The following is a 57671-nucleotide window of genomic DNA, read 5'->3' on the forward strand; positions in this document are numbered from 1 at the left end:
CAGGAGTCGCCGCAGCCGACGACGGCGACGCCGTCAGCGCCCGCCGCCAGCGCGTGGGTGACGTGCGCCTCGCCGACGGTGTCCGTGCAGTTGACGCGGACCGGGAGGATCGGCGGGTACTCGATATCCGACCCGATCTGGGAGCGGCGGCCGTACTCCGAGATCGCCTCGGCGGCCCGCTCCGAGCAGACGAACGCGACGACCGGCGTCTCGATCCCCTCCGAGCCGTGGTCGAAGAGCCACCCTCCCGAGTCGTCGGTGGTCGGCCGCAACAGGGCCTCCACCTGTCGGGCGATCCGCTCGTTGTCGGGGTCTCGGAGCGTGACCGCACCGGTCGGACACGAACTCGTACAGGCCCCGCAGTTCCGACACGCCTCTTTGAAAAAGTCCACGTCGTCGACGCGGGGGCGCTCGACCGCGCCGTGCGGGCAGGCGTCGACGCAGGCGGTACACCCCTCCTGTCCGGACTTGCCAGCGGCACAGACGTCCATATCGAGATCGAGGTGGTCGGGCCCCTCGTAGCCGCCGAGCATGGACTCGATCGCCGATACCGTCCCGGCGTCGACGTGGGTGTAAAAGCCGATCCGGCCGCCGCGGGTGTCGGCGGCAGCGCCGGGGTAGACGACCTGATCGACCTCCAGTTCGCGCGTGACGCCGTCCGTCTCGATGGCCTCGACGGGACAGCAGTCGGTCCACTCCCCTCCGGGGGCCTCGGGGTCGATGTCGACCGGCCTGCTGGTGACCATCCCGTCGGGGCCTCGCCGGACGCACTCCATACAGGAGATGCAGTCCTCGGTGACGCGGGCTTCGAGCGTCAGCGTGAAGTCGCCGAACTGTCCCGAGACGTCCGCGACGCGGCCACGCTCGACGGTCACCTCGTCGAGGTCCGGCTCGCCGGCCAGCTCTTCGCCGTCGGCGACGAGGGTCACGTCGGCCGTGTCGGCGAGCGCCACGGCGGTGTCGGGGTCGCCGACGACGGCGACGCTGTCGCCGGCCTCGCGGGTGTGAGTGCGCTCGATCGGCTCGTGATCGAGACGGGTCGCCGCGGCGTTGGCCAGCCGGGCGGTCTTGTCGGTGGCAGCGGACTCGCCGTGGACCCATCCGGCCCCCTCGCGCTGATCGACGAACTCGACGGCGTCGGGGTGGAGCCCGTGGTCAACCGCCAGCTCGCGGAGAGACTCCTGGACGCCCGAATCCGGACAGGTGACGACGAGCTGGTCGAGGTCGTGGTCGTCGATGACCGCGGACATGGCGTCGCGTCCGTCGCCACAGAGCATTTGCGAACTCGCTGCAACGTCGACGCCCTCGACGCCCTCGCGGGCCTCAACGAGGTCGATGTCACAGGTATCCGCACAGGAGCAGACGAAGGTCCCCGTGTTCATGAGACCGGTGTTGTGACTGGAGTGGCAAAGGGCTTGCTGCGAATTGGGGAGCGGCAGTGGAAGAGGTTCGCCGGGATCGACGCGTCCACGAGAGAGTCACGGGAGACCAGTCGCGCGCGAGCCAAATCCGCGCGAAACAGCGGCGAGATTCTCTTCCACCTCTACTAGCATATATATTCTCTGGTGAATCTCGTGTGTCTATATATCACAAAATATACTATACTGATGAAATTAGGTGGTATTCCCCGGTTCTGCCGGAAGTTTCTTTTAATTACGGATTTGGGTACATTACGTATGCCAATTAGGCGCACGGGGCATGCGCGATCGGGCACATGGAGCGGTAACACATGAGCGAGCCGGTAACACTCGACCTAGACAGGCGGTCGTTCATGAAGGCCTCCGCGCTGGCGGGCGCGGTCGCCTTCGGAGGCGGCACGACTGGACAGGTCCTTGGACAGGAGGAGGAATCGGACGGCGTCGGCGACGACGCCGAGACAGCGAAGGTGATCTGCAACTACTGTTCTATCGGCTGTGGGTTCAAGGCCGTCAAGGACGGCGAAGCGTTCGTCGGCCAAGAGCCGTGGCACGAGAACCCGCTGAACAACGGGTCGCTGTGTTCGAAGGGGGCCGGAATCCTCGAAACCGAGCACTCCGAGCGGCGGCTCAAACATCCGATGCGGAAAGAGGACGGGGAGTGGCGGAAGATCTCGTGGGACGAGGCCTATCAGCAGATCGCCGACACCTACGCGCAGACCGTCGAGCAGTACAGCCCCGAGAGCGTGATGCTGCTCGGGTCGGCGCACCACTCCAACGAGTCGGCGTACGCCTCGCGGAAGTTCTCGGCGTTCCTCGGCACGAACAACGTCGACCACCAAGCGCGCATCTGCCACTCGACGACCGTCACCGGCCTCGCGAACACGTGGGGCTACGGGGCCATGACCAACACGATCAACGACTACCGGAACTTTGACCTGCTCATCATCATCGGGCAGAACCCGGCAGAGGCCCATCCGGTCGTGATGCAGCACATCTTGGAGGGCCAAAAGCGGGGCGGCACCATCATCTCAATCGACCCCCGGTACACGAAGACGTCGGCGCACGCGGATCGGTTCCACCGGATGCGACCCGGCACGGACGTGGCGATCATGATGGGCCTCATCAAGTACGTCCGCGACCAAGGCGAACTCGACGAGGAGATGATCGACGAGCGGACGATGGGGTGGCCGGACGTCGACGCCGAACTGGACGAGTACGACCTCGAAACCGTCGCCGACATCACTTGGATCAGCGAGGAGAGCCTCGAAGAGATCGGTGATCTGGTCATCGAAAACCAGCCGAACATCCAGATCGAGTGGGCGATGGGCGGCACGCAGCACAACAACGGCACCCAGAACATCCGCTCGTACGCGCTGGCGTCGCTGGGGTGGGGGTCTGCGGCTCGGTCCGGCGGCGGCCTCCAAGTCATGCGCGGCCACGCCAACGTGCAGGGAGCGACCGACCTGGGCGTCGAGTCGTCGATCCTCCCCGGCTACTACGGCGTCGGTGGCGCGGGATCGTGGGAGCACTGGACCAACGTCTGGGACCAGAGCCCGTGGACCTCGGGAGAGATTACGGCCGAGGAGCTCCACGATGATTACTTCGCCACGATGGACGACGACCTCTTCGAGAAGATCAACGGCGAGTCCCCGGACTCCGACCGCGACACGAGCTGGCCGGACACCGCGGGTAACATGATGTTCCGCGAGGGGCTGACCGTCGCCCGGTGGTACGAGGCCGCGATCGAGCAGAGCGAGCGTCTCAACGAGTCGGACCTCTACCAGCCAGACCCGGTAAAGATGGCCTTCTACTGGGGACACTCCGCGAACTCCATCTCCGAGATGGACAAACAGCGGCGGGCGATGGAGGCACTGGACCTGCTGGTGGTCGTCGACGTCTTCCCGTCGGTCGCCGGCACGCTCCCGAAGGAGGACAACGTCCTGCTTCTGCCCGCGTCGAGCCAGTACGAGCACGTTCGAACGCTGACCAACACCAACCGATCGGTCCAGTGGTCCGAACGCGCATCGCCGCCCGCGCACAACTCCAAGCCGGACCTCCAGATATTCATGGAGCTGGCCCACGAGCTCGGCTTCGGCGAGCACTTCGACTGGGGCTCCGGCGAGGCGATCTACAACGACCGGTCGACCCACGAGGACGTCGTCCGCGAGATCAACCTCGGCACTCGGTCCATCGGCTACCAGCAGCCGCCGGAGAAGCTCCAACAGCACGTCGAGTACGACTACCTGTTCGACACCGACACGCTCCGAGCGGACGCGCCGGGGACGCCGGTCGACGGCGAGTACTGGTCGCTACCGTGGCCATACTGGGGCGGCGACCACCCCGGCACGCCGATCATCTGGACCTCGGAGCTCGACCCGCGAGACGGCGGCCACGACTTCCGAACCAACTGGGGCACGCAGGCACCCACGCCCGACGAGTGGGACGACATGGGCGTCGACAAGCCGTACCCGATGGCGGAGACGGTCGCCGAGGAGGGCGAGACCGACGGCCTCGACCTGCTTCGCGAGGACTTCGAACCCGAGTGGTGGGACGACACCATCGAGGGCGTGCCGCAGTACCCGGCGTTCACGACGACGCTGCCGGACGACGTGACCGAACCGCACCAGCAGTCGCTGCCACAGGAGTACGCGCTTCGGGAGGACCGTTCCGCGTTCGATGCGGCGCAGGAACTCAACGAGAACTACGGCCAGAACCACGACTTGGACTTCTGGCAGCAGTTCGACAACAACCAGCCGGACCCGCCGACCGGGCGGGGCAAGGCCCGCGCAGTCGCGTGGAACTTCCTCGACACCGTGCCGGTCCACCGCGAGCCGATCGAGAGCCCGCGGCCGGACCTCGTCGAGGAGTGGCCCGCCAACGGCCAGCAGACCAACTTCTGGCGGCTCGACCAGAACAACGCGACGACACAGGAGAACGCGATGCGAGAGGTACAGTCGGCCCAAGAGGAAATGCCGGACGGGGCCCAACAGATGATCCTCACGTCCGGTCGACAGGTCGAACATCAGGGCGGCGGCGCGGAGACGCGGAACAATCCCCTGACGGCCGACCTCCAGCCGCACATGTACGCGGAGATCCATCCGGACGTCGCCGAGGAGATGGACCTCCGTGGCGGCGAGGACCACGTCATCATCCATCCGACCGCCCCCGAAAAGAGTTCGATCCTCGTGAAAGCGAAGGTGACCGAGCGACCGAACAGCGAGGAGATCTTCCTACCGTACCACTGGGGCGGCGTCTTCAGCGGCCAGAGCCAAGCGGACGCCTACCCCGAAGGGACGAAGCCGCTGGCGATCGGCGACTCGGCGAACATCGTGACGGCCTCCGGCTTCGACGTGGAGACCCAGATGCAAGAGACCAAGGCGGGGATGGTCGTCATGGAGAAGGCGACGGAGACACGCGTCGAGGAACTCGACATGGAGTTCATTGACTACCCGCAGGACGAGGCCGGAATCGGCCGACAGAAATCCTACGACACGCGCGAGTGGGACATGAGCCAAGAGAGCTTCGGTGACGACTGATGTCAACACACAACGAAACACGAATGAGCGACGGCGTGATGTCCACGGGTGAGGGGATGCGGATCTTCCCCGACGTGGAGGCCTGTATCGACTGCGGGGCCTGCGTCGTCTCGTGTAAACGCACTTGGGACGTACCGAACACCGAACAGCGGATCGACGTCTCGACCATGCTGGAGGGTCGGGAGGGAGACGAGGGGTACAACCACCGCCAGACGGCCGCCCTCGCGGAGGGGCAAAATCCCGGCGAGACCAGCTTACCGATGCAGTGTTACCACTGCGAGAACGCCCCGTGCGTGTCGGTGTGTCCGACCAACGCCCTCCAGAAGGAGGACGACGGCTTCGTGACGGTGTCGGACGACCTCTGTGTCGGCTGTCAGTACTGCCTGTCGGCCTGTCCGTTCGGCGCTCCGCAGTTCCCGGACAGCGAGGGGACCGTCAGCTCCGAGGTGTTCGGCACCGGCGGCGTGATGGACAAGTGTACCGGCTGTCGATCGCGCCAGCAGGCCGGGAAAGGACCGGCGTGCGCGGAGGAGTGTTCGACCGACGCCATCCTCGTCGGCTCTGCCGGCGACATCGCGGACGAGCTCGAACAGCGCGAGAGCGGGTCATTCTTCAACGACACCGCCCTCGAGATCATCTTCGGAGACGACGCCGACATGGTGAGCGACGCATGAGCGATCCCGATACCCGAGAGACAACCGACGGCGGCACGGCCGACGAGGAGCCGGTGACGTCGGAGGCGTCGGCGGTATCGAACGGTGACGGCCGCGCCGACCGCCTCATCTTTTGGGGCTGTGCGGTGTTCGGCCTCGTGCTGGCGACGGGATCGGTGTGGTTCTTCAGCTCGCGGGGAGTCTGGTATGAGGCGATGATGCGGGTCCGTCCCACGCTGAGCGGCGGCGGCGTCGGTGCCAGCTGGGAGGCCGGCGTCACCAACGCCACCCTGACGTTCCTGATCGACTTCATCCACTTCGCCGACGTGGTGATGGGGATTTTCATCCTCCTGTTGATGCTCATACATTGGACGGCATTCCACCGGCTCGCGGGGCGGATGCGGCCGCCGGCGGGAACCGAGGCGGGAGCGACGGCGGAGGCGACCGCGACCGACGGCGGCGAACCGCAAGGAGGTGACCGGGAATGACGAGCCTCGACCACGGGAAGTTTTCGCGGGTGACGACGCTATTCCACTCGTTGCTTGCGTTGACGGTCTTCCTGCTGTTTTTCACCGGGTACGCCGTCGCGTTCAACACCGAGTTGTGGTGGCTCGTCGAGCTGATGGGCGGTAACGCCGGCGTGTTGGTGGTCCACCGCGCCGCCGCCTTCTCGCTCATCGCGCTGACCGGCTTCTGGGTGCCGTACATGCTGTTGAGCCGGACGAACGGCGGCGGGATCCGAGCGCTCCTGCCGAACAAAGGGGACATCGAGGCGTTCGTTCAGGACGTTCAGTTCGCCCTCGGGCGTGCGGACGAGCGCCACCCCAACGCCCGTCAGTTCGCCGGATACAAGGCCGACGAGGTTCCCCTTCTCTCGTACATCGGCAAGGGCGTCGTCGCCATCTTCACCGTCGAGCTCCTGTTGTTGATGATTACGGGATTACTCATCTGGCAGAAGGTGTGGCTCATCGAGCTCTACAACAGCCAGTCGGCGGCGATGGCGTTCGTCGCCTTCCACGGACTGCTCGGGATCATCATGCTGATGGGAATCATGTTCCACACCTTCGAGCACGGTTTCCACCCGGCCTTTTTCCCGGTCGAGATGAAGGCGTTCCTGCCGAAGGAGGACACGCCGAACTTCCACGGCGACCCTGACGACCACGAGACGACCGGCATCGAGCAGCTCCGCCGGAAGAAGTCGTGGCGGTGGGTGACCAATATCGTCGGCGTCGCCACCGTCGTCGGCATCGTCAGCGTGATGCTCGCGTCGGTCTCGTACGGCGGCTACCCGATCCCCCGCGAACTCGCGTTCAACGAGGGGAGCCTCCTGCGGACGATCGGCATCAACGTCGGCTTCCTCGTGTTGTTCCTCGGGCTGACCCTGTCGATGTACGGGAACGTCCTCCGGGCGCGCTACAACGCGGACACGCAGACGGAGGAATCGCCCGCGACCGCGGCCGACGGCGGCGAACCGCGCGCGGAGATCGACGGCAGCGACCCCCGCGACGACTGACCGAGACTCTTTTCTAGAACCGTTTTCGCCCGTCGCTACAGCAGCTCCGCGGTCTCGGGAGAGAGGTCGACGGTCACGTCCTGCCGGGTCTGTTCGGTCAGTTGGTCGATGTTGCGGGTCAACACCTGGATGATGTCTTCGGGTTCGGGATAGACGAGCATGTTGCCGTCCGCGTCCTCCATCACCAGCTGAGTGTCGGCGAGCTGGATCTGGTTTTCTCCGATCGAGGCGACGATCGCCGGCAGCGCCTCTGCACCGCCGGTATCGCCCTCCTCGACGTAGGTGATATACAGCGAATCGATGTCGATCAGGTCCTTGTACTCGCGGATGCGCTCGGCACACGTGACCATGTCGCGCGTGACGGCGGTCTTGTGTTCGTTCCCGTGTTCGCCGTTGTGGCAGTGTTTGCACACCCGCAGTTCCATCCGCATACCCAGCGCAAGGACGAGGACGGGAATATATCTTGTCACGACGGGAGCGTCGACCGAGAGCGGACCGTCCGGCCGAGAGCAGACCGTCCGGCCACCGATCTGGGAGCGAACTTTCAATAGACGGGAGATCCATGCGAAACCATGGCACTACTCACCGACCTGCTGGCCGTCGCGATGGTGGCGTTGGCCGTCGGCGGGATGCTCGCGGTCGCGCTGCGCGCCCGCGACTACGACATGATCGGGACCGGAGAGGGGATCGTAGTCGCGCTCGGGGCGGCGCTCACCGTCGGAATGACCGTCACTACCTTCGTCTAGGAGAGGGGCCGGCGGACACCGAGCGAGGAGACCTCACCGTCGGTCGTCGCCGTCGCGCTCGTCTGATGCTTCGTCCGGTTCCTCTTCAGATTCCTCGTCCACCCTTTTGCGGAGCCGTTCGACCTCCGCCTCCAGCGCGGCGATCCGATCGGCGTTCGACCGGACGGAGTCAGTCTCGTCGTGTGGATCGCCGTCGGTGTCGTCCGACCGGAGTTTGAGAACGAGCAGAACGATCACGGCGACGGCGATCGCCGGAACAACGAACAGCGCGAGGATCAGGAAGATTATCAGCAGCTCTGGGCCGGCGGGTATACCGCCGAACGCGGGGACTGTCGGGACCATGACGGTTGTCACTCGCCGTCGAGAGAAAAGCGTGGTGCTCGGGAGACTGCGGTGAGAGGCCTCGATTCGGTTTATTCCGCGTCGACGAAATCTCCCAAGTTTGCCTGTAGCCCGGCCGCCATCGTCGATTTTCGGCGGAGGCGGCCCAGTGAGACCGGGAGGTGATCGGCCACGCCACGGACCGCCGCGCCGAACGTCTCCGCGGTTCCGAACTCCCCCTCAAAGGCGTTCCTGACGGCCTCGCGCACCTGCCAGACGCCGACCGGTCCCCAGTAGTCGTCGGAGACGTGCCGCACCACGAGCGCCTTCGCCTGTCGGTCGCGATCGGCGAGGTGTTCTAAGACTCCGAGGCGGGCGGCATAGTACGCGCCCGCGGTTTCCTCGACGTATCCCGTTCGACCCTCACGGCCCTCGCTCGCGGCCGCGAGATAGATTCCGGCTTCGGGGTCGGGGTTCCAGATCGACCCGGGTGATTTCATCTCGACGAGTTCGTACTCCCAGCGGCCGGGGACGAGGATCACCCAGAACGCGTTCCCCAAGTACTCGTTGCGGTGGACCTCGATCCGATCGACGGTCGGGTCGTCGCGGATCGAGCCGCGGAGGTACCGCCCGACGGTGTCGTCGACGGCGGTGATCGACCACCGCGTCGGCACCAGCCGGCGGTCCTTCCCGCGGCCGAGCGCGCCCGCGGAGAGGATCGTATTGATCTCGTACACGTCGAATCCCCGTCGATAGAGATACGTCATCGCGCCCTCGGCGCGCCAGTCGTCGTCTTCGAGCGTCTTTTTCACCGGACGGGGGACGTGCGGATTCTCGCCGAGTTCGGCCGAGCGAGCGGCCGCCCGCGGTCCAGTCGGCGTCTTAATGTCCTCGGGGCCGACCTCGAAATCGAGGTCCGGAGCGCCGTTCAAGCCGATCTCGACGTCGACGGGTCGGTCGGCGATCGCGACCTCGCGCTGGACGCCGAGCCAGCCGTCCCACGCATCGTGGACGGAGTGTGCAGAAGTGTCGCCGCGAGCGGTCGCGGGGGCGTTGAGAGCGGTGGACGGCCCGGTTCCGGTTCCGCCCGCGCTCGCGACGTCGACGCCGCGCGCCGAGTTGAGCAGGCTCGTCCGCCGGTCGAACACGTCGGCGATGGAGACGCCCTCGTCGTACCACGCCCCGGAGGTGCGGAACCGCTCCGCGGCGGACTCCCGGCCGACCGGCGAGAGCAGGCCGGTCGAGACGGTCGGATAGTTCGCGCGTCCGACGAAAATCGAGGGGGAGACGCTGCCGACCACCGCGTCGTCGGAGACGTGCTCCTCGAAGCGCCGCTCGAAGGAGTCGAGGTGATCGAGGATGGCGTAGTCCTTCTCGCTCGCGAGTCGCCGGCGCTCGGCGCGCTCGTTCGCCTCGAACTCGATGAACTCGTCGAGCCGCATTCGGATTGCGGTTGGGGCCGCGGCCGCTTGAACGTTGCTAGCGGGGAGGCCGACGGTGCTGGTAGGCGGCTCGACAGTGCTGGCAGGCGAGTCGCCGGAGGGGATCCGCCAACCGACGCGGCGGCGCTAGCTGTGGATCCCCATCGCTTCGATCTGCTCTTGGTACCGGTTGCGGATGGTGACTTCGGTCACTTGCGCGACATCTGCGACCTCGCGCTGGGTCTTCTTCTCGTTACAGAGCAGCGACGCGGCGTAGATCGCGGCGGCCGCGTAGCCGGTAGGAGACTTCCCGGAGAGCAGTCCCTGTTCGGCGGTGGTTTCGATGATCTCGTTGGCCTTCGACTGGACCTCCTCGGAGAGTTCCAGCTCCGAGGAGAACCGGGGGACGTATTTTTTCGGATCGACCGGACGCATCTCCAAGCCGAGCTCTTGGGAGATGTACCGATACGTCCGCCCGATCTCTTTGCGGTCGACGCGCGACACGTCGGAAATTTCTTCGAGCGATCGGGGAATTCCTTCCTTGCGACAGGCGGCGTAGAGGGCGGCGGTGGAGACGCCCTCGATGGAGCGGCCCCGAATGAGATCCTCGTTGAGCGCGCGGCGATAGATGACGGAGGCGACTTCCCGTACCGACCGGGGAACACCCAGTGCGCTCGCCATCCGATCGATCTCCGAGAGCGCGAACTGCAGGTTGCGCTCGCCCGCGTCCTTCGTCCGAATCCGCTCTTGCCACTTGCGAAGGCGGTGCATCTGTGACCGCTTTTTCGAGGATATCGAGCGGCCGTACGCGTCCTTGTCCTTCCAGTCGATCGTCGTCGTCAGCCCCTTGTCGTGCATCGTCTTCGTCGTGGGGGCACCGACGCGAGACTTCTCCTGCCGTTCCGAGTGGTTGAACGCCCGCCACTCCGGGCCGGGATCAATCTGTTCTTCCTCGACGATGAGTCCGGTTTCTTCGTGTATCAGTTCGCCGTCGGCCGTCCGAGTGAGATCCTCGGAATCGAAGTCTTCGGGGTCAAGGTCTTCAGGGTCCACCTCTTCTGGGTCGATCTCGCTCTCGTCGACATCCTCGTCCCGCACACGCTGCCGGTCGTGATCCCGTTGCCGGGTGGGCCGTGTCATCGCATTTATATAGTATCCCGGCGGATTAACTTAAACGTTCGTGAGAATTAGGTCGTCGCCGACGGGCGGATCAGTCGTCCGCGCGGGCCTCCTCGACGACCCGCGTGAACTCGCGAGCGGTGTCAGTGATGGCCTCGTAGTCGCCGCGTTCGGCCGCGTCGTAGTCGACGAGCGCCCCGCCCGCGCCAACAGCGAACGCGCCGGCGTCGATGTAGTCGGCGGCGTTGTCGGGGGCGACGCCGCCGGTCGGCATCATGGGAATCTGTCCGAGCGGACCCTTCATCGCGCCGATATGGGCGGGACCCACCGTTTTCGCCGGGAATACCTTCACGAAGTCAGCACCGGCCTCGTAGCCGCGGACCGCTTCTGTGGGCGTCATCACACCGGGCGCGCTCACGGCCCCGTAGCGGTTGCACGTCTCGATCACGTCCTCGTGGAGGCTCGGCGAGACGACGAACTCCGCGCCGGCCATCAGTATCGTCCGCGCGGTCTCGCTGTCGAGGACCGTCCCGGTGCCGATGACGACCTCGTCATCGAACGACCCGGTGACCTCGTCGAGGAGGTCGGCGACGTTTGGCGTGTCGGCGGTGACCTCGATGGCGGTGACGCCGCCGTCGCGAAGCGCCGACGCGATCTCGATGAGCTGATCCGCCGGGACACCGCGCAACACCGCAACGACGCCGCTGTCGACGATCCGCGAGAGCGTCTCGTTCATGTTCTTCGATTCCCGAGTAAACACTTAAATCCGCGTGACGCCGCTGCGACCCGGTCGCGACTCATCGCGCCCGGCCAGCCGCCGTCGTCGTGGCACGTGTTTACATACCGATCGTGCGATCAATCGGCACGCCAAAAGCGGCGAATCGGCGTCGATCCGGGCCGATCCACCCCGAAACGGCCGGAGCGAAACACTACCCTTTTGACCCTGCTGTCGGTACCAACCGGTATAATGGGCCGACGCAAGAAGATCGTTCAAGAGTGCGAGCGGCTGATGGACGAACCGGAGAACATCCGGAACATCGCCATCGCCGCCCACGTCGACCACGGGAAGACGACGCTGTCAGACAACCTGCTCGCGGGTGCCGGCATGATCTCCGAGGACACCGCGGGCGAGCAGCTCGCGATGGACACGAAGGAGGACGAGCAGGAGCGGGGCATCACCATCGACGCGGCGAACGTCTCGATGACCCACGAGTACGAGGACACCAATCACCTCATCAATCTCATCGACACCCCGGGCCACGTGGACTTCGGGGGCGACGTCACCCGCGCGATGCGCGCGGTCGACGGCGCGATGGTGGTCGTCGACGCCGTCGAGGGCGCGATGCCGCAGACGGAGACGGTGCTCCGGCAGGCGCTCCGCGAGGGCGTGAAGCCGACGCTTTTCATCAACAAGGTCGACCGCCTCATCTCGGAGCTCCAGGAGGGGCCCCAGGAGATGCAAGAGCGGCTGATGTCCGTCATCGCCGACGTCAACGAGCTCATCCGCGGGATGGCCGAGAACATGGACGACATCCCCGAAGACTGGACCGTCTCCGTCGAGGACGGCACGGTCGGGTTCGGCTCCGCGCTGTACAAGTGGGGCGTCTCGATGCCGTCGATGCAGCGGACCGGCATGGACTTCGGCGACATCATGGAGCTCGAGCAGAACGACAAGCGACAGGAGCTGCATGAGCGGACGCCGCTTTCGGACGTGGTGCTCGACATGGTCTGTGAGCACTTCCCGAATCCGGTCGACGCACAGCCCCGTCGTGTGCCGCGTATCTGGCGCGGCGATCCCGAGTCCGAGCTGGCTGACACGATGCGGCTGGTCGACGAGGACGGCGAGGTCGTCTTCATGGTCACCGACATCTCCATGGACCCGCACGCGGGCGAGATTGCGACGGGTCGCGTCTTCTCCGGCACGCTGGAGAAGGGCCAAGAGCTGTACGTCTCCGGGACGGCGGGCAAGAACCGTATCCAAAGCGTCGGTCTGTTTATGGGATCGGAGCGCGAGGAAGTGGAGCACGTTCCCGCTGGCAACATCGCCTCGGTAACCGGGCTGCGCGACGCCATCGCCGGCTCCACCGTCTCCTCCGTGGAGATGACGCCGTTCGAGTCGATCGAGCACATCTCCGAGCCGGTCATCACGAAGTCCGTCGAGGCGCAGAACATGGACGACCTGCCGAAGCTTATCGAGACGCTCCAGCAGGTTGCGAAAGAGGACCCGACAATCCAGATCGAGATCAACGAGGACACGGGCGAGCACCTCATCAGCGGACAGGGTGAGCTCCACCTCGAAGTGATCACCCAGCGGATCCGCGACAATCAGGGCATCCCGGTCATCACCGGCGAGCCGATCGTGGTCTTCCGCGAGCAGCCCCAGGAGGCCTCCCGCGAGGTCGAGGGGCAGTCGCCGAACCGCCACAACAAGTTCTACCTCACCGTCGAGCCGATGGACCAGGAGATCGTCGACGCCATCCAGCTCGGCGAGGTCTCGATGGACATGCCCGAACTGGAGCGCCGGGAGGCGCTCCAGGACGCCGGCATGGACAAAGATACCTCCCAGAACGTCGAGGACATCCACCGGACGAACATCCTCATCGACGACACAAAGGGGATCCAGCACCTCAACGAGACGATGGAACTCGTCCTCGAAGGGCTGCAAGAAGCCCTCGACGACGGGCCGCTCGCCGCCGAGCCGGTGCAGGGGTCGCTGTTCCGCTTACACGACGCGAAGCTCCACGAGGACACCATCCACCGCGGTCCCGCGCAGGTCATCCCCGCGGTCCGCGACGCGGTCCACCGTTCGCTGATCGACGGCGAGGTCCGCCTGCTGGAGCCGATCCAAGACGTTCGGATCGACGTGCCCAGCGAACACATGGGTGCCGCCTCCGGCGAGATTCAGGGTCGTCGCGGCCGCGTCGACGACATGTACCAGGAGGGCGACCTCATGGTCGTCGAGGGCATCGCGCCCGTCGAGGAGATGATCGGCTTCTCCTCCGACATCCGCTCGGCCACCGAGGGCCGCGCCTCGTGGAACACTGAGAACGCGGGCTTCCGCGTGCTCGTCGACAACCTCCAGCGCGAGAAGATCATGGAGATCCGAGAGCGCAAGGGCATGAAGCTCGAACTGCCCAGCTCGATCGACTACATCTAGATCGGTCGCGCGGTCGGAAATTTTTGCGCCCGTTCCGTTTGCCGATCGAGGCGCGACGGTCGTTCGCGTAGCGGACGCGGCGGAGGCAACGCCTGCCAGCGCCGAAGGCTTATACCGAGTCATCCGACTCCGTTGAGATATGCAGAACGGTACGACTCTCGCTCGGCGCACCGCTCCCGCGACGACCGTCGCGGAGGTGGTCGCGTGAGCGATCACCGTGACGGAGAGCTCGCAGAGGGCGACGCACCCGAGGCCGATGGCGGGCACGCTGCCACGACGCCGTCGACACACACGGTCCGGCTCGAACTCTCCGACGAGCCCGGCCAGCTGCTCGCCGCACTCTACCCGATCGCTGACAACGGGGGAAACCTCCTCTCGATCTACCACGAGCGGGGGAACAAGACGCCGCGGGGACGGATTCCGGTCGAAGTCGACTTCGAAGCGACACAGGAACGGTTCGACGGGATCGTCGACGCACTCCGATCTGAGGGTGTGAACGTGATGCAAGCGGGGACGGAGCGGTACGCGGAGGAGGTGACGCTGCTTTTGTTCGGCCATCTCATCGACACCGACCTCTCCGACACACTCTCACAGATCGAGGCCTGCGAGTCGGCGTCTGTCGCCGACGTGTCGCTGGCGGCCCCACAGGGAACAGAAGAGTCGTCGAGCGCCCGACTGCGAGTCGAGGCGCGCGCCGGCGAGACGGAGACGGCGCTCGCGGCGGTGCGGGACGTGGCCGAGGGGAAGGAACTGCGGCTGGTCGAGCCGCTCGCGGGGGTGGAGGCGTGAGACTCGCCGTCGTCGGCGCGGGCGCGGTCGGGCGCTCCGTCGTCGATCTCGCAGACGAGTACGGACACGAGGTCGTCGCCGTCGCGGACTCGTCGAGCGCGGTCGTCGCCGACGGAACCGGTGACCGCGATCCCGGCGTCGACGCCGACGCGGTGGTGGCCCGCAAGGCAGAACGGGGGATCGTCGGCGACGCCGACCCCGCGGACGCGCTCGCCGCCGACTACGACGCGCTGGTGGAGGCGACGCCGACGACGCTCGGAGACGCCGAGCCGGGATTTTCACACGTGACGACCGCTCTCGAACGCGACCGGCACGCCGTGCTCGCGAACAAGGGACCGGTCGCGGAGCGGTTCGACGACCTGCGGGCAGCCGTCGCCGACAGCGAAGGCGAGGTTCGGTTTGAGGCCACCGTCGGCGGTGCGATCCCGGCAGTGTCGACTGTCGAGGACATCGAACCGAGTCACGTCACCGCCGTGCGGGGCGTGCTCAACGGGACCGCGAACTTCATTCTCACGCGCATGGCTGCGGAGGGGCTCGACTACGAGCACGTGCTCGCTGAGGCCCAAGACTTGGGCGTCGCCGAGGCGGACCCCGCGTTTGACGTGGACGGAACGGATGCGGCGCTCAAGTGCGTCATCCTCGCGAACGTGCTCTCCTTTGGCGCGGCCGACGACCCCGCCGACGCCCGGGAGTTCACCCTCGACGACGCCGAGGTCGAAGGGATCCGCGACGTGCCCGGCTCCGCGCTTCGGCTCGCCGCCGAGGACGGACAGACCGTGCGACTGATCGGCGAGGCGACCGGCGAGCTCGTTCGCGTCGCGCCGCGGCTCGTCCCGGAGAACGGCACGCTCGCGGTCTCCGGAACCCAGAACATCGTCCAGATCGAGACGAGCCACGCCGGCCGGCTCAACATCTCCGGGCGTGGGGCGGGCGGTCCCGAGACCGCGAGCGCCGTCTTGGGAGACGTCGGGCGGCTGGAATAGCGGACGGGCTCGAGTCGGACAGACTCGCGCACGCAACGGTCGGCAGCGAATCCGCGAGGTCGACGGGAGCGTCCGCTGCGACGAACGGTCCGTGTGTCGGTCTGCCGTGTGCCGCGTTGTCTAGAATCGCCCGACAGCGTCGAGATTGTCTGTGGTACGTATCGAAACCGTTTTAGTGGAATCAACCGAAACTTACTCACAGAGCGCCTTAGCGCGTGATTACCCCATGAGTGACAAACCGCACCAGAACTTGGCCATCATCGGCCACGTCGACCACGGCAAGAGTACGCTCGTGGGTCGCCTCCTCTTCGAGACGGGGAGCGTCCCCGAGCACGTAATCGAGCAGCACCGCGAGGAAGCCGAAGAGAAGGGCAAGGGCGGCTTCGAGTTCGCCTACGTGATGGACAACCTCGCCGAGGAGCGCGAGCGTGGCGTCACGATCGACATCGCCCACCAGGAGTTCGACACCGACGAGTACTACTTCACCATCGTCGACTGTCCGGGCCACCGTGACTTCGTGAAGAACATGATCACGGGTGCCTCGCAGGCCGACAACGCGGTACTCGTCGTCGCGGCCGACGACGGTGTCGCGCCCCAGACCCGAGAGCACGTGTTCCTGGCCCGCACGCTGGGTATCAACGAGCTCATCATCGCCGTCAACAAGATGGACCTCGTCGACCACGACGAGTCCGATTTCAACCAGGTCGTCGAGGAGGTCAAAGAGCTCCTCAATCAGGTCCGCTTCCAGACGGACAACGCGAAGTTCATTCCGATCTCCGCGTTCGACGGCGACAACGTCGCCGAGGCCTCCGAGAACACGCCTTGGTACGACGGGCCGACCCTGCTTGACGCGCTCAACGAGCTGCCCGAGACGGAGCCACCGACGGACGCACCGCTCCGGCTCCCGATTCAGGACGTCTATACGATCTCCGGTATCGGAACCGTCCCCGTGGGACGCGTCGAGACCGGCATCCTCAACACCGGCGACAACGTCTCCTTCCAGCCGTCTGACGTGGGCGGCGAGGTGAAGACGGTCGAGATGCACCACGAGGAAGTGCCCAAGGCCGAACCCGGCGACAACGTCGGGTTCAACGTCCGCGGCATCGGCAAGGACGACATCCGTCGCGGCGACGTGTGTGGTCCCGCCGACGACCCGCCGAGCGTCGCCGAGACGTTCCAGGCGCAGATCGTCGTGATGCAGCACCCGTCGGTCATCACCGCCGGCTACACTCCGGTCTTCCACGCCCACACGGCGCAGGTCGCCTGTACGATCGAGTCCATCGATCAGAAGATCGATCCCTCGTCCGGTGAGGTCGCCGAGGAGAACCCGGACTTCATCAAGTCCGGCGACGCCGCGGTCGTCACCGTGCGCCCGCAAAAGCCTCTCAGCATCGAGCCCTCCGGCGAGATTCCGGAACTCGGCAGCTTCGCCATCCGCGACATGGGTCAGACCATCGCGGCCGGGAAGGTGCTCGAAGTCAACGAGCGATAATCGATGCAGCAGGCACGCGTCCGCCTCGCCGGCACGAGCCCCGAGGACCTCGACGACATCTGCGACGACGTCCGCGAGATCGCGGACTCGACGGGGGTCGCCCTGTCGGGCCCGATCCCGCTGCCGACGAAGACGCTCGAGATCCCGTCGCGAAAGTCCCCGGACGGTGAGGGGACGGCGACGTGGGAGCACTGGGAGATGCGCGTCCACAAGCGTCTGATCGACATCGACGCCGACGAACGCGCGCTCCGCCAGCTCATGCGCGTCCAAGTGCCCAACGACGTCAGCATCGAGATCGTTCTCGAAGACTAAGCGCTAGGGCGTATTTCCGCTCTCTCCGTTTTTGTTACCACCGGTAGCGACGGCGTTGATTGCTGTCCAACGCGGCTCATCGCACGTCTAACAGTCCGAGCCGACCGGCGACGAGGCCGCAGAACGCGCCGGCGGCGTGGGCGAAAAGCGCGACGCCGGGTGCAGCGGTCGCCAGCGTGACCACGAGCGCGAGGACGCAGAACAGGACGAGTTGCGTGCGCGCCGAAAGACGGAGCCGATCGAACAACGTCGCGCTCACGACATTGCCCGCGAGGAGGTAGCCGCCGAGCGCGAAGACGGCACCGCTCAGGCCTATCACCGCCGGAGCCGGACCGAGAAGATCGCCGAGCGTCACCTGTGCGGTCCCGGCGAGCGCGCCGGTTCCGACCACAAAGGCGTGGAACCGGGGGCGCGTCGTTCGACGCTCGACGAGCGGGCCGACGAGCAGGAGGGCGATTCCGTTCGCGATCAGGTGACTGATCGACCCGTGCGCGTACACGCTGGTGGCGAGCGTCCACGGCGCAGCGGCGAGCGGCGTCGACAGCGCGAGCGCGCCGACGATCCCGACGGTTCGGAGGGCGACCTGAATGAGACCGACGAGAACCACGATCGCGAGGGTTTCGAGCGTCGCGCGCATCACGTGGTTGTTCGGGCCGGCCGGACTTAACGCAGACGGGGCGATCGGATCCCGTCTGTCAGTCTCACGAACGCGGAGCGAGGGAACCGCCAGCGTTATATGATTTAGGCCGCCCTAAACAATTGTATGACGAACCGGCCCGACGCCGCTCGGCTCCGCGATCGCCTCACCCGCGGTCGACTCACGCTGGTCGGGACGGGTCTCGTGCTCGCCGTCGGCGGGTGGCTCACCGTTCGGTACGTCGACGTGGGCATGATTGTCGACGTCGCCGCCGCGGCGGACCCGACGCTTCTCGGCGTCGCGCTCGTCGCGTACGCGCTCTCGTGGCCGCTCCGAGGGCGACGCTACGGCGACGTGCTCGCGGCGATGGGCTCGCGGCTGCGGACGGGTTTCCTCACGGCTGCCGTGTTCGCGAGTCAGACCGCGAACCTGATCGTCCCGGCGCGGGCAGGCGACGGGGTTCGCGCGTACCTCCTGAAGCGCAGGCGCGACGTTCCGTATCCGACCGGCGCGGCCTCGCTGGCGGTCGAGCGCGCCTTCGACCTCGTGGCGATCGCGACGCTCGGCGCGCTCGCGCTCGCGGCGCTGGCCACGGGTGATCGGTCGGTCGACACGACCGGTGGCGTGACACCGCTTGCCGCCGCCGCTGGGCTCGCCGCCGTGGCCGTCGTGCTCGCCGGCGCGACGGTCGCGGTCGCCCGAAGCGATCGGCAGTTCGGTCCCGCGCTCCGCAACCGGACCGCTGAGACGCGGCTGGCTCGGCCGGTCGACGCCGCGATCCGGTTCGGCGCGGCAGTCAGGGTGGTCGCCGCCCGGCCGCGCCGCCTCGCGACGGTGTTCGGGTGGAGTCTCCTCGTGTGGGAGATCGACGTGGCGACCGCCGTCCTCGTGTTGGCCGCTCTCCTCGGCGGATTCGACGGCGGCCTCGTCGCGCTCCCGGTCCTGCTCGCCGTCGGCACGCTCGCGGTCAGCGCGGGCAACCTCGCGAAGGTGCTGCCGCTGTCGCAGGGCGGCGTTGGGCTGTACGAGGCCGCCTTCACCGGACTGGTTGTGGGGACGACCGCGATCCCGGTCGAGACGGCGATCGCCGCGGCCGTCCTCGATCACGCGCTGAAAAACGCCGTCACGCTCGCCGGCGGTGCCGCGGCGGCGACCGTGCTCAACGTCTCGCCGGCCCGCTCGGCCGACGAAGCGCCGGCGAACACCGACACGGCCGACGAACACGCCGAATCAGCAGATTTTTAGGTATGCCTAAAAAGTAGATCGTATGGACGAACGCCGCTCACGACGTGACGAAGTCGATATCTGTGTCATCGTGCCGACGATCCGCGAATACGAGTGTCTCCGTGAGTATGTCGCGAACGCCCGCGAACACGGGTTCGATGTCTCGCGGCTGCACTTCGTGCTCGTCACCGAGGACTTCTGTGACGTGGCGGAGATGCGGTCGATGCTCGACGATTTGGGCGTCTCGGGCGAAGTCTTCGACGGGACGGACCGCGAGGAGTGGTACGAGGACAACGGCGTCGCGGAATACAGTCATGTCGTGCCGGCGGCCAGCCATGCCGAGACGAGCTTCGGACTCCTCTACATGTGGGCGAACCCGCGGTTCGAGTACGGAGTCTTCATCGACGACGACACGCTTCCGCACGACGACACCGACTACTTCGGACGCCACATGGAGAACCTCGCGTTCGGGGGTTCGGTCGAGCGCGTCCGCTCCGACGAGAGTTGGGTGAACGTCCTCTACCAGAACGCCGACGACCACGGCCTCTACCCGCGCGGATATCCCTACTCTGCGATGGACGAGACGGTCGAGACCGACACGGTCGAGATCGAGTCCGGCGAGGTCGTCGCCTCGCAGGGACTGTGGACGAACGTGCCCGACCTCGATGCGGTTCGCATCCTGATGGACGGCGACTTGGAGGGGCAAGCGCAGACGCGGACGACCGCCGATGATTTCGGCGAGGACTTCGTCGCCGCCCGCGGCAACTACCTCACGGTGTGCTCGATGAACCTCGCGTTCCGCCGCGAGGTAATCCCCGCGTTCTACCAGCTGCCGATGGACGACAACGAGTGGGAGGTCGGCCGGTTCGACGACATCTGGTCGGGGTTGTTTCTCAAGCGCGCCGCCGACGTGCTGGGTAAGCGGGTGTACAACGGCGGCCCGTTGTGCGAGCACAACAAGGCCGCCCGCTCGACGTTCGACGACCTCGCGAACGAGGTGGCGGGGCTGGAGCTGAACGAACACGTCTGGGAGGTGCTCGACAGCGTGGAACCGGAGGTTCCACGGGCCACTCAGACGGCGGAGCCGTCTGAGGACGTCGTAGCAGACGACGCGGACTCCTTCGAGGCGGCGTTCGCGGCGATGGCCGACGCGCTCGCGGAGGGCGACTTCTCCGAGTGGAACAACGGTGCGTTCCTCAACCACTGCGGCGAGTACATGCGCGACTGGCTCGACTGCCTCGACGCGCTCAACCGAACGCGGGCGCTCGCGGACGATTGAATCGACACGACTAAGTTAATTTAGGTTTGCCTAAAACACATGACGCAACACGAATCCGATAGACGTGACGCGCGCGACGTTCGACGGCGGCGGTTCCTCGCGGCGGCGGGCGCGGTCGGCACCGTCGGGATCGCCGGCTGTACGGGCGGCGGCGAGGACGGCGAAGACGGAAGCGACGGCGGTGACGGCGGGGACGGCAGCGACGCGGAGTCGTCGATCGGCCAGATCGGCTCGGGTCGCGAGGGACGGGACGCTCCCGGTGGGACACCGATGGCGGAGATGCCCGCGCTGGAGGGTGAACTCACCGTCTACTCCGGACGCGGCGAGTTCCTCGTCGGCGAACTCGTGAGCTATATCGACGATCTATACGACGAACTCGATCTGACGGTCCGGTACGCCGGCTCGACGGACCTCGTGAACCAGATCTCGAACGAGGGCGACGGATCGCCGGCGGACGTCTTCTACTCGGTCAACGCCGGCGCGCTCGGCGCGCTCGCCGACGCGGGACGCACGCAGGCGCTTCCGGACGACATCGCCGAGTTGGTCCGCGCGGAGTTCCGCACCGACCAGTGGATCGGCACCTCCGGACGCGCCCGAACCGTCCCGTACAACACCGACGAATTCAGCGAGAACGACCTGCCGAACGACATCATGGCGTACCCCGAGGAGTTCTCAGGCAACCTCGGCTGGGCACCCTCGTACGGCTCCTGTCAGGCGTTCGTGACCGCGATGCGGCTGACGGAGGGCGAGGAGGCCACCCGCGAGTGGCTCGAAGCGATGGTTGAGTCTGGTGCCACGGCGTACCCCGACGAGTTCCGCACCTGTCAGGAGATCGCAGACGGGACGATCGACGCGGCGTTCACGAACCACTACTACATCCAGCGCGTCCTCGACGGCAACCCCGAGGCCCCGATCGCCACCGCGTTCACCCAAGGCGACGCTGGCGCGATGTTCAACGTGGCCGGCGCTGCGGTCGTCGACACCGCAACCGACGCCGACCTCGCCGCGAACTTCGTCCGCCACCTGCTGTCGTCGGAGGCGCAGGACTACTTCGCACGGTCGACGTTCGAGTACCCGCTCATCCCCGAGGTGGAGCCCATCGGCGAACTCCCGACGATCGACGAACTCGACGTGCCGGACATCGATCTCGCGGAGCTGTCGAACCTTGAACCGACGATCGACCTCATGCGCGAGGCCGGCGTCCAGATCTGATCGGTCGTTTTACTCCCCGTGTCCGCGCTTTTTACCCGTCTCCGTCCGCAACGGATCGCGACTCGACTCCAAGAGCGACTCGCCCGCGCCGACCGGATCACCGTGGCCGCGGCGCTCGTCTCGATCGCGGCGGGCGTCCTGACGTTCTCGGTCGCCGCCACCATCTTCTCACACCACTCCGCGAACCACGACGAGGGGGTTTACCTCACGCAGGCCGCGCTACTTTTGAGCGGACAACTGGAGTTCCACGCCGGGGCGCTCGCAGACGCGTTCCACCCATGGTTCTTCGTCGAGGACGGTGGCCGCCTGTACCCGAAGTACACCCCCGTCCCTGCGGCGATGTTCGCAGTCTCGATGGGCCTGTTCGGCGAGCCGCGCGTGACGCTCGCGGTGGTCGCCGCCGGCAACGCCGCGCTCGTGTACCTGCTCGGATCGCTCGCAGTCGGTCGGCGGGCCGGTCTCGCCGCGTCAGTCCTCTTCGCCGCGTCGCCGATGGCGATCGCGACGAGCGCGACGTTTCTCCCATACGCGCCGACGACCTTCTTCAACCTGATCTTCGCGGTCGCGTACCTCCGGAGCGTCCGAGACCGGTTACTCGCGGCGGCGGGAATCGCGGGCGTCGCGATCGGGCTCGCCTTCTTCGCGCGCCCGTTCACCGCGGTGCTGTTCGCCGCCCCGTTCATCTGTCACGCACTATGGCGGATCGGGACGGCGGTCACCGCAGAGGGTCTCACACCCATTCCCGATCCCGTCCGCAGACACGGTCTGACTGCGTTTTTCGGCACCTGCTTCGTCGGGCTCACGCTCGCGTACAATGTCCGGATGACGGGGTCACCGCTCGTGTTCCCCTACCAGGCGTTCGCCCCGATGGACGGCCCGGGGTTCGGCGAGCGGCGGATCCTCGGCCACGCGGTCGAGTACACGCTCGGACTGGCGCTGGAGTCGAACCGGTACGCACTCGCCGAGATCGCGACTCGGTGGTTCGTTGCCGGGCCGATCGGGACCGTGCTGGCCGCGGTCGGCGGCGTGGTCGCGGTCTGGAGTTGGCGCGCGAATGAGCGGGCAAGCGAGCACCCGATCGCGCCGATCGCAGACGTGGATCGCCCCGAGTGGGCCGGATTCCGGCGGACTTCGAGGGTACTCCTCGGCGGAGTCGCGGTCTCGGTCGTCGTCGGCAACCTGTTCTTCTGGGGGACGCACAACGCGCTCGCCGACCTCTCGGACCCGACCGACGGGCTCGCGTCGCTGTTCGGCCCGTTCTACCACTTCGATCTCCTGGTGCCGCTGTCGGTGTTCGGCGGCCTCGGCATCGTCGCCGGGTGGCACGCGCTCGGACTGGTTCGCGAGCGACTCGCCAGCCGGGGGATTTCGCCCGCGGTCACGCGCGTCGCGCTCGCGGTCGTCGTCGCGAGCGCGGTCGTCGTCGCGGGGGTCGCCGCCGCGGACGCCGCGTCCGGGCCGATCGAGCGGAACGCCGCCGTCGACGCGAAACACGAGGCCGCGTACGCGCCTATCGACGAGACGACGTTCGAGGACGGACTGGTGTTCGTACCCACCCCGTACGGCGAGTGGCAGAACCACCCGTTCCAGTACCTGCGGAACGGTCCCGGACTCGACGGCGACGTGGTGTACGCGCTCGACCGCGACCCGGTCGAGGACTTCGCGGTGCTCGACGCGTACCCCGATCGGACCCTGTACCGGTACGGATATCACGGTGTCTGGACCGCCGACCCAGACGCGCGCGTCACGCCGAAGTTGGAGTCACTCGACCGGCGATCTGGCCCGACGCTCGACGCCGAGACAACCGTCGGCGTCCCGGAGCGCGTCGAGCGCGCGCGGATCCGAGTGGAGCCGCGCCGGGGCGGCGAGGGGGGCGAGAGCGGAGCGGAGTACGCCTCGTACTCCGTCGCGGCTCCCGAAGAATCGCTCGCGGTCGACTGGACGGTGACGCCCGACGGGATCCGTCTCGCGGGGGCTCCGAACGCCACCGTCCCGTTCGATCCGGCGGGCGACGTAGTCGCCGTGACGGTGACGCTCGTCGACCCCGCGGGCGCGACGTTCACGTACCGACAGGAGGTGACGGTCCGCGCGACCGACGGAGGAAGCGTCGGGGGCGGAGAGAGCGGCGGCGTCGAGGCCGTCTGGCCGCCGGAGCGTTCGACCTGTCGGCTCGTCACCGACTGCGGGAACGAGGGGACCTACCTCCCGGACGATCCCGACACGCATCCCGAGTGGGTCGTCTTCGAGACGGACGCCGAGGCGGGCGACGGCTGAGTCGCGTATCGAGGGGTAGCGACCAGTCCCCGTCTATTGTGATATAGTGACGAAACACCCGTCGAGATAGTAAACGTGTGCGAAGTCCCACAGGAACCACCGGCTGCACGGTCCCGCACCTCACACCTCCCCAGCCTCGGTCGGCGGCGGCCGCGGCCCCGCACCGCGTCGCGGCCGCCCCCGACCTCCCTCGCGATCGGCTCGCGCCCGCTGGGCACTCGCCGGTCGCGCCGGCCGCGGTGAGCAGGCGTATACGGAGCCGTCGCCGTCGCTCGCGATGTGAAAAATATCGCCGGCGGCGGCCCGAGATGCCCACAGTCGTGGACCGCCGTCCGACGGCCGCGCGTCGCGCCGGTCAGAACCGGCGGAGCTGCTCTTCGAGACAAACGGTGACGATCGACTTCGCGATGGCCGCGCCGCCGCCGATCGGGTCGAGTTTCGTCTCGCCGAGGCGCTCGGCGTAGGCGATCGGGCGCTCGCGCACGTCGTAGCCGCGCATCAGCGGGCGGATGAGGAGTTCGGCTGAGAGGCCGGTGTTCTCCGTCCAGCCGATCTCCTCGACGATCTCGCGGCGATACGCGCGCATGCCCGTGGTCGTGTCGTGGACGCGCTCGCCCATGAGGAGGCTGGCGACCGCCGCGAACGCGTGGTTGCCGAGGCGGTTGAACGCCGGCATCGCCTTCGCGCCGTGGTAGAGCCGGTCGCCGCTCACCACGTCCGCGCCGTCGTTGATCTCGGCGAGGAATTCGGGGAGCGCCTCCATCGGGTAGGTGTCGTCGCAGTCGGTCGTGACGACCACCGGGCGGTCCGGCGTGAGGATGGCCTCGCGGACCGCCACGCCGTACCCCTGCGGCTCCTGTTCGACGACGCGCGCGCCGTGCTCGCGGGCGATCTCCGGTGTCCGATCCGAGGAGCCGTCGACGCAGACGACCTCCGCTCTCCCGTCGGTGACCTCGTCGATGTCGTCGAGGACCGTGCCAATCGCTTCCTCCTCGTTGTACGTGCCCATCACGACGCTGAGGTCGTCGAAGGTGTACGGCTCGTGGTCGGGCGCGGCGTCGTCTCGTCCGATTGTCGACTCGTCTCGGTCGGTCGCCGCGTCGGTGTCGGCGTGTTCGTCGGCGTCGGCTTCGTCCCCGTCGGTCGTCTCAAGGTCGACGGCGCTTGCAGCACCGTTCGTCGAGTGCGCTGAGTCGCTCATTATCCGCACCTCACGCCGCATGTACTTGAATTTTTAGGTTTACCTAAAATAGAGGGGTGCGCCGTCACGCAACCGCGATCCTTGCGTCGGTCACGCGGCAGAGAGCCGCGCGTCCACGTCGTCGGCGACGCGGAGCGCGAGCGCCGCGATGGTGAGCGTGGGATTCATCGCGCCGCTCGTGGGGAAGACGGAGCTGGAGGCGATCCAGCAGTTCGTCAGGTCGTGGGTCAGACAGTCGGCGTCGACGACGCCCCGATCGGGGTCGTCGCTCATCCGCGTGGTTCCCATGTGATGGTAGGCGGGACCGGTGGCGTCCGGGCCGGCGACCCACTCCACGTCCGCGCCGAGCTCTTCTAAGATCTCGACTTGGATCTCGTTCGCCCGCTCGATCGTGTCGAGCGCGCGGTCGCCGACGGTCCACTCGATCTGCGGGACCGGGTTGCCGTGATCGTCGGTGCGGTCGTCGGCGAGGGTCACGCGGCTCTCCGCGTCCGGGAGCTGCTCGACGAGGCCGCCCATCGCGACGTGATTGCCGTACCCGTCGCGCAGCCGCTCTGCGAGCGGGTCGCCCCAGTCGTCGCCCGAGAGCGCCATCTCGACCGGCGAGGGACCGGCGTAGTTGAAGAACTCCAGCTTGAACGGGGCCTGCGTCGCGTCGGCCTCGTCGTAGAACTGGTCGCACGCGCTCGTGTAGAAGCCGACGTGGTTCTGTCTGGTCGGCTCGTCGAGCGTCCCGCCCGCGCCGGCGAACAGGTGGTCCATGAAGAACTCGCCGACGTGACCGCTCGCGTTCGCGAGGCCGTCGGGATAGCGGTCCGAGGCGGACGAAAGGAGGAGTCTCGGCGTCTCCACGCCGCCGGCGGCGACGACGAACGCGTCGGCCTCCTGTCGGTGCTCCTCGCCGGCGGGCGTCGCGTAGACGGCCGCAGTCACCGAATCGTCGTCGCTGTGGTCGAGCCGCTGGACGCTCGCGCGGTCGATCACGGTCGCGCCCCGCGCTTCCGCGCGCTCGACGTGGACGGTCGCGTCGTATTTGGCTCCCGACGGACAGACGGGCTGGCAAGTGCCGTAGCCGACGCAGGGCGACCGGTCGTCGTAGGGCTCAGAGTTGCGCGCGTTCGGCACGGAGTGCATGTCGATCCCCAACTCCTCACACGCGTCGGCGAAAAGCGAGTCGCTGTAGGAGGGCTCGAAGGGGGGCATCGGGTGCGGTTCCTCCCGGGGCGGCGCGTGGGGGTTGTCGATGCCGCTACCGCCGGCGACGCCGAGTTCGCGTTCCGCCTCGGCGTAGTACGGTCGCAGGTCGGCGTAGTCGATCGGCCAGTCGGGGCCGACGCCCCGCGCAGTACCGGACTTGAAGTCGTCCTCGTGGAGGCGCATCACCATCCCCTGCCAGTGGAGCGTCGACCCCCCGATCCCCTTCACGCGGGCGTGGTTCAGGGGGTAAAACCGCTCGCCGGCGTTCTCGTGAGCGTCGCGCTCGCCGCCCACGTCCCACACGTCCGGCCGGTCGTAGAACGGCCGGATCGCCCGCTCCTGTCGCGCCAGCCGGTCCGCGGGGTCGAAGCGCGGCCCGGCGTCGAGCACCACGACATCGTGGTCGGCCGCCAGTCGATCGGCGACGAGCGCGCCCGCCGGCCCCGCGCCGACGACGCAGACGTCCGCGTCCGGGACGGGAGTCCGGTCGACGGCGTCGCCCGCGGCTGATCCGCTGCCATCTCCCTCTTTACCGACGCTTTCGGCACCGCTCACGGTGGCCCCCGCGTGTAGCTTGCGGCACCGCCCGCGTACCCTTGCGGGTTCTCGATTCCGACCAGTTCGCCGCCCGTCGGCGAGGCGTACAGCGCCAAGAGGAGCTCGTTGACGACGTAGTACCGGACGCGCTCTGCCGTCGTCCCGTGAGGATTCTCCTCGGCCGTGTCCACCCCGAGTTCGCGGAGCACCGCCTCGCGGTCCGCGGCCGGGAGGTCGACGAGGGGTGCGTCGTACCACGACCGCGACGCGGCCTCGACGTCCGCGACCGCCGATCTGATTCCTTCGTCGTGTGCCGAGCCGTCGAGACGACCGTCGAGGAAGCCGTCGACGAATCCGTCGATTCCGGACACTCCTCCGGGATAGACGACGGCCGCGACCGACCGCATCGCCTCGCGAACCGCCGCGTCGTCGGGGAGGTCATCGGTTGGAGGATCGTCGTCACCGGATTCTGAGCCGCTCTCGCGATCGCCCCTAGCGTCGCCGGCCCGACGGACGCCGAGCGCGACGCCGCCCGTCGCCCCGATTGCGGCCAGCGCGGCCGCCGCGTCGCGTCGCGTCAGTTCCATGAAAGAGTTTAGGTTCCCCTAAACAAATATATCCGTCGGAGCGCGCTCGCGGTGGGAATCGGAACTGCTAACGGCGGGCGCGCTCTCACTCAGACCGAGCGATTCGTTCCCGGACAATGAGCTTGAGACACCGGATCCGCGATCGGCTGACAGACGGCGACGGCCGGTTGCCCCTCGGGTTGACCCTGATCTGTGCGGCGATCGCCGCGACGCTCGTCTTTCCGCTTGTGTGGCTCGTTATCGAGGCGACGACCGTCGAGCGGGAGCGCGCGCTCGACCTCCTCTTCAGCGCCAACACCGCTGACATTCTCGTCAACAGCCTGCTGTTGATGGGCGGCGTCACGGCCTTCTCGATCGCGATCGGCGTGCCGCTCGCGTACCTCACCGTCCGGACGGACCTGCCGTTTCGGCGGTTCTGGTCCGTCGCGGCCGCCCTCCCGCTCGTCGTGCCGAGCTACGTCGGGGCCTTCTCGTTCGTCTCCGCGTTCGGGCGGCGCGGCGAGTTCCACGACGTGCTCGCTCCGCTCGGCGTCGAGCGGGTCCCCGAGATACACGGCCTCTCCGGCTCGATTTTCGTCATCACGCTGTACACGTACCCGTACGTCTACCTGACGACTCGCGCCGCCCTGCTGTCGTTCGACACGACTCTCTTGGAGGCGGCGCGGACGCTGAACCACGGCCGGATCGCGGCGTTCCGGCGGGTGACGCTGCCGACGATTCGGCCCGCGGTCGCGGCCGGATCCCTGCTGGCGGCGCTGTACGCCGTCTCCGACTTCGGCACTCCCTCCATCATGCGGCTGCCCGTGTTCACCCAGCAGATCTACGCCGAGTACAACGCCTTCGGCAGCGACTACGCCGCGCTGCTTTCGATGCAACTGCTCGTCGTCGTGCTCGTCGTGCTCGCGCTGGAGTGGGCGATCCGCTCCGAGCGGTCGGGGAGCGGTGACGATGCGGGTCAGACGACGGATCGGGTATCGCTCGGGCGGCTGCGGTGGCCGGCGACGCTGCTGCCGGCCGGCGTGTCCGGGGTCGCGCTGCTCGTTCCGCTGTGGATCCTCGGACTGTGGCTGGTCCGCTCTGAGGCCGGCCGTCGGCCGTCGATGGCGTTCGAGCCGGTGCAAGTGCTGAACTCGGTGTCGGTCTCCGCGGCCGCGGCCGTCGCCGCCGCGCTCGCCGCAATTCCGATCGCATACTTCGCTGCGAACCACGACTCACCGCTCGCGACGGTCTTCGAGCGGGCGACGTACGTCGGCTTCGCGGTCCCGGGGATCGTGTTGGCGCTCGCGTTGGTCTACTTCGGCTCGGGATACCTGCCGTGGATCTACCAGACGCTCCCGCTTCTGGTGTTCGCGTACGTCGTCCGCTTCCTGCCGCAGGCGGTCGGGTCGAACCGGACCGCGATATTGCAGGTCGACCAGCGGCTCGTCGAGGCCGGACGCACCCTCGGGGAGTCGCCGGGCGGGGCGTTCAAGCGCGTGACGCTCCCGCTCACGCGATCGGGGATCGTCGCCGGTGCCGCGCTCGTCTTCCTCACGACGATGAAGGAGCTCCCCGTCACTCTCGTGCTCCGACCGTCCGGGTTCGAGACGATCGTGACGCAGATCTGGCGGGCACAGGAGACCGCGCTGTACCAGTACGCCGTCGTCCCGACGCTCATTCTGCTCGTCATCTCCGGCCTGTCGATGCTCGTCATCCTCGCACAGGAGGGCGGCGAAGAGGGGCTGTGAGGGCTCGCGAGCCATCCGACAAACGCGAACGGCAACGGCCAAACTGAGACAGACCGAGACGACTGCGACGATCGAGGCGGTGGCGCGACCGGCGAGCGCCCTGCGGGCGCGAGCCGATCGCGAGGGAGGTCGGGAGCGGCCGCGACGCGGTGCGGGGCCGCGGCCGCCCCCGACCGAGGCTGGGGAGGCGTGAGGCGCGGAGCGGTGCTGTGCGGGGCAATACTGCACAGGATTTCGAGGGAGGTCGTTTCCCCAACCAGCAGCGATCGGGCACTGACAGCGCACGACAGACGATATCACGGAGCACGACAGACAATATCACGGAGCACGACAGACGATTCACGCTCCGATTCCACACGTACTTATCCGACACCGCACCAGGAGTGCATATGGACCTGGCCGACGCACACGTGCTCGTCACGGGCGGTGCGGGGCTCGTCGGGAGCCACCTCGCCGCCAGCCTGCTCGACCGCGGCGCGACCGTCCGCGTTGCAGACGACCTCTCGAAGGGGACGCGCGACCGAGTCCCCGAGGGGGCGGAGTTCGTCGAAGCGGACGTGACCGATCCGGACGCCGTCGCCGACGCGGTCACCGCCGATCTCGATATCGTCTTCCACTTCGCCGCGTACACGGATACGAACTACGACGACGACCGGACGCTCTTCGAGGAAAACACCGAGATGACGTACACCGTCTTGGATCGAATGCGCGAGGTCGGCGTCGACCGATTCGCGTTCACCTCCTCGTCGACCGTCTACGGCGAGGCCCCGCGGCCGACGCCCGAGGACTACGGCCCGCTCGAACCGATCTCGATCTACGGCTCCTCGAAGCTCGCCGACGAGGCGCTCATCTCCACGCACGCGCACTCGTACGGAATTCAGTCGTGGGTGTTCCGCTTCGCGAACATCGTCGGCCCGCGCCAGCGCGGGAACGTGATCCCCGACTTCATCGAGAAGCTCGACGCCGACCCCACGGAGCTGGAAATTCTCGGCGACGGCCGCCAAGAGAAGTCGTACATGCACGTCACGGAATGCGTCGACGCGATCGAGTTCGTCGTCGAGCACGCGGACGACGACCTCAACATCTACAACCTCGGGACACGGACGACGACCTCCGTCACGGACATCGCCGACATCGTCAGCGACGAACTCGGCGTCGATCCCGAGTACGCGTACACCGGCGGCGACCGCGGCTGGACCGGCGACGTTCCGAGGATGCGCCTCTCGATCGAGAAGCTGGCCGAACTCGGCTGGGAGCCGTCGATCGAGAGCGACGCCGCCGTCCGCCGGAGCGCGCGCGAACTGATCGACGAGATCGTCGCGTAGAGGAACGCTCTCGATCCGGACCGCTCGGCCGATCCGACCGATCAGGTGGCCGAGATGCTCACTCGAACCGGACGCCGAGGTCGTGGAGCCCGTCGTTGTTCGATGCGACGTTGATCAAAAGCGGCGTGATTCCCTCGATTTCAGGGGCGTTGGCGATCCCGCCGGCATCGAGCGCGCGCAGTCCCTCTATCCCCTCGGCGATATCTTCCACCGTCTGTTTCGCGTCCTCGTCATCGCCGATCACGAGCGTGTCGATCCCCAACTCGGCATCGAGGTTCGCGAGCCGCGCGGCCGCGAGGTTGTGGAACGCGCCGACGACGGCGACGCCGTCGGGCGCGGCGTCGGCAGCGATCCGCGTCACCGAGCCGGCACCGGGCTTGTGGTAGTGGAACCCCTCCTCGTCGCGTTTCATGCCGGTCGCGGGGGAGACGAGTACGTCCCCGACCTCCAAAGCGTCCGCGACCGCCTCGACGGTGTCACCGACGTGGTACGGCGGCACCGCGAGGACGATCACGCGGGCGTCGGCGGCCGCCGCCGCGTTCTCGGCTCCCCCGACCGCGGCGTCGAGCCCGCGGCTGTCGAGTTCCGTCGTGTACTCCTCAGCCTTCGTCTCGGCCTTCTCCGCCTCCCGCGAGCCGACCGTGATCTCGTGAGCCGTGTCGGCCGCGAGCCGGAGCGCGAGCCCCTGCCCGATGTCACCGGTGCCGCCGAGTATCGCGATGTGCATACCGATCGTGGGGCCGCTCCGTCCTTAGTGGTTCCGTGACCGGCCGTCCTCGCCACGGCCCGAGACGGTTCCGCGGGACGGGACGCGACCGACCAGGGCTCACCCGAGGTCGCCGAGCCCCGCAGCCGCGAGGTCGACGTGCTCGGCGACGAGTTCCGCGGCGCGGTCGTACGGGCTTCGTGCGGCGTCCGAGCGGCCGTCGGCTTCGGGTGTCTCCGGCCCGGACCGCCCCGCCGCGTCGAAGACCGCCTCGATGAACGCGTTCCTGACGTTCGCGTTCTCGAAGAGGCCGTGGAGGTACGTGCCGAGGACGCGGTCGGTCGCCGCGCTCTCCGGCCCGATCGGCCGCGCGACTGGTTCGGTCGGCGACGACCGGCCCATGTGGATCTCGTAGCCGGTGGCGGTCCCGGTCGCGCCCGCGATCAGACTCGTCGACGCTGGATCGAGTTCATGTGTCGCGCGCTCGACGCGCTTGTCAGTCGAAAAGCGCGTCTCGATCGGGAGGACGCCGACGCCCTCGACCGTCGACATCGATCCGGTCCCCTCGACGGCCGCGTTCGTCAGCCGTTCTCCGAGGATCTGATACCCGCCGCAGAGTCCGACAATCGGTCCGGTGAAGTTCCGGATCGCCTCGTCGAATCCGGCGTCTCGGAGCGCGTGCAGGTCGTCGACGGTGTTCTTCGAGCCCGGAATCACGACCGCGTCGGCGTCCGTGAGAGCCGCCGTGGCGTCGGGAGCGACCGGGACGAACGCGACCCTGACACCCGGCTCGCGCGCCAGCGGCTCCAGATCGGTGAAATTCGAGATCCGGGGGAGCCGCGGGACGGCGATCCGGACCGCCGACTCGTCCGAAACGTCGTCGGCACCCCAGACGGCACCGCGGTCGCCGTTGTCATCGGTGACACCACCTCCGATGGCGCTGCGTCCGGTGTCGCCCGCGTCCGGTAGCGAGAGGCTATCTTCGGCGGGGAGACCGGGATCGTCGTGGGGGACGACGCCGACGATCGGGACGCCCGTGCGCGCCTCGATTTCGTCGATGCCGGGGTCCAGCAGGGCGGGGTCGCCGCGGAACTTCGTGATCACCGCGCCGGCGACGCGGTCGCGCACGTCGTCGGGGAGCAGTTCGAGGGTTCCGTAGAGGCTCGCGAACGCGCCGCCGCGCTCGATGTCGACCGCGATCAGGATCGCGGCGTCGGCGAACCGCGCGCACTCGACGTTCGCCAGATCGCGGTCGTGGAGGTTGATCTCGGCGATGCTGCCCGCGCCCTCCGCGACGATCACGTCGTGATCGGCCGCCAGCCGGCGGTGCGCGTCGACCGCCGCCGACCGCGCGCGCTCCCAGTGGTCGTCGTAGTACTCGCCGGCTGCGACGGTGGCGACCGCCTCGCCGTCGATCACGATCTGGCTCTCGCCGTCGCCGCGGGGCTTGAGCAGGACGGGATTCGTGTCGGTCGTGGCCGGAATTTGCGCCGCGCGCGCCTGCACGTACTGGGAGATTCCGATCTCTCCCCACCCGCCGTCGGGCGCGAGCGCGACGCGAGCGTTGTTGCTCATGTTCTGCGCCTTGAACGGCGCGACGGAGACGCCATGACGGGTGAGGAGTCGGCAGAGCCCGGCGGCGAGCGTGCTCTTGCCGGCGTGGCTCGCCGTGCCGGCGACGAGGACGGTTTCGGCGTCGGAATTCTGGGTCATCCGTGACACTCTCAAGCGTCAGTACTCCGTCCCTTGCCGCGCGCGCTGGCCGTCGTCGAACGGGTGCGCCACCTTCTGGACCTCGGTTATCAGGTCGGCGACGCCGTCGAGGTACGTCGGCTCCGCGTGGCTTCCCGTGAGGACGAGTTCAAGGCCGTCCGGCTTCGACTCGATGAGGTCGACGAGTGCGTCGGGATCGACGAGTCCGCGGTCCGCCGCGTACAGGACTTCATCTAAGATGAGCATGTGAACGCCCGCGCCGGGATCGCCGTCGAGCGGAAACGGAGTGTCGAGATTTGCGGCGCGCGCGCCCGAGACGATCGACTCGGCGCGCTCGAAGGCGGCCCGCGCTTTCGCCTCGTGTTCGTCCTCGGCGGAGCCGTCGAGTAGCCCGTGCCAGCCGTAGTGACCGGTGTTCTCGTAGGTGAATCCCGGAATCGCGGCGATCGCGTTGTACTCGCCGCGGACGGCGTCGACGCTGTCGGCCCCGCCTTTCATGAACTGGACCATATGGACTCGATAGCCGTGACCGGCTGCCCGGAATCCCATCCCCATCGCCGCCGTCGTCTTCCCCTTGCCGCCGCCCCACCACGCCTGCACGAGGCCGAACTCCTCGGGCGCGGCCGGCTCGATCGGCTCCGGCTCCGGAGCGGTGCCACCGCCGGGCGTCCAGCTCCGGTCGCCGTCAGAGCGATCGGTACCACCGGTCGCGTCCTCGTCGCTCGATCGCTCGTCGTCGGTGCCGTCGTCGTGTGTGTCTGACATCGTCATGGATTGAAAACCTCCGCTCGGCCGTCGGCGACCACGCCGTGCTCGGCGTCGGCTGGCGGACCGGGAAACTCGTCGTTCGGATACCGCGACCGCAGGCTCGCGCGGACCGCGTCACGGACGCAGACGCGGGCCGCCGCGCCGACCGGCGTCGCGCTGCCCGAGAACGCCGCCGACTCTCCGGTCGGGTCGTCGCCGACGACCACGGCGTCGCTCGTCGTCCCCGGGACGCCGGCCGTGTGGAGCAGCGTCACCGCCTTCGACTCGGCCGCGACGGCAACGAGGTTGGCCGCAGCCCCGGGAGCGAGCCGTCTGGTCGTTCCGAGGATCAGGTTGACCGTGCCGGGCCCGTGTGGGATCGAGTCGGCCGCATCGGCCAAGTCGACAGCGGTCGCGTGAGTGGCAGAATCGGTCGCCTCCCGCTCAGGTTCCATCGGCAGCGTCGCGGGGTTCGAGAGCCCGGCTGTCGCGTACGCGACGACCGGACCGCGCCGCGCGCCGCGAGCGTGTTCCATCGCCACCCCGGTAAACAGTGTCGGGGGGGCGTCGCGGTCGGCGGGAACGGCGCGGTCAGTCTCGCAGTTGCATGGCTTCTCGGTGAAGCCCGCGCGCGCCAACCGCTCGTCGCGGTACGCCGCGAGGTCGGTGCGGTCGAATCCCTCGGGCACCGAGACGTTGTAGACCGCGTCGCCCCGCGAGCGCCCGCCGGCCCAGCCGGTCGAGAGCCAGCGCGTCCCCGGTCGACGCAGCCGGAGGACGCCCTCGCGGACGGTCGCGTCAAACACCGTCCACCCCCAGCGCCGCGAGCAGCCGGTCGTTCTCGGCCGGCCGGCGGACCGCGACGCGAACGTGCGAGTCGAGGCCGCGGAAGGTGGTCGCGTCGCGGATAGCGACCCCGCGCTCGCGGGCCGTCGCGACGACTTCGTCGACGGAGCGGTCGCCGACATCGACGAGCAGGAACGGGGCGTTGGAGGCCTCGACCGCGTATCGCGTCCGGATCGCCGCTCGCAGCCGCTCGCGCTCCGTCCGCACGCGCTCGCGGGTCTCGCGGATGAACGCGTCCTGTCGCATGCAGTACGCGCCGGTCGCGAGCGCCGGAGCGCTTAGGTTCCAAGCCCGCCGCGCGCCGCGCAGCGCCGCGCCGAGGTCGCCGGTCGCGACCGCGAACCCCGCCCGCATCCCGGGGAGTCCGAACAGCTTCGTGAGCGAACGGGCGACCACGACGCCGTCGGTCCCCGCGAGCGAGGGGCGATCGGTGAACCCGCGGAACGCCTCGTCGACGAGCAGCGTGGTGTCGGCCACCCGACAGCGCGCGGCGAACGCCTCCAACGAGTCGGAGTCGTAGTCGTCCCCGGTCGGGTTGTTGGGCGCGCAGACGACGGCGAGCGCGTGGGGCTCGGGGTCGGCCTCCGCGATCGACTCGGGGGAGACAAAGACGGGTTTGCCGCCCTGCAGCCGGACCTCGCGCGCGTACTCGCCGAAGCTCGGGGCGGGCACGAGAACGGTGTCGCCGTCGTCGACCGCGAGCGACACGGCGAGCCGGATCGCCGCGAGCCCGCCGGGAGTCGGTATCACCGCATCCGGGTCGCAGTCGACGTACGCGGCCGCCGCTCGTCGGAAGTCGGCTGGCGGCTCCGGCGGGTAGGTCCGGGCCGCCTCGAACGCCGCCCGGTAACGCTCTTCGACACCGTCCGGGACCTCCGGGTTCGTGTTCGCCGAGAAGTCGAGCAGGTCGGGGTCGTCGCTGCTCCCGTGGGGCGCGCGGTCGAGGTCTGTGGCGCGGTCGAGGTTCATGGCGGAGGTGTCTGTGAGTGGTCGCTCCTGAGGAGCGCCTCGGCGATCCGCACGTCCGACGGGTAGTTGACGTTGACGGCGATCCGGCGGTCGGTCGTGACGCGGAGCGCGTCGTCGGACTCATCGGGGTCGGCGTCGGTGTCGTCGCGGCCGGTGTCGTGCTCAGAATCGCCACGACCATCGTCGTTCTCGTCCGCGTCCACCCCGCCGACCGCGTTGATGCCGGCCGGGACGACGGAGCGGCCGTCGGCCTCGAACGCGCCGTCCGCGCTGACACCGAGTTCCCGCTTCCGGGCCGCGGGCACGCAGACCGTGAGCGACGCCGATTCGACGGCAGCGGCGGCGTCGATCACGCGATCGACGACCTCGCCGTCGAGCAGGGGGAGATCCGCGGCGACGGTGAGGACGGGGGGAGAGATTGTGGGGTCGACATCGGGGTCGGCCGCAGACTCGGCGTCGCCAAGCGCGTACCGGAGGTCCGCGACGTAGCCGTCGCCCGGGGCGTCGACGACCCGGAGCGGGAGACGCGAGTCCGTCCCGACGGCGCGCTCGGCGAGGTGTTCCCGCGTCGCGGTCGCGTGCGGCGAGACGACGGCGCGGACGCGGTCGATTCGACTCGCAGCGAGGGCCGCGATGACGCGATCGACCATCGGGCGATCCGCGACCCGGACCAGCGGCTTCTCCGTGTCGCCGCCGAGTCGCGTCCCGCGGCCACCGCACATCAGAAGCGCGTCCACGCGATCACCCCCGCGTGCAGCGCGGCGACGCGCGCGAGTTCGGTCGTCGCGCCGAGCACGTCGCCGGAGATCCCTCCGAGCCGCCGGGCGCTCCATCGGTGGAGCGCGGCGGCCACCCCGAACGCGGCGGTGAGCGCAGCGGCGACGAGTACCCCGGCGCGATCGCCGATCGCCGGCCACGCGAGCAGCGCGGCGGGCGTCGTGACCGCGAGAACGGGGAGCGCATCTGAGAGGACGGAGCGGTCGGCGAGCGCCGATCCGAGTCCCTCGTGGGCGGCGTCGGCGACGCAGGCGAGCGTCGCCGTCGCCGCCTTCGCGCTCACCTCGGCGGCGACGACGATCCAGACCGCGACGAGCGGGGTCGCCGACGCGATCGGGGCCAGCGACAGCCCCGCAGTCGCGAGGCCGAGGACGACGAGCGCGAGCGCGACGGTGCCACCGACGCCGAGCGCGGAGTCTTTCAGCACTTCGCGACGCGCAACGGCGTCGCCGTGAACGACCGCGGCGTCGCCGAGGTCCGCGACCCCGTCGAGGTGTGTGATCCCCGTCAGCGCGTAGACGATGACGACGAACCCCGCCGCCGCCGTCGGCGCGGGCACGGGGGCGACGAGCGGCAGGGCGACAAGCGCGCCGACGAGATAGCCGACGGCCGGGACGCTCCACGGCGACCGCGCGAACGCCTCCCACGCGGCCTCGTCGCGGCCGACCGGAATCCGGGTGAGAAAGCCGAGCGCGCCGCGGAGCGCGTCGGCGGCGTCTCGCAGCGCGGAGACGGGTCGGGTCAGAGCCACGCGGTCACCCCCGCGAGCGCGAGCAGCCACCCGACCGCGGCCGCAACCGCGACGCCGCCGGCCGCGCCGACGAGACGCACGGCGCGCTCTGCGTCGGCCGCGGTCGGCGGGTCGACTGTGGGGTTCAGCGCGTAATTCCCGGGCTTTTCGAGCCGCACGTCGAGGGCGGCCGCGCCGACCGCCATGGGCCACCCCGAGTTCGGCGACGCCGGCTCGCGAGCCCACGACCGGGCGCGCCGGAGGACGCCGAGGGGAGCGCCGCCGACCGCGATCGCGGCGACGGCGAGACAGCCGGCGCTCGCGCGGGCGGGGAGGTACATGGCGAGGTCGTCGAGCCGGGCGCTCGCCGAGCCGACCGGCTTCGACCGGTAGCCGAGCATCGAGTCGAGCGTGTTCACGGCCTTGACCCAGACCGCGGCGGCGACGCCAAGCGAGAGGGCGATGACGGGCGTCGCGCTCCCCGCGTCGGCGGGCGTTCCGACCGCGCCAGCGACGACGCCGGCCGTCGTGCCGACTGCGAACCACCACAGCGGCGCGACGAACCCGTCGGCGAGGTTCTCGGCCGCGCTCTCGACGGCCGCGCTCCGGAGGGCCGCAGGCGAGAGTGCCGATGGGTCACGACCCACGAGCGCGCGCACCGACTCTCGGGCGGCCTCCGGGTCCGTCTCGGTCAGGGAGACAACCTCGCTCGTGACATCGAGCAGCATCCGTCCGCTCGCGGCGACGAAGAGGACGCCGCCCGCGACGAGGGGCGCGAGGACCGACATCTCGGCAGGCAACGGTCCGTATCCAGTCTCCCACGGGCCGTACACGGCCGCGACCGCGACGAGGAGGCCGAGGGCAGCGGCGGCCGCGAGCGGGAGCGCGACCGCGACCGCGACGCCGACGAGGCGCGGGCGGTGCCACTCGCGGTCGATCCGGCCGACGAGCGACCCGAACCACGCGACCGGGTGAACGTGGCGCGGCGGCTCGCCGAACGCGAAATCGGCCGCGACAGCGAGTCCGAGCGCGGCGATTGCAGGAGCGACGGGCGCGAGCGGGACGGGCGAGACGGGCGCGAGCGCCTCGAAAGCGGTCGTGGGCGACATCGCTCACAGTCCGTCGAGGAACGCGTCGAACGCTCCGCTTTCCGGGTGGAGGTGACAGTACGTCCCGAGCGTTCGGTGTTCGATCAGGCCGTCGCGGTCCCCGTCGATCCCGGTTCCGCGCTCGACTGCGAAGGCGAATCGGGCGTCGTCGGCGACCTCGGCCGCGGAGTAGTGGAATTCGTGCCCGTGGCACGTCTCGCCTGCTGCGGCGGTCGGGGCGTCGCGGGTCGCCCGCAGTTCGACGTGGTCGAGCGCCTGATACCGCTCTTGCATCGTCACGTCGGCCGGGAGCACGCCGGCCATCTCGTGTGTGTCCCCCTCAACGGTTGTCAGCGACTCGGCGAGCGCCATCAGCCCGCCGCACTCGCCGAGGACGGGCGTCCCGTCCGCGGCCGCGTCAGCGATGTCAGAGAGCGCCGGGCTCCCCGCCAGCGTTTCCGCGTGTCGCTCGGGGTAGCCGCCGGGGAGGTAGACGCCGTCACAGGCGGGGAGCGGGTCGCCGGCGGTCGGTTCGAACGGGACGACGGTCGCCCGCTCGCGCAGCCGCTCGACCGTGGCCGGGTAGACGAACCGGAAGGCGTCGTCGCGGGCGAGCGCGACTCGCGGGCGGTCGTCGTCCGCCGTCCCGGACGAACGCGACGCTCGGGCGGTCGCCGGAGCGGCCGCATCGACCGGAGCAGACGCGTCGTCGGCCGGCGTCGGTTCCCGGGCGGCCTCGACCAGCCGCTCGGTCCGGAGGCCCTCCGCGGCGGCGTCGAGCGCGTCCTCGTCGATCGGCGACTCCTCGCCCATGTGGAGCCCGAGGTGTCGCTCCGGAATTTCGAGGTCGTCTCGCGGAGGGATCCGGCCGAAGTACGTCAGCTCGTCCGGGAGCGCCTCGCGGACCCCTCGCGCGTGACGGCCGCCGTGTGCGCGCTGAGCGATCACGCCGACCACGTCGATGTCGCGCCCGACGCGTTCGGCGTACGTCCGGAATCCGAGCGCGGTCGCGGCGACGCTCTCCATGCCCGCGCTCGCGTCGACGACGAGCACCACCGGGAGGTCGAGCGCCTCGGCGACCGCGGCCGTGCTCGATTTGTCCCCGTCGTACAGCCCCATGACCCCCTCGACGACACAGATGTCGCCCTCGCCGCGAGCGTAGTTCCGGCGGAGACCAGCCTCGCCCTGCAGCCACAGATCGAGCGTCCGCGAGGGGCGGCCAGCCACGTGCGCGTGGTGACTCGGGTCGATGAAGTCCGGACCCGCCTTCGCCGGCTGGACCGCGCATCCGGCGGTTTCGAGCGCGCGGATCGCCGCGAGCGCGGCGACGGTCTTGCCCACGCCCGAACTGACGCCGCCGAGGACGAACCCTCTCATTGGACGACCCCGCTCATCGAGAGCCGCCTCCGTCCACGCCCACCGTCTCCCGCGCGGCCAAGAGCCGGTCGGTGATCGCCGCGATGCGCTCGCGCACGTCGGCCGCGGGCACTCCGGCGCGGTCGGAAAGCGCCAGCGCGCCGCCCATGCCGACGCCCTCCTTCGCCTCGCCGCGAGCGTACGCCGCCATCGCGGGGTGGTCGCTCGACCCGAACTCGGGGTCCGTCGCGGTGAGCGACAGGTCGAGGTCGGCGGCGAGCGACGCCACGTCGGCGGTCGGGTCGTCCGCGACGAACGTCGTCGTCGCGAGCGGGAGCCGCCGGTCCACGCCCGCGTGCCGCGCCAGCGCCGCGACCGCGGCCAGTTGGGTCCCGCCCGCGAGCGTCACGTCGATCCCGCCTTCGAGCGAGCCGACGACCAGCCCCGTGGCAGCGGCGAGCACGGGGTCGCCCATCAGCCGGATCGCGTCGATCGGGTCGCCGTCGGCGTCGCCAACGGAGAGGTCGCTCGCGGCGAGGCCCTCCTCGACGACCGCGCGCTTCCGTTCGAGCGGGTTAGCCGCGAGCGACGAGGAGACGACGGGGCGCTCGCCGAGCGCGGTCAACACGCCGAGCGCGGTCGTCGTCCCGCCGGGGATCGTCTCGGCGACGAGCAGTTCGTCGGTCTTGGAGATGTCGGGGGCCAGACCGCGAGCGTTCTCGAAGATTGTGGCGGCGTCCGGCACCGGTTCGGGCTCGCGCACGTCGCCACCGGGGGCAGCGCCGACGGCGCGGACCGACGCGTCGGTCGGGACCGCGAGCCCGGCGTCGACGCCGACGAAGTCGAACCCGACCCGCTCTCTGACCGCGCGGGTGACGACTGCCGGCGTCGGACAGCCGGAGGGGCTGACGGGGACCGGCGAGTCGGGCGCGGGACGACCGTCCGCGACGATCTCGAGGTCGGCACTCGGCGTGTGAATCCGGAGTTCCGGATCGGCACCCGCGGCGCTGATCCCGTCGATCGCGGCCGTCTCCGTCGTCCCGGCGACGACGACGAGGCTCACGTCGGACACGCCGCACCTCCGACACTCCTCGCGGACCGGCCGCGAACGCAGCCCGCGTCTGCGGCCGTCGTCTGCGGTCGAGTCGAGTACATCTACTAGCGACTGATTAGCACAAGCGGACTTTAATCGATCGGGTCGCGGACTCGATCGCGGCGAGCGATCGACAGTCGTGGAGAGTGGTCGACAGCCGGCGTTGGGGGTCGCAGAGAGGGGACCGCTAGACGACGAGGTACTCTTCGAGTCGCTCGCGGTCGCTCACCGCATCGCCGGCGATCTCGTCGACGATCGTTCCGTGGTCGATCGCGTAACACCGCTCCGACAGGCCTTGGATGACCGAAAGATTCTGTTCGACGAAGAGGATCGTCGTCCCGAACTCCTCGTTGATCCGCTTGAGGTCTTCCGTGATCGACTGCACGATCGACGGCTGAACGCCCTCGGAGGGCTCGTCGACCAACAGGAGGTCCGGATCGCCGACGAGCGCGCGAGCGATGGCGAGCATCTGCTGTTGTCCCCCGCTCATCGTACCGGCGTCCTGATCCGCGCGCTCTTCGAGGATCGGGAAGTAGTCGTACACCTGCTCGTAGCGGGTCTTGTCGCCGTCACCGATCCCCTCGCCGATCGTGAGGTTCTGTTCGACCGAGAGTCCGGGGAACACGTCGCGCCCCTGCGGGACGTACCCGATGCCGCCGCGGGCGCGTACGTCCGCGGACTCATGTGTGAGGTCCTTCCCGTTGAACCGGACCGTCCCAGACTCGGGAGCGAGAAGTCCCATGATCGCTTTCAATAGCGTGGTCTTTCCGACGCCGTTCCGGCCAACGATACCGACGATTTCGCCGTCTCCGACGCTGAGATCGACATCGCGGAGAATCGGCGTCCCGTCGTACCCGGCGTCGAGCCCGGACACTTCGAGGCTCACGCGTTCTCACCTAGGTAGATCCGGCGAACGTCCTCGTCGGCTTCGATCTCCTCGATCGGCCCCTCCCGGAAGATCTCGCCTTGGTTCAACACCGTGACGCGGTCCGAGATCCGCCGGACGAAGTCCATGTCGTGTTCGACGACGAGGAACGTCATCCCGTCGTCGTGAAGCGATCGGATCAGGTCCGCGACGTCGGCCGTCTCGTCGACGGACATGCCCGCGACGGGCTCGTCGAGCAGCATGAGCGTCGGATCGAGCGTCACCGCCATCCCGATCTCCAGTCGCTGTTTCTCGCCGTGCGAGAGGTCGCTGGCCTGAGTCTCGGCCTTCTCCGCGAGCGCGATTCGGTCGAGAGTTTCGGCCAACACGCGCGCCGTGTCGCGGTCGGTCCGCTGAAGCGGCACCCGGAGGTTCTCCTCGACGGAGAGGTTCTCGTAGACGTGCGGAGACTGGAACTTGACGCTGATCCCGGTGTCGATCCGGTCGTGCGTGTCCATCTCGGTGAGGTCCGTTCCGTCGAAGTAGATGTCACCGTCGCTCGGTGACAGCTGTCCCGTGATCAGTTCGAGCAACGTGCTCTTGCCCGCGCCGTTCGGCCCGATGAGACAGCGGATCTCGCCTTCCTCGACCGAGAAGTCGACCCCGTCGACCGCGGTCAGTCCGCCGAAGTTCTTTGTGAGTTGCTTGGTGGCCAGTACCGTGCTCGTCGCGCCGCCGGTCGCGGCGACCGCCGGCTTCTGTCTGACGTTGATGTCCTGTGGTGTGCTCATTCGACTGATTCCTCCGCGGCCGTCGCCGACTGTGACCGCTCGTCACGTTTCTTGCGCAGTCCGTCCACGAGTTCGTCGAACGCCGGGGCGACGCCGGCGGGCAGGAAGAGGATGACGCCCAGCAGGAGCCCGCCGACGATCACGAGCGCCCATTCGGAGCCGATCGGACCGATTCCGCTCGACAGCCCGGTCCGCATCCGTTCGATCGCGAACGTCGCACCGATCGCTCCGAGCAGCGATTCGCGGCCGCCAACGCTGACCCAGACGACCGGAAGCGCGGCGAACGCAATCCCGAAGACGCTCGGATCGATATAGTTGCCCCAACTGGCGTAGAACACGCCACCGATTGCGGCCAACGCGCCGCCGATCGTGAAGACGACGAGCTTCACGAACGGAACGTTGTACCCGAAGGTGGTGGTCCGCTCCTCGTCCTCGCGGACGGCGACCATCGTCATGCCGAAGCTCCCGTTGACGAGGACACGAAGCCCGAGATACACGGCGACGAGCGCGATGAGCAGGGCGTAGTAGAGCCCGACACCCTCTAACACCAGCGCGGTCTCGCCGACGCCGATCGTGAGGTCGGGGATGTTCGTCATCCCGTTGAATCCGCCGAGTTGGGCCGCACCGACGGCCCACTCGCTGCCGGCGGTCTGTGCCATGAACGTGTTCAACACCAGCGCGACGACGAGCGTCATGATCGTGACGTAGGTCTCGCGAACGCCGCCGTAGAACATGAAGTAGCCGAGCAGCGCCGCGCTCAGCGTGCCAACGAGGAGGGCACCGACGATGGCAAGACCGACGCCCGCCGCCGACGAGAAGTTGATCCCGATCACGCCGAATGTGTACGCCGAGATGCCGAAGAAGGCCACCTGCCCGAAGCTCAACACGCCTGCGTACCCCCAGATGAAACAGAGGCTCAACGCGAGGAACGCGAGCGCGAGGTACCGCGAACTCTGGATGACGGTGTACGGGTCGGTCGTCAGCGGGTAGACGGCGAGCGCCGCGACCGCGACGACAAACCCGACCCAGAACGTGGCCGAGTCGCCGATGGTGTTCGGGCCTTCGAGCCGGTCGCGGACGCGGCCGACGAGCGAGGCCGAGCCGCCGTCGAGACGGTCGCTCATTCCTCAGCCCTCCGGCGTTGCCGCCAGTCTTCGACGTAGCCGGTGATACCGTCGGGCAAGAGTCGGAGCGCGACGATGGCGACGAGCAACAGCAGCATCTGCCCGACGAACGTTCCGAAGAGGAAGCTCCCGGTCGCGTTGAACACGCTGAGGACGCCCGCCGCCGACAGCGTGCCGACGATGACCGACGGTCCGCCGACGACGACGGCGACGAACGCCTCGACGAGGAACGTGCTCCCGCGGTTGGGCGTGATAGACCCCAGCGCGGGCGCGTACAGCGCGCCCGTCAGCCCGGCGAGCGCGGAGCCGATGGCGAACGTCGTGGTGTACATCCGGTCGGTGTCGATCCCCATCGCCCGAGCGGTCTCGGGGTCCTCGATGGTGGCCCGCGCTTTGATCCCGAACTCAGTGCGGGTGAACACCACGTAGAGGCCGGTGAGAACCGCGATCGAGACGATCGGGAGGAAGACGCTCCGGTAGATCGACGAGGAGAACGGGCCGTACCCGACGCTACCCATCGGAGTCGAGATGCTGTCGAGACTCGACCCGAACACGATCAACAGCAGCTGTGAGACCACGAGCGCCAGTCCCCACGTCGCGACCATGGAGTCTAACAGGCGGTCGTAGAATCGCTTGACGATCGTTCGCTCGACGGCGACGCCGAACAGCGTCGTGGCGACGACGCCGACGACCATCGCAGCCGGGAGCGGCACTCCGGCGTGGTACGGCAGCGCGGTTCCGTAGACGCCGATCAGGATGAACTCCCCGTGCGCGAGATTGATGACGCCCATCATTCCGAAGATGATCGCTAGCCCGACGGTCGCGAGGACGATGAACCCGAAGCTGTTCAGGAACTGGAACAGCAGCGCGAGGAGGCTGCTGTACGTCGAGAACGTCAGAGGCGTGAGGGCGACGCCGGCCGTAACCGATCCCGTTCCGATCACGCGGGATCGCCCTCCGTCCGTGCCGCCGCCGCGTCCGTCTGTGTGTACAATTTCATGAGTCGTATCCTCGTTCAGACGTCGTACACGTCGCTCGGGACGTACTGGGTCGTCTTGTCCTCCTCGCGGAGGTCACACCCGTCGCCGCCCTCGACCTCCTCGCGGAGGAAGCTCGGGCCGATGCGCTCGTTGTTGGTAAAGGAGATGTCGTGGTTCTCGTCGGCCCGTGCGACCCGCATCTCGTGTTCCATGTGGTGGGTCGCGCCGTCGAGCGTGAGATCGCCGGAGGGCGCGCTGATGTCGCGACCCTCTTCGAGGACGCTGATGACCTCCTGCTGGTCGAAGGTTCCGGCCTCCTCGACCGCTTCGGCCCACAGGTACACCGAGAAGTAATTGTTCTGCGCCTCCTGATTGAGGTAGTTCGCGTCCGGCCAGCGCTCGTAGAAGGCCTCGACGAAGTTCTCGCCGTCGCGGAGGTCGCCGAGCTCCTCCATGTAGCTCACGCCGGCGTAGACGTTGGTGAGCGCGGGCGGGTCGTAGCGGATGTGCTCGTGGCCCTGCGCCATCGCGGTCGACGTGCCGATCGGAATGTCCTCCATCTCGTTCGTCGCCCGCTGGTCGTAGAAGTTCTCGTGGTTCGCGCCAACCAGCATCGACATGATGAAGTCGGGATCCTCGCTCTGGATCCGGTTGATGACGGAGGAGAAGTCGGTCTCGTCCAGCGGGATGTACTCCTCGCCGACGATGTTGTAGCCGTTCTCTTGGGCGAGGACGTTCACCCAGTCGCCGGATAGCTGTCCGAAGTTGTAGTCGGCGGCGATGATGTAGATGTCCTCGCCGAACTCCTCTGCGAGGTACGGCGTCACGATCCCGAGCTGCTGGCGCGCGGTCGCGCCGACCGGGAAGATGGTGTTGTCGCAGACGCCGCCCTCGTACTGGGTCGTGTAGAAATACAGCTGCTCGTTCTCGTTGATGATCGGTCGGATCGCCTCGCGAGTCGCGCTGGAGTACCCGGCCCAGAGCGCGTCAACCTCGTCCTGTAAGATCAGCCGCTCGGTGAGTTCTTGGTATCGCGAGTTGTCGGACTGCGGGTCGGGGTCGACGATCTCGATCTCTTCGCCGAGCAGCCCACCGTTCTCGTTGATCTCTTCGAGAGCGAGCCGCGTCGCCTGCCACTTCGAGGTCCCGTTGAGCTGGAAGTTTCCCGACCGGTCTTCGAGGATACCGACGGTCGGCCCACCGCCTCCGCCGCTACCGCTGCCACCGGAACAGCCGGCGAGCGAGACGCCGAGCGCGGTCGCGCCGGATGCCAACACCGACCGACGAGACAGCGATTCGTGCGTCATGCGAGAGCCTCCCGATCCGTCGCAGATTTCTGGATAGATACAATGCGATTCATAGGTTCCCAACTTGATTGTCCGCTCATGTCGTCACTCACTCGGTGATATTGGAATTATAAAAGGCCTTCTTCAGATGTCCACTACAGAGGATATATAATCAGAAGTCTCCCATCACGGTAATACTAATTTATATATTGGACAACCACGCCTCATATTGAACATCAACTGGATGAATCACATATTCGGATCCGATAGACGATTGAAAACTGACCGTCTCGGAAATGGGACCACATGAAGGACAGTGAACGTGAACGGCGGTCGGCGAGTGGAGGCCGGACGCGTCCGTCGCTCGCACCGGCGAGCGTGTCCCGTCGGCAGTGAGAACGCATCGTCGGTCAACGATTCGACGGTTCGACGCGTCTCGGAATTGAACCCAACCAATACACCTATCCAGCCGGGGAAACGAACCGGACGTAGACGTGTCGAGCAGCCTACTGCCGGTCATCGCGACGATACTGGTCTCGGGGCTCGCGGTGCAACTGCTCGCACACCGCCTGCGGGTTCCGAGCGTCGTCTTCTACCTCGTCATCGGCGTGGTGTTGGGACCGGAAGTCATGGGGGTCGTGACGCTCGAAACGTTCGGAAGCGGACTGGAGATCGTCGTCGGACTCAGCGTCGCTGTTATCGTCTTCGAGGGCGCATTCGCGCTTGAACTCGACCGGATCCGGCGCGCGTCGACGGTCTCGCTTCGGCTGGTGACGGTGAGCGCGCTCGTGATGTTCCTCGGAACGGCGGCGGCCGTCCGGACCTTCGAGGGAGCCACATGGGAGATCGCGCTGCTCATCGGCGCGCTGCTCGTGGCGACCGGGCCAACGGTCATCACGCCGATCCTCGATGTCGTCCGCGTCAGAGACCACGTCGCGACGGCGCTCGAAACGGAGGGGATAATCAACGACGTGACGGCCGCGATCGTCGCGGTGGTCATCTTCGAGACGCTGCTGCTCGACGACCTCGGCGTCCAAGCGACCGTCGGCGCGTTTCTCCAGCGGTTCGGCGTCGGCGTGGGGGCCGGGGTGCTGGCGACGGGGATCATCTACCTGCTCTTGGAAAGCGACCTTGTCCCGGAGCGAGACGTGCAGGCCTCGCAGTTCCTTGTGTTGGCGGCGGCGGTCGGATCGTTCGGGGCCGCCGAGGCCGTCGCCGCCGAGGCCGGGATCGCGGCCGCGGCGACGAGCGGACTGATGCTCGGGAACCTCGACATCGACAACCGCGAGGAGATCGAGCGGTTCGCCCAGAACACGACGCTCATCGTGCTGTCGTTCGTGTTTATCTCGCTCGCCGCGCTGATAGACGTGGCCGCGATCCGCAGCCTCGGCCTCGGCGCGGTCGCACTCGTGGCTGTGATCATGCTCGTGCTCCGGCCGCTCGGCGCGCTCATCGCGACCGCCGGAGTCGAGCGGTTCACATGGCCGGAGCGGCTGTTCATCGCGGGGGTCGGTCCCCGCGGAATCATCCCGGCGAGCGTGGCGACGCTGTTTGCGATCGAACTGGAGTTGGCGGGGAACATCGCGGCCGGGCAACTGCTCGTCGGGACGGTGTTCGCCGTCATCTTCGCGACGGTCGCGATCGAGGCCGGACTCGCGCGACAGATCGGCGACGTTCTCGGAGTGACACCAATGCGCACGATAATCGTCGGCGGCGGCCGGATCGGCCGGGCGCTCGCCACACGACTGGAGAACCGAGGGGAGTACGTCGTCATCGTCGAACGCGACGGAAACGAAGTCGAACGAGCGCGGGCCGACGGGTTCACCGTACACGAGGGGGACGGCAGCGACGCGGAGGCGCTGCGCGGCGCGCGCGTCGACGAGGCGAAGCGCTTCGTCGCGACGACGGCGGACGACGACATCAACCTGCTCGCGTGTCAGCTCGCGAAGACGAAGTTCGGCGTCGACGCGGTGTATGCGCGGGTGAACGACCCGACGAACGTCGACGCCTTCGAGAGCGTCGGAGTGACGCCGATCGACTCGGCGACGGCGACCGCCGTGGCGATCGACGACGAGATCGAGCGGCCAGCACTGGCCCACTGGATGAACGAACTCGGCGACGATCACGATGTACAGGAGGTCGAGGTGACCTCCGAGAAGCTCGCCGGCAAGAGCATTCGCGACCTCAACGCGGAGATTCCCGACGGAACCTTCGTCGCCGTCGTCAGTCGCGACGGCGAGAACCACGTCCCCTCCGCGGACAGCGTGTTGGAGTACGGTGACCACGTTACCTTCATCGGCGACACCGACGCCGTCAGGCAGGCTATGAACCGCTTCCACCCGCACGACTGATCGAGTCCCGGCGGCGTTCTTGTCAGGGTCCGGGTAGTTCGAGCACATCACGGAACGATCCGGAGCGTCCTGACGGAGTCCTGCGCGAGCGGGGCGAGGGTGACCGAAGGAACCCTCGAAGTGAGCGGCGAAGCCGCAAACGAGCGAGCGCAGGGCACGTCAGGACGCTCACTTTGCGGCTGTCTCACTTCGTTCGACAGCCGCGGCGTTCGGTCCTGACGGAGATTTGAATTCACTCGCTGCTCAAGTCTCCGCGGAGTTTTCGGACGCACGCACGGCTTGCGTTGCTCGCCGTTTGGTGTGTCCGAAAACGTCCTGACGGAGTCCTGCGCGAGCGAAGCGAGCGCAGGGCACGTCAGGGCGCGAACACCGAAGCAGGCGCTCCGCTTCGCGGAGCGTCTGCGAGAAGTGAGCGTCCTGACGGAGATTTGAACTCAAAAAGACGGTCCGGGTCGCTCACTTCGTTCGCTCCCCGGCTGCGACTTTTCTGCTCAAATCTCCACGGAGTTTCTTTCAGTACGTGCTGCTCGCTCCGCTCGCAGCGTAGTACTGAAAGAAACGTCCTGACGGAGATTTGAACTCCGGTCCCTGGCTCCGCAAGCCAAGAGGATAGTCCACTACCCTACCAGGACTCAATACGACGTACCGCGGTGGAACTTAAGACGGTTACGGTCCACAGGTCCCGTGGCGGACGGTCGCACGCGTCGGGGGCGAGACGAATATCTATACCGCATGTTGACAGATCCGAGACGATGGCGGTTTGGGTGGAATAGACGAGGACACGGGGCGGTCGAATCCGGACTGCACACCTTTTGTATCGGCGGGAACCACGAACGGGTATGACGAGGCTTCGACCCGCGATATCGGCACCGCGGAACCGGTCGGGACTGGAGAGTCGTTCGGTCGCGAGACCCCGACAAGGACAACGCTTATCGGCGGGCTCGACAACCGAGGAGGTACGCGTATGGGAGTGATAGAGGACGTCTACGAGGATCTCGACACCGACGTCGAGTTTGAGGAGTTCGAGGCGGCCGTCGAAGACAAAGTCGAGCAGATGGGCGGGCTCGCGGACGACGAGACCGCCGCGATGCTCATCGCCCACGAGCTCCGCGACGAGGAGGCTGACACGATCGCCGATATCGAGCCCGGCATGAACGACGTGAAGTTCCTCGGGAAGGTGACGTCCATCGGCGAGATCCGGACGTTCGACCGCGACGACGAGGACGCGGAGGAGGGCCGCGTCTGCAACGTCGACGTGGCCGACGCGTCCGGCTCCGTGCGGGTCGCGCTCTGGGACGACATGGCGGCGGCGGCCGAAGAGGAGTTGGAAGTCGGGCAGGTGCTCCGCGTCATGGGCCGGCCGAAAGAGGGGTACAGCGGACTCGAAGTGAGCGCGGACAAGGTCGAACCCGACGAGGACGCCGAGGTCGACGTGCAGGTGCTCGACACCTACCGTGTCGAGGATCTCTCGCTCGGTGCCTCCGACGTCGACCTCGTCGGACGGGTTCTCGACACCGACTCGGTCCGCACGTTCGATCGCGACGACGGCAGCGAAGGGCGCGTCGCGAACCTCACCGTCGGCGACGAGACCGGCCGGGTCCGGATCACGCTGTGGGACGACAAGGCGGACCTCACGGACGAGTTCACTGCCGGTGAGACAGTCGAGATCGGCGACGGCTACGTCCGCGAGCGCGACGGCGATCTGGAGTTGCACGTCGGCGACCGCGGCACCGTCGAGCGCGTTGACGAAGACATCGAGTACGTCCCCGAGACGACCGACATCGCCGACGTAGAGATCGGACAGACCGTCGATATCGGCGGGGGAATCATCGAGACGGACCCGAAGCGGACGTTCGATCGCGACGACGGCAGCGAGGGACAGGTCCGGAACGTCCGGATCAAAGACGAGACGGGCGAGATCCGCGTCGCGCTGTGGGGAGACAAGGCCGATCGAGATATCGAGCTGGCGGACCGCGTCGTCTTCACGGATGTGGAAATCCAAGACGGCTGGCAAGATGACCTCGAGGCGTCGGCGAACTGGCGATCGACTGTCGCCGTCCTCGACGGCAAGGCGGGATCGGCCGGCGACGGCACGGAACCGGGGAGTTCGGGGGGAGACGGCAGGAGTCCGGACGGGAATGAGACCGGACTCGACGCGTTCGGAGATGCGAGCGACGAGGGCGACACCGACAGCGTTGCCGACAGCGGAACGGATACTGACACCGCAGCCGATGCCGTGGCCGCCAACGGCGGTGCGGCGGCCGCGACGGCGGAGCGCACGGACGGCGACGAGATCGAGTTCACCGGGACAGTCGTCCAGACTGGCGATCCCGTCGTGTTGGACGACGGGCAACAGACAAAACGCATCGAAACGGACGCGAGCCTCCGGCTCGGCGAAGAGATCACCGTCCGCGGTGCGGAGCGGGACGGAACGATCCAAGCCGAGGACGTGTTCTGACCGAGTGGCGAAACGATCCGATGCACCGCACACCGATCGTGGGAGACGCCGGTAACGGAAAGCGTTATACGGTCCACGGACGCGACTGTGTGTATGAGTGTCGAGTTGCCGTTCGCGCCGGTCGACGGGATCATCCGGCGGAACGCGGGGGAGCTCCGCGTCAGCGCGGACGCCGCCGAGGAGTTGGCCCGTCGGATCCAGTCGCACGGCGCGGATCTGGCGATCGACGCGGCCGAACGCGCAACCGAAGACGGACGAAAAACGCTGATGGCGTCGGATTTCGGGGTCGAGCAAGTGATCGACCGCGAGGCGCTCACGCTGCCAGTCGCGCCCATCGACCGGATCGCGCGGCTGCGCATCGACGATCGGTACCGAGTCGGCGTCAATGCGCGGATCGCACTGGCCGATATTTTGGAGGATTACGCCGACAACGTCGCGAGCGCGGCCGCAACGCTCGCGCGCCACGCCGACAGACGGACCGTACAGGCCGAGGACATCGAGACGTACTTCGCACTGTTCGAGTAGATGCGGTTCGGCTACAGTGAGCGGTGTCTCGAACATGATACGGGCGAGAGACACCCGGAAAACCCGGACCGGCTGCGCGCGATCCGACGTGGGTTGACGAAACGGCACGGCGTCGAGTACGTCGATGCCGAACCCGCGACCCGCGAGGACGTGATCGCCGTCCACGACGCGGAGTACGTCGACGAACTGGAGTCGTTCCTCGACGACGGCGGCGGAAGTTGGGACCCAGACACCGTCGCGAGCGAGGGGACGTGGGACGCCGCGCTCACCTCGGCCGGGCTCGCGCAGTGGGCGGCGCAGGCTGCGCTCGACGGGTCGAACGGTCGGAACACGCCGTTCGCGATCGGTCGCCCGCCCGGGCATCATGCGGTCACCGACGACGCGATGGGATTCTGCTTTTTCAACAACGCGGCCGTCGCGGCCCAAACCGTCCTCGATCGAGGGGCCGCGGACCGCGTTGCGGTCTTCGACTGGGACGTCCATCACGGCAACGGTACGCAGGACATCTTCTACGACCGGGAAGACGTTCTCTACGCGTCGATACACGAAGACGGACTCTACCCCGACACGGGAGCGCTCGAAGAGGTCGGTGAGGGTGTCGGCGAAGGGACGACGATGAACCTCCCGCTCGCCGCGGGCGCTGGCGACGCCGACTACTGCTACGCCATCGACGAGGCAATCACGCCGGCACTGGAGCGGTTCGATCCGGACCTCGTGATCGTCTCGGCCGGGTTCGACGCGCACCGCCACGACCCGATCTCGCGGATGCGCGTCTCCTCGGAAGGGTACGCGCTGATGACCGATCGAATCCGGTCGATCTCCGACGACATCGGAGCCGCCGACGCCTACGTGCTCGAAGGTGGCTACGGACTCGACACCCTCGCAGAGGGAGTCTCGATGGTTCACGAGACGTATGACGGCCGGACACCCGTCGGCGACGAGGACGACCCCGACGAGAAGACGAAGTCGATCGTCACGGAGCTACGCTCGCTACTGGATCTTTGACCCCCCGCGCAACGCGGGCCCGGTGCGGGATTTGAACCGGAATCGGACGTGCTCGCTCCCGTCGGTCGCTGCGCGCGACTGATAGGGTTCAAATTCACTGGCGCTTTGCTGTCGCAGAACTTACTCGTCGCTTCGCTCCTCGTTCGTTGTTGCGACAGCGAAAGACGCCCGGAGCGGGATTTGAACCCGCGTCACGACCGTGACAGGGTCGTATGATGGGCCACTACACCATCCGGGCAAACAGCGACAATGCCCCGAAACAGGGAACGCCCGGAGCGGGATTTGAACCCGCGTCACGACCGTGACAGGGTCGTATGATGGGCCACTACACCATCCGGGCTTGTCGCACTCGTTCGTACCCCTGTCTGGCAAATAAGGCTTGTCATCGGCGACGACGATGGGGACGGGTGACAGGGAAACCGCGGGACGGGTTACGTCTGGATCGATTCTCATCCGCCAACGCGAGACGACCGGGAGTGCGAACGGACGAAACAATTCACGTTGGCGGTACCCTTTTGTGTGCGTCCCGCATGGGTTAGAGTATCGCACGCCCCGTCGTCGTGAGCCGTGCGCGGCGGAGACGCTTGGCAAGCCTTATGACGTTGGCGTATGTATCAAACTGTAGTATCTCGTGATAGCTTCTCTCAATAACCACCACCCATGGTAGACGTAAGCCAACACGAACTCGTCCCGGACCACGTCCTTCTCGACGCCGACGAGATCGACGAGGTCCTGGCGGAGTACGACGTGAAGAGAACGGAACTCCCGAAGATCAAACGCACGGATCCCGCGCTCTCCGACGAGGCCGAGGTCGGCGACGTGGTGAAGATCACGCGAAACTCCCGCACGACCGCGGAAGCGATCGTGTACCGATTAGTCGTCTCATGAACAGGCAAGACCGACGCGTGGTGTCACGCGAGTACTTCTCCGACGAACGGCTGGCCGAACACCACTTCCGATCGTTCAACAACTTCCTCGACCGCGGCATGCAGGAAGTGGTCGACGAGAAGGAGCGTATCGAGACCGACATCGGCGACAAGGAGGGCCAAGAGCCCGTGTACGTCGAACTCGGCGACGTACGGATGGTCACGCCGCGGGTCCGCGAGGCCGACGGCTCCGAGGAGCTGTTGTACCCGCAAGAGGCGCGGCTGCGAAACATCACCTACTCCGCGCCCGTGTTCATGGAGATGTCCATCGTGCGCGGAGGCGAAGAGGAACCGGAGCAGGTCGTCGATACGACAGAGACCAAGGTCGGACGGATGCCGATCATGGTCGGATCCGAGAAGTGCAACATGGCGGGCTTCTCCGACGAGGAACTCATCGACATCGGCGAAGACCCCGTCGACCCGGGCGGCTACTTCATCGTCAACGGCTCCGAGCGCGTACTGATGACCTCCGAGGACTTGGCACCGAACAAGATCCTCGCCGAGTACGACTCGAAATACGGCGACGAGATCCAAGTCGCGAAGACGTTCTCCCAGCGCCGCGGGTACCGCGCGCTCGTCCTCTGCGAACGTAACCGCGAGGGGCTGCTCGAAGTGTCGTTCCCGTCCGTCTCGGGCTCGATAGACTTCGTTACTCTCGTTCGCGCGCTCGGACTCGAATCGGACGAGGAGATCGTCCACCGAGTCTCGGACGACCCGGAGATCGTGAAGTTCATGCTGGAGAACTTAGAGGAAGCCTCGGTCCAGACGACCGAGGGGGCGATCGAGACTCTCGGCGAGCGCGTCGCCAGCGGTCAGGGGAAAAACTACCAGCTCAAGCGGGCGAACTACGTCATCGACCGCTACCTCCTCCCGCACCTCCACGAGGAGGGCGTCGACGAGGAGGACGTGCGGATCAACAAGGCGTACTACCTCTGTCGGATGGCCGAGGCGTGTTTCGAACTCGCCTTGGACCGCCGAGAAGCCGACGACAAGGATCACTACTCGAACAAGCGGCTGAAGGTCTCTGGCGACCTGATGCGCGACCTGTTCCGCACCGCGCTGAACAAGCTGGCACGCGACGTGAAGTACCAGCTCGAACGCGCCAACATGCGGAACCGGCAGCTGACGGTGAACACGGTCGTCCGCTCCGACGTGTTGACCGAACGGCTCGAACACCCGATCGCGACGGGGAACTGGGTCGGCGGCCGATCCGGCGTCTCCCAGCTGGTCGATCGGACGGATTACATGGGCGTGCTCTCGCACCTACGTCGCCTGCGATCGCCGCTGTCGCGGTCGCAGCCGCACTTCGAGGCGCGAGACCTCCACGCGACCCAGTGGGGTCGTATCTGTCCCTCCGAGACGCCGGAGGGACCGAACTGCGGGCTCGTGAAGAACTTCGCGCAGGCGATGGAGCTCTCACAGACGGTCGAGGACGAACAGGGGCTGAAACGAGAACTGGCGTCGATGGGTGTCGAGGGGATTCCCGGCATCGAGGGCGTCGAACGACAGACGGCGGACGACTAACATGGCTCAGGCAGAACGCGAAGCGAAAGTGTACGTTAACGGGAGTCTCGTGGGGACACACGCGGACCCAGAGGCGCTCGCCGAACAGATTCGCGAGGCGCGCCGACGCGGCGACGTCTCGGAGATGGTGAACGTCTCGGTCAAAGACCGCACCCAAGAAGTGATCGTCAACGCGGACGCAGGACGCGCCCGACGTCCGCTGATCGTCGTCGAGAACGGCGAACCGCTCTTGGGCGACGATGAAATCGACGCGCTGGAACGCGGCGACATCGAGTTCGAGGATCTCGTCGACCGCGGCTACGTCGAGTTCATCGACGCCGAAGAGGAGGAGGACATCCTCGTCGCCGTCGACGAGGAGGACGTGACCGACGACCACACGCATTTGGAGATTGACCCGCAGCTCGTCTTCGGTATCGGCGCGGGGATGATCCCGTACCCCGAGCACAACGCGAGCCCGCGGATTACCATGGGCGCGGGGATGATGAAGCAGTCGCTCGGGCTTCCCTCGGCCAACTACCGAATCCGGCCGGACACGCGCCAACACCTGCTGCACTATCCGCAGTTAGCGATGGTGAAGACGCAGACATCCGACCAGATCAGCTTCGACAAGCGTCCGGCGGCGCAGAACTTCGTCGTCGCCGTGATGAGCTACGAGGGGTTCAACATCGAGGACGCGCTGGTGATGAACCAAGGCTCCGTGGACCGCGCGCTGATGCGGTCGCACTTCTTCCGGACGTACGAGGGCGAAGAGCGGCGGTACCCCGGCGGCCAAGAGGATCGGTTCGAAATCCCCGATCAGGACGTTCGTGGCGCGCGCGGTGAGGACGCGTACACGCACCTCGACGAGGACGGCCTCGTCAACCCGGAGACGAAAGTCGACGAATCGTCGGTCCTGCTCGGCAAGACGAGCCCGCCGCGCTTCCTGGAAGAGCCCGACGACATGGGCGGCCTCTCACCGCAGAAGCGTCGGGAGACGAGCGTGACGATGCGGTCGGGTGAAGACGGCGTCGTCGACACCGTCACTCTGATGGAGGGCGAAGACGGCTCGAAGCTCTCGAAGGTGAAGGTGCGCGACCAGCGCGTCCCCGAGCTGGGCGACAAGTTCGCGTCCCGACACGGTCAGAAGGGCGTCGTCGGTCACCTCGCCCCGCAGGAGGACATGCCGTTCACCGAGGAGGGCGTCGTTCCCGACCTCGTGATGAACCCGCACGCGTTGCCGTCGCGGATGACGGTCGGCCACGTGCTGGAGATGCTCGGTGGGAAGGTGGGCTCGCTTCGCGGCTCGCGCGTCGACGGGACGCCGTTCCAGGGCGAAGACGAGGAGGAACTCCGCAGCGGACTGGAGGACCACGGCTTCAAGTCCTCCGGCAAGGAGGTCATGTACTCCGGCGTCACCGGCGAGAAGGTCGACGCGGAGATCTTCGTCGGGACCATCTTCTACCACAAGCTGTACCACATGGTGTCGAACAAGCTCCACGCCCGCTCGCGCGGACCGGTCCAGGTGCTCACGCGCCAGCCGACCGAGGGGCGCGCCCGCGAGGGCGGACTCCGCGTGGGGGAGATGGAGCGCGACACGATCATCGGCCACGGCGCGTCGATGGTACTCAACGAGCGACTGTTGGAGTCCTCGGACGCCGAGACGGTACACGTCTCCGCGGAGACCGGACTCGTCGCCGTCGAGGACCGCGAACAGCGTCGGGTGTACGACCCGGTCACGGGCGACGAAGACGACATCCACGAGCTCGAGGTGAGCTACGCGTTCAAGCTGCTCCTCGACGAGATGATCGCCCTCGGCATCCGACCGAAGCTCGAACTGGAGGACGCGATTTAAATGTCAATGCAAACACCGAAAGTGCTCGGCGGGATAGACTTCGGCCTCATGGACCCGGAGACGTACCGGGACATGTCCGCGACGAAGGTGATCACGGCCGACACGTACGACGACGACGGCTATCCGATCGACATGGGGCTGATGGACCCGCGGCTCGGCGTCATCGACCCCGGTCTCGAGTGCCGAACCTGCGGGTCGCACTCCGGCTCCTGTAACGGCCATTTCGGCCACATCGAGCTCGCTGCGCCCGTCATCCACGTGGGCTTCACGAAGCTCATCCGGCGGCTGCTGCGCTCGACGTGCCGGGAGTGCGGGCGACTCGCCTTGGACGAGGCACAGCGCGACGAGTTCCGCGACCGCTACGAGCGAGCGAAGGAGCTCGGCGACGACGAACACGACGTGTTGAAGGCGGCCGTCCGACAGGCCCGGAAGGCGTCGACGTGTCCGTTCTGCGGCGAGCCGCAAGCGGACATCAAACACGAGAAGCCGACCACGTACTACGAGGTCCAGGACGTGCTCTCGGGCGAGTACTCCGAGCGAATCGCGGCCGCGATGCAGCCCGACGAGGAGGCGGACGAGCCCGGCACCTCGCCGCAGGAGCTTGCCGAGGAGACCGACATCGCGTTAGACCGGGTCAACGACATCATGGCCGGCGAGTTCCGTCCGCGCAAGGAGGACCGTCGCGCCATCGAGAAGGCGCTCGACATCGACCTCACCGAGGAGGACATGAACAAGCTGATGCCCTCGGACATCCGCGACTGGTTCGAGGATATCCCGGACGAGGATCTTGAGGTTCTCGGCATCGATTCACAGAACTCCCGTCCGGAGTGGATGATCCTGACGGTCCTCCCCGTTCCGCCGGTCACGACGCGACCCTCGATCACGCTCGACAACGGCCAGCGCTCCGAGGACGACCTCACGCACAAGCTGGTCGACATCATCCGGATCAACCAGCGGTTCATGGAGAACCGCGAGGCCGGGGCCCCACAGCTCATCATCGAGGACCTTTGGGAGCTGTTGCAGTACCACGTCACCACGTTCGTCGACAACGAGATCAGCGGGACTCCGCCGGCGCGACACCGTTCCGGCCGCCCGCTCAAGACTCTCAGCCAGCGGCTGAAGGGCAAGGAGGGTCGTTTCCGCGGATCCCTGTCCGGAAAGCGCGTGAACTTCTCCGCCCGGACCGTCATCTCGCCCGACCCGACGCTGAGCCTGAACGAGGTCGGCGTGCCGGACCGGGTCGCAAAGGAGATGACCCAGACGCTCAACGTCACCGAGCGCAACGTTGAGGAGGCGCGCCAGTACGTGCGCAACGGACCG

The 57671-nt window shown here is 67.5% G+C and carries 50 protein-coding genes and 3 tRNA genes (2 of these 53 running past the window's edge); 25 read left to right on the forward strand and 28 right to left on the reverse strand.

Going from position 1 to position 57671, the window contains the following annotated elements; translation table 11 throughout:
* On the reverse strand, positions 1-1382 hold the 5' portion of the coding sequence (locus NO887_RS02480) for a hydrogenase iron-sulfur subunit (protein ID WP_256416921.1). 811 nt of this gene lie to the left of the window's left edge; the window shows 1382 of its 2193 coding nt (coding positions 1-1382); its start codon is at positions 1380-1382; its stop codon lies off the left edge, out of view.
* Between the two features lie 347 nt (positions 1383-1729).
* Here NO887_RS02480 and NO887_RS02485 point away from each other — a divergent pair, with 347 nt between their 5' ends.
* From NO887_RS02485 to NO887_RS02500, 4 genes are read left to right on the forward strand one after another with little or no spacing between them, the layout of a single operon-like run.
* On the forward strand, positions 1730-4954 hold the full coding sequence (locus NO887_RS02485; RefSeq protein ID WP_256416922.1) for a molybdopterin-dependent oxidoreductase: 3225 nt from the start codon (positions 1730-1732) through the stop codon (positions 4952-4954).
* A complete protein-coding gene (locus NO887_RS02490; RefSeq protein ID WP_256416923.1) occupies positions 4954-5628 on the forward strand; it encodes a 4Fe-4S dicluster domain-containing protein in 675 nt (224 codons plus the stop codon). The genes NO887_RS02485 and NO887_RS02490 overlap by 1 nt, the downstream gene beginning before the upstream one ends.
* On the forward strand, positions 5625-6095 hold the full coding sequence (locus tag NO887_RS02495) for a hypothetical protein (protein ID WP_256416924.1): 471 nt from the start codon (positions 5625-5627) through the stop codon (positions 6093-6095). Before NO887_RS02490 ends, NO887_RS02495 begins: the two co-directional genes overlap by 4 nt.
* A complete protein-coding gene (locus tag NO887_RS02500) occupies positions 6092-7120 on the forward strand; it encodes a cytochrome b/b6 domain-containing protein (protein ID WP_256416925.1) in 1029 nt (342 codons plus the stop codon). Before NO887_RS02495 ends, NO887_RS02500 begins: the two co-directional genes overlap by 4 nt.
* A 35-nt stretch (positions 7121-7155) precedes the next feature.
* On the opposite strand, the gene NO887_RS02505 is transcribed toward NO887_RS02500, so the two are convergent.
* The gene (locus NO887_RS02505; protein ID WP_256416926.1) at positions 7156-7551 is read right to left on the reverse strand and encodes a hypothetical protein; all 396 of its coding nucleotides are present in this window, start codon (positions 7549-7551) and stop codon (positions 7156-7158) included.
* A gap of 141 nt (positions 7552-7692) precedes the next feature.
* Between NO887_RS02505 and NO887_RS02510 the strand changes: the two genes are divergently transcribed.
* Positions 7693-7866 (forward strand): hypothetical protein, encoded by a 174-nt coding sequence (locus NO887_RS02510; RefSeq protein ID WP_256416927.1) that lies wholly within the window; start codon positions 7693-7695, stop codon positions 7864-7866.
* Positions 7867-7899: 33 nt separating this feature from the next.
* Here the strand turns inward: NO887_RS02510 and NO887_RS02515 are convergent, their stop codons facing one another.
* From NO887_RS02515 to NO887_RS02530, 4 genes are all read right to left on the reverse strand, one after another.
* Positions 7900-8208 carry a preprotein translocase subunit TatA gene (locus tag NO887_RS02515; RefSeq protein WP_256416928.1) on the reverse strand — a complete coding sequence of 103 codons (309 nt, stop codon included), beginning with the start codon at positions 8206-8208 and terminating at the stop codon, positions 7900-7902.
* A 71-nt stretch (positions 8209-8279) separates the two neighbouring features.
* Complete coding sequence (locus NO887_RS02520; protein ID WP_256416929.1) at positions 8280-9629, reverse strand: Nre family DNA repair protein; 1350 nt, start codon at positions 9627-9629, stop codon at positions 8280-8282.
* 126 nt (positions 9630-9755) lie between these two features.
* The gene (locus NO887_RS02525; RefSeq protein ID WP_256416930.1) at positions 9756-10748 is read right to left on the reverse strand and encodes a transcription initiation factor IIB; all 993 of its coding nucleotides are present in this window, start codon (positions 10746-10748) and stop codon (positions 9756-9758) included.
* Positions 10749-10818: 70 nt separating this feature from the next.
* Positions 10819-11463 carry a bifunctional 4-hydroxy-2-oxoglutarate aldolase/2-dehydro-3-deoxy-phosphogluconate aldolase gene (locus NO887_RS02530; RefSeq protein WP_256416931.1) on the reverse strand — a complete coding sequence of 215 codons (645 nt, stop codon included), beginning with the start codon at positions 11461-11463 and terminating at the stop codon, positions 10819-10821.
* A 231-nt stretch (positions 11464-11694) separates the two neighbouring features.
* Between NO887_RS02530 and NO887_RS02535 the strand changes: the two genes are divergently transcribed.
* The 5 genes from NO887_RS02535 to rpsJ all read left to right on the forward strand — a co-directional run bounded on the left by NO887_RS02535 (position 11695) and on the right by rpsJ (position 17460).
* Positions 11695-13884, forward strand: a complete 2190-nt coding sequence (locus tag NO887_RS02535; RefSeq protein WP_256416932.1) for an elongation factor EF-2 — start codon at positions 11695-11697, stop codon at positions 13882-13884.
* 204 nt (positions 13885-14088) lie between these two features.
* Complete coding sequence (locus NO887_RS02540) at positions 14089-14673, forward strand: amino acid-binding protein (RefSeq protein ID WP_256416933.1); 585 nt, start codon at positions 14089-14091, stop codon at positions 14671-14673.
* Positions 14670-15656, forward strand: a complete 987-nt coding sequence (locus NO887_RS02545; protein WP_256416934.1) for a homoserine dehydrogenase — start codon at positions 14670-14672, stop codon at positions 15654-15656. The genes NO887_RS02540 and NO887_RS02545 overlap by 4 nt, the downstream gene beginning before the upstream one ends.
* 226 nt (positions 15657-15882) lie before the next feature.
* The gene (gene tuf / locus NO887_RS02550; protein ID WP_256416935.1) at positions 15883-17148 is read left to right on the forward strand and encodes a translation elongation factor EF-1 subunit alpha; all 1266 of its coding nucleotides are present in this window, start codon (positions 15883-15885) and stop codon (positions 17146-17148) included.
* A gap of 3 nt (positions 17149-17151) precedes the next feature.
* Positions 17152-17460, forward strand: a complete 309-nt coding sequence (gene rpsJ / locus NO887_RS02555) for a 30S ribosomal protein S10 (RefSeq protein ID WP_004048854.1) — start codon at positions 17152-17154, stop codon at positions 17458-17460.
* Positions 17461-17536: 76 nt separating this feature from the next.
* Here rpsJ and NO887_RS02560 read toward each other — a convergent pair whose 3' ends face one another.
* Positions 17537-18097 carry a rhomboid family intramembrane serine protease gene (locus tag NO887_RS02560; protein WP_256416936.1) on the reverse strand — a complete coding sequence of 187 codons (561 nt, stop codon included), beginning with the start codon at positions 18095-18097 and terminating at the stop codon, positions 17537-17539.
* Positions 18098-18223: 126 nt separating this feature from the next.
* Between NO887_RS02560 and NO887_RS02565 the strand changes: the two genes are divergently transcribed.
* The 4 genes from NO887_RS02565 (at position 18224) to NO887_RS02580 (ending at position 24086) form a co-directional block, all read left to right on the forward strand.
* Complete coding sequence (locus NO887_RS02565; RefSeq protein ID WP_256416937.1) at positions 18224-19342, forward strand: lysylphosphatidylglycerol synthase transmembrane domain-containing protein; 1119 nt, start codon at positions 18224-18226, stop codon at positions 19340-19342.
* 22 nt (positions 19343-19364) lie between these two features.
* A complete protein-coding gene (locus NO887_RS02570) occupies positions 19365-20600 on the forward strand; it encodes an alpha-1 4-glucan-protein synthase (protein ID WP_256416938.1) in 1236 nt (411 codons plus the stop codon).
* Between the two features lie 39 nt (positions 20601-20639).
* Positions 20640-21812: an extracellular solute-binding protein gene (locus NO887_RS02575; protein ID WP_256416939.1), complete on the forward strand. Its 1173-nt coding sequence runs from the start codon at positions 20640-20642 to the stop codon at positions 21810-21812.
* A gap of 96 nt (positions 21813-21908) precedes the next feature.
* Positions 21909-24086 carry an ArnT family glycosyltransferase gene (locus NO887_RS02580; protein ID WP_256417021.1) on the forward strand — a complete coding sequence of 726 codons (2178 nt, stop codon included), beginning with the start codon at positions 21909-21911 and terminating at the stop codon, positions 24084-24086.
* A gap of 355 nt (positions 24087-24441) precedes the next feature.
* Here NO887_RS02580 and NO887_RS02585 read toward each other — a convergent pair whose 3' ends face one another.
* The 3 genes from NO887_RS02585 to NO887_RS02595 form a co-directional block, all read right to left on the reverse strand.
* Positions 24442-25095, reverse strand: a complete 654-nt coding sequence (locus tag NO887_RS02585; protein ID WP_379812112.1) for a dolichyl-phosphate hexose transferase — start codon at positions 25093-25095, stop codon at positions 24442-24444.
* A 282-nt stretch (positions 25096-25377) separates the two neighbouring features.
* Entirely contained in the window at positions 25378-27039 is a 1662-nt protein-coding gene (locus NO887_RS02590; protein ID WP_256416941.1) for a GMC family oxidoreductase, read from the reverse strand.
* A complete protein-coding gene (locus NO887_RS02595; protein ID WP_256416942.1) occupies positions 27036-27608 on the reverse strand; it encodes a gluconate 2-dehydrogenase subunit 3 family protein in 573 nt (190 codons plus the stop codon). The genes NO887_RS02590 and NO887_RS02595 overlap by 4 nt, the downstream gene beginning before the upstream one ends.
* A gap of 116 nt (positions 27609-27724) precedes the next feature.
* On the opposite strand from NO887_RS02595, the gene NO887_RS02600 reads away from it, so the two are divergent.
* The gene (locus tag NO887_RS02600) at positions 27725-29335 is read left to right on the forward strand and encodes an ABC transporter permease (protein WP_256416943.1); all 1611 of its coding nucleotides are present in this window, start codon (positions 27725-27727) and stop codon (positions 29333-29335) included.
* Between the two features lie 389 nt (positions 29336-29724).
* Positions 29725-30660 carry an NAD-dependent epimerase/dehydratase family protein gene (locus NO887_RS02605; protein WP_256416944.1) on the forward strand — a complete coding sequence of 312 codons (936 nt, stop codon included), beginning with the start codon at positions 29725-29727 and terminating at the stop codon, positions 30658-30660.
* Between the two features lie 58 nt (positions 30661-30718).
* On the opposite strand, the gene npdG is transcribed toward NO887_RS02605, so the two are convergent.
* The 15 genes from npdG to NO887_RS02680 all read right to left on the reverse strand — a co-directional run bounded on the left by npdG (position 30719) and on the right by NO887_RS02680 (position 45752).
* Positions 30719-31387: an NADPH-dependent F420 reductase gene (gene npdG, locus NO887_RS02610; RefSeq protein WP_256416945.1), complete on the reverse strand. Its 669-nt coding sequence runs from the start codon at positions 31385-31387 to the stop codon at positions 30719-30721.
* A 99-nt stretch (positions 31388-31486) separates the two neighbouring features.
* Entirely contained in the window at positions 31487-33079 is a 1593-nt protein-coding gene (locus tag NO887_RS02615) for a cobyric acid synthase (RefSeq protein WP_256416946.1), read from the reverse strand.
* A gap of 18 nt (positions 33080-33097) precedes the next feature.
* Entirely contained in the window at positions 33098-33844 is a 747-nt protein-coding gene (locus NO887_RS02620) for a cob(I)yrinic acid a,c-diamide adenosyltransferase (protein WP_256417022.1), read from the reverse strand.
* 2 nt (positions 33845-33846) lie between these two features.
* Complete coding sequence (locus tag NO887_RS02625) at positions 33847-34632, reverse strand: adenosylcobinamide amidohydrolase (RefSeq protein WP_256416947.1); 786 nt, start codon at positions 34630-34632, stop codon at positions 33847-33849.
* Complete coding sequence (locus NO887_RS02630; protein WP_256416948.1) at positions 34625-35641, reverse strand: aminotransferase class I/II-fold pyridoxal phosphate-dependent enzyme; 1017 nt, start codon at positions 35639-35641, stop codon at positions 34625-34627. The genes NO887_RS02625 and NO887_RS02630 overlap by 8 nt, the downstream gene beginning before the upstream one ends.
* Entirely contained in the window at positions 35638-36363 is a 726-nt protein-coding gene (locus tag NO887_RS02635; protein WP_256417023.1) for an NTP transferase domain-containing protein, read from the reverse strand. Before NO887_RS02635 ends, NO887_RS02630 begins: the two co-directional genes overlap by 4 nt.
* Positions 36363-37169, reverse strand: coding sequence for an adenosylcobinamide-GDP ribazoletransferase (gene cobS, locus NO887_RS02640; protein ID WP_256416949.1), 807 nt, complete (start codon positions 37167-37169; stop codon positions 36363-36365). The genes NO887_RS02635 and cobS overlap by 1 nt, the downstream gene beginning before the upstream one ends.
* Positions 37160-38257, reverse strand: a complete 1098-nt coding sequence (locus NO887_RS02645; RefSeq protein ID WP_256416950.1) for a CobD/CbiB family cobalamin biosynthesis protein — start codon at positions 38255-38257, stop codon at positions 37160-37162. The genes cobS and NO887_RS02645 overlap by 10 nt, the downstream gene beginning before the upstream one ends.
* Positions 38258-38260: 3 nt before the next feature.
* Positions 38261-39613: a cobyrinic acid a,c-diamide synthase gene (locus NO887_RS02650; RefSeq protein WP_256416951.1), complete on the reverse strand. Its 1353-nt coding sequence runs from the start codon at positions 39611-39613 to the stop codon at positions 38261-38263.
* A gap of 13 nt (positions 39614-39626) precedes the next feature.
* Positions 39627-40664 carry a nicotinate-nucleotide--dimethylbenzimidazole phosphoribosyltransferase gene (locus NO887_RS02655; RefSeq protein WP_256416952.1) on the reverse strand — a complete coding sequence of 346 codons (1038 nt, stop codon included), beginning with the start codon at positions 40662-40664 and terminating at the stop codon, positions 39627-39629.
* Positions 40665-40872: 208 nt separating this feature from the next.
* Positions 40873-41571: an ABC transporter ATP-binding protein gene (locus NO887_RS02660; protein WP_256416953.1), complete on the reverse strand. Its 699-nt coding sequence runs from the start codon at positions 41569-41571 to the stop codon at positions 40873-40875.
* Positions 41568-42341, reverse strand: coding sequence for an ABC transporter ATP-binding protein (locus NO887_RS02665; protein WP_256416954.1), 774 nt, complete (start codon positions 42339-42341; stop codon positions 41568-41570). Before NO887_RS02665 ends, NO887_RS02660 begins: the two co-directional genes overlap by 4 nt.
* On the reverse strand, positions 42338-43465 hold the full coding sequence (locus NO887_RS02670) for an ABC transporter permease subunit (RefSeq protein WP_256416955.1): 1128 nt from the start codon (positions 43463-43465) through the stop codon (positions 42338-42340). Before NO887_RS02670 ends, NO887_RS02665 begins: the two co-directional genes overlap by 4 nt.
* Complete coding sequence (urtB, locus tag NO887_RS02675) at positions 43462-44364, reverse strand: urea ABC transporter, permease protein UrtB (protein WP_303652226.1); 903 nt, start codon at positions 44362-44364, stop codon at positions 43462-43464. The genes NO887_RS02670 and urtB overlap by 4 nt, the downstream gene beginning before the upstream one ends.
* A 116-nt stretch (positions 44365-44480) precedes the next feature.
* Positions 44481-45752, reverse strand: a complete 1272-nt coding sequence (locus NO887_RS02680; RefSeq protein ID WP_256416957.1) for an urea ABC transporter substrate-binding protein — start codon at positions 45750-45752, stop codon at positions 44481-44483.
* Positions 45753-46240: 488 nt separating this feature from the next.
* Here NO887_RS02680 and NO887_RS02685 point away from each other — a divergent pair, with 488 nt between their 5' ends.
* Both NO887_RS02685 and NO887_RS02690 read left to right on the forward strand, forming a co-directional pair.
* On the forward strand, positions 46241-48082 hold the full coding sequence (locus NO887_RS02685; protein WP_256417024.1) for a cation:proton antiporter domain-containing protein: 1842 nt from the start codon (positions 46241-46243) through the stop codon (positions 48080-48082).
* 300 nt (positions 48083-48382) lie between these two features.
* Positions 48383-48514: a hypothetical protein gene (locus NO887_RS02690; RefSeq protein WP_256416958.1), complete on the forward strand. Its 132-nt coding sequence runs from the start codon at positions 48383-48385 to the stop codon at positions 48512-48514.
* Between the two features lie 127 nt (positions 48515-48641).
* On the opposite strand, the gene NO887_RS02695 is transcribed toward NO887_RS02690, so the two are convergent.
* Positions 48642-48714 (reverse strand) — tRNA-Arg (locus tag NO887_RS02695).
* Between the two features lie 332 nt (positions 48715-49046).
* Here NO887_RS02695 and NO887_RS02700 point away from each other — a divergent pair.
* From NO887_RS02700 to NO887_RS02710, 3 genes are all read left to right on the forward strand, one after another.
* Positions 49047-50540 (forward strand): single-stranded DNA binding protein, encoded by a 1494-nt coding sequence (locus NO887_RS02700; RefSeq protein ID WP_256416959.1) that lies wholly within the window; start codon positions 49047-49049, stop codon positions 50538-50540.
* 93 nt (positions 50541-50633) lie between these two features.
* Positions 50634-51065 (forward strand): histone, encoded by a 432-nt coding sequence (locus tag NO887_RS02705; protein WP_256416960.1) that lies wholly within the window; start codon positions 50634-50636, stop codon positions 51063-51065.
* Positions 51066-52070 carry a histone deacetylase family protein gene (locus tag NO887_RS02710; RefSeq protein WP_256416961.1) on the forward strand — a complete coding sequence of 335 codons (1005 nt, stop codon included), beginning with the start codon at positions 51066-51068 and terminating at the stop codon, positions 52068-52070.
* Positions 52071-52235: 165 nt separating this feature from the next.
* On the opposite strand, the gene NO887_RS02715 is transcribed toward NO887_RS02710, so the two are convergent.
* Positions 52236-52308: transfer RNA gene (locus NO887_RS02715), tRNA-Asp, on the reverse strand.
* A 29-nt stretch (positions 52309-52337) separates the two neighbouring features.
* A tRNA-Asp gene (locus tag NO887_RS02720) sits at positions 52338-52410 on the reverse strand.
* A gap of 320 nt (positions 52411-52730) precedes the next feature.
* Here NO887_RS02720 and NO887_RS02725 point away from each other — a divergent pair.
* The 4 genes in view from NO887_RS02725 to NO887_RS02740 are tightly spaced (at most 6 nt apart) and all read left to right on the forward strand, a layout consistent with a single transcriptional unit that may run on beyond the window.
* A complete protein-coding gene (locus tag NO887_RS02725) occupies positions 52731-52958 on the forward strand; it encodes a DNA-directed RNA polymerase subunit H (protein WP_256416962.1) in 228 nt (75 codons plus the stop codon).
* Entirely contained in the window at positions 52955-54520 is a 1566-nt protein-coding gene (locus NO887_RS02730) for a DNA-directed RNA polymerase subunit B'' (RefSeq protein WP_256416963.1), read from the forward strand. Before NO887_RS02725 ends, NO887_RS02730 begins: the two co-directional genes overlap by 4 nt.
* A 1-nt stretch (position 54521) precedes the next feature.
* Positions 54522-56351, forward strand: a complete 1830-nt coding sequence (gene rpoB, locus NO887_RS02735) for a DNA-directed RNA polymerase subunit B (RefSeq protein WP_256416964.1) — start codon at positions 54522-54524, stop codon at positions 56349-56351.
* A 6-nt stretch (positions 56352-56357) separates the two neighbouring features.
* On the forward strand, positions 56358-57671 hold the 5' end (the start) of the coding sequence (locus tag NO887_RS02740; RefSeq protein ID WP_256416965.1) for a DNA-directed RNA polymerase subunit A'. The gene runs 1614 nt beyond the window's last position; the window shows 1314 of its 2928 coding nt (coding positions 1-1314); its start codon is at positions 56358-56360; its stop codon lies beyond the right edge, outside the window.

It is taken from the genome of Halorubrum laminariae, assembly GCF_024494655.1.
GTDB classification, from domain to species: domain Archaea; phylum Halobacteriota; class Halobacteria; order Halobacteriales; family Haloferacaceae; genus Halorubrum; species Halorubrum laminariae.

Bases quoted from the DNA above. Each gene is read 5' to 3' on its own strand.
- NO887_RS02605 (WP_256416944.1), top strand. From the start codon at position 29,725: ATGGACCTGGCCGACGCACACGTGCTCGTCACGGGCGGTGCGGGGCTC.
- rpoB (WP_256416964.1), top strand. From the start codon at position 54,522: ATGGCTCAGGCAGAACGCGAAGCGAAAGTGTACGTTAACGGGAGTCTC.
- NO887_RS02510 (WP_256416927.1), top strand. From the start codon at position 7,693: ATGGCACTACTCACCGACCTGCTGGCCGTCGCGATGGTGGCGTTGGCC.
- NO887_RS02570 (WP_256416938.1), top strand. From the start codon at position 19,365: ATGGACGAACGCCGCTCACGACGTGACGAAGTCGATATCTGTGTCATC.
- NO887_RS02520 (WP_256416929.1), bottom strand. From the start codon at position 9,629: ATGCGGCTCGACGAGTTCATCGAGTTCGAGGCGAACGAGCGCGCCGAG.
- NO887_RS02500 (WP_256416925.1), top strand. From the start codon at position 6,092: ATGACGAGCCTCGACCACGGGAAGTTTTCGCGGGTGACGACGCTATTC.
- NO887_RS02505 (WP_256416926.1), bottom strand. From the start codon at position 7,551: ATGCGGATGGAACTGCGGGTGTGCAAACACTGCCACAACGGCGAACAC.
- NO887_RS02620 (WP_256417022.1), bottom strand. From the start codon at position 33,844: ATGTCAGACACACACGACGACGGCACCGACGACGAGCGATCGAGCGAC.
- NO887_RS02650 (WP_256416951.1), bottom strand. From the start codon at position 39,613: ATGAGAGGGTTCGTCCTCGGCGGCGTCAGTTCGGGCGTGGGCAAGACC.
- NO887_RS02600 (WP_256416943.1), top strand. From the start codon at position 27,725: ATGAGCTTGAGACACCGGATCCGCGATCGGCTGACAGACGGCGACGGC.
- NO887_RS02585 (WP_379812112.1), bottom strand. From the start codon at position 25,095: ATGGGCACGTACAACGAGGAGGAAGCGATTGGCACGGTCCTCGACGAC.
- NO887_RS02630 (WP_256416948.1), bottom strand. From the start codon at position 35,641: ATGAACCTCGACCGCGCCACAGACCTCGACCGCGCGCCCCACGGGAGC.
- NO887_RS02635 (WP_256417023.1), bottom strand. From the start codon at position 36,363: ATGTGCGGTGGCCGCGGGACGCGACTCGGCGGCGACACGGAGAAGCCG.
- npdG (WP_256416945.1), bottom strand. From the start codon at position 31,387: ATGCACATCGCGATACTCGGCGGCACCGGTGACATCGGGCAGGGGCTC.
- NO887_RS02670 (WP_256416955.1), bottom strand. From the start codon at position 43,465: ATGAGCGACCGTCTCGACGGCGGCTCGGCCTCGCTCGTCGGCCGCGTC.
- NO887_RS02645 (WP_256416950.1), bottom strand. From the start codon at position 38,257: ATGTCGCCCACGACCGCTTTCGAGGCGCTCGCGCCCGTCTCGCCCGTC.
- NO887_RS02595 (WP_256416942.1), bottom strand. From the start codon at position 27,608: ATGGAACTGACGCGACGCGACGCGGCGGCCGCGCTGGCCGCAATCGGG.
- NO887_RS02515 (WP_256416928.1), bottom strand. From the start codon at position 8,208: ATGGTCCCGACAGTCCCCGCGTTCGGCGGTATACCCGCCGGCCCAGAG.
- NO887_RS02710 (WP_256416961.1), top strand. From the start codon at position 51,066: ATGCGGTTCGGCTACAGTGAGCGGTGTCTCGAACATGATACGGGCGAG.
- NO887_RS02575 (WP_256416939.1), top strand. From the start codon at position 20,640: ATGACGCAACACGAATCCGATAGACGTGACGCGCGCGACGTTCGACGG.
- NO887_RS02530 (WP_256416931.1), bottom strand. From the start codon at position 11,463: ATGAACGAGACGCTCTCGCGGATCGTCGACAGCGGCGTCGTTGCGGTG.
- NO887_RS02680 (WP_256416957.1), bottom strand. From the start codon at position 45,752: ATGACGCACGAATCGCTGTCTCGTCGGTCGGTGTTGGCATCCGGCGCG.
- NO887_RS02730 (WP_256416963.1), top strand. From the start codon at position 52,955: ATGAACAGGCAAGACCGACGCGTGGTGTCACGCGAGTACTTCTCCGAC.
- NO887_RS02705 (WP_256416960.1), top strand. From the start codon at position 50,634: ATGAGTGTCGAGTTGCCGTTCGCGCCGGTCGACGGGATCATCCGGCGG.
- NO887_RS02495 (WP_256416924.1), top strand. From the start codon at position 5,625: ATGAGCGATCCCGATACCCGAGAGACAACCGACGGCGGCACGGCCGAC.
- tuf (WP_256416935.1), top strand. From the start codon at position 15,883: ATGAGTGACAAACCGCACCAGAACTTGGCCATCATCGGCCACGTCGAC.
- NO887_RS02665 (WP_256416954.1), bottom strand. From the start codon at position 42,341: ATGAGCACACCACAGGACATCAACGTCAGACAGAAGCCGGCGGTCGCC.
- NO887_RS02535 (WP_256416932.1), top strand. From the start codon at position 11,695: ATGGGCCGACGCAAGAAGATCGTTCAAGAGTGCGAGCGGCTGATGGAC.
- NO887_RS02560 (WP_256416936.1), bottom strand. From the start codon at position 18,097: ATGCGCGCGACGCTCGAAACCCTCGCGATCGTGGTTCTCGTCGGTCTC.
- rpsJ (WP_004048854.1), top strand. From the start codon at position 17,152: ATGCAGCAGGCACGCGTCCGCCTCGCCGGCACGAGCCCCGAGGACCTC.
- NO887_RS02725 (WP_256416962.1), top strand. From the start codon at position 52,731: ATGGTAGACGTAAGCCAACACGAACTCGTCCCGGACCACGTCCTTCTC.
- NO887_RS02490 (WP_256416923.1), top strand. From the start codon at position 4,954: ATGTCAACACACAACGAAACACGAATGAGCGACGGCGTGATGTCCACG.
- NO887_RS02615 (WP_256416946.1), bottom strand. From the start codon at position 33,079: ATGACCCAGAATTCCGACGCCGAAACCGTCCTCGTCGCCGGCACGGCG.
- NO887_RS02565 (WP_256416937.1), top strand. From the start codon at position 18,224: ATGACGAACCGGCCCGACGCCGCTCGGCTCCGCGATCGCCTCACCCGC.
- NO887_RS02485 (WP_256416922.1), top strand. From the start codon at position 1,730: ATGAGCGAGCCGGTAACACTCGACCTAGACAGGCGGTCGTTCATGAAG.
- NO887_RS02700 (WP_256416959.1), top strand. From the start codon at position 49,047: ATGGGAGTGATAGAGGACGTCTACGAGGATCTCGACACCGACGTCGAG.
- NO887_RS02525 (WP_256416930.1), bottom strand. From the start codon at position 10,748: ATGACACGGCCCACCCGGCAACGGGATCACGACCGGCAGCGTGTGCGG.